The sequence below is a fragment of the Xanthomarina maritima genome (assembly GCF_008084905.1).
GTDB classification, from domain to species: domain Bacteria; phylum Bacteroidota; class Bacteroidia; order Flavobacteriales; family Flavobacteriaceae; genus Xanthomarina; species Xanthomarina maritima.
In genome coordinates, this window is the sequence record NZ_VSFC01000062.1 from 115,344 (window position 1) to 173,014 (window position 57,671).

At 30.8% G+C, this 57,671-nt stretch carries 54 protein-coding genes (2 of these 54 cut by a window edge); 41 read left to right on the forward strand and 13 right to left on the reverse strand.

The window, feature by feature from the left end; genetic code table 11:
• From FVF61_RS14195 to FVF61_RS12875, 5 genes are all read left to right on the forward strand, one after another.
• On the forward strand, positions 1-103 hold the final stretch of the coding sequence (locus FVF61_RS14195) for an O-antigen ligase family protein (RefSeq protein WP_158635213.1). 644 nt of this gene lie to the left of the window's left edge; the window shows 103 of its 747 coding nt (coding positions 645-747); the start codon falls outside the window, past its left edge; it ends in the stop codon at positions 101-103.
• 31 nt (positions 104-134) lie between these two features.
• The gene (locus FVF61_RS12860; RefSeq protein ID WP_233586840.1) at positions 135-827 is read left to right on the forward strand and encodes a WecB/TagA/CpsF family glycosyltransferase; all 693 of its coding nucleotides are present in this window, start codon (positions 135-137) and stop codon (positions 825-827) included.
• 110 nt (positions 828-937) lie between these two features.
• Positions 938-2,338 (forward strand): nucleotide sugar dehydrogenase, encoded by a 1,401-nt coding sequence (locus FVF61_RS12865; protein WP_148457057.1) that lies wholly within the window; start codon positions 938-940, stop codon positions 2,336-2,338.
• Between the two features lie 23 nt (positions 2,339-2,361).
• Entirely contained in the window at positions 2,362-3,354 is a 993-nt protein-coding gene (locus tag FVF61_RS12870; RefSeq protein WP_148457059.1) for a UDP-glucuronic acid decarboxylase family protein, read from the forward strand.
• A complete protein-coding gene (locus FVF61_RS12875) occupies positions 3,355-4,713 on the forward strand; it encodes an undecaprenyl-phosphate glucose phosphotransferase (RefSeq protein ID WP_148457061.1) in 1,359 nt (452 codons plus the stop codon). It begins immediately after the preceding gene.
• On the opposite strand, the gene FVF61_RS12880 is transcribed toward FVF61_RS12875, so the two are convergent.
• Both FVF61_RS12880 and FVF61_RS12885 read right to left on the reverse strand, forming a co-directional pair.
• Positions 4,710-5,876, reverse strand: coding sequence for a glycosyltransferase family 4 protein (locus FVF61_RS12880; RefSeq protein ID WP_233586842.1), 1,167 nt, complete (start codon positions 5,874-5,876; stop codon positions 4,710-4,712). The two genes, FVF61_RS12875 and FVF61_RS12880, sit on opposite strands and share 4 nt — an antisense overlap.
• Positions 5,877-7,208: a phenylacetate--CoA ligase family protein gene (locus FVF61_RS12885; protein WP_233586844.1), complete on the reverse strand. Its 1,332-nt coding sequence runs from the start codon at positions 7,206-7,208 to the stop codon at positions 5,877-5,879.
• A gap of 76 nt (positions 7,209-7,284) precedes the next feature.
• Between FVF61_RS12885 and purD the strand changes: the two genes are divergently transcribed.
• Positions 7,285-8,556 (forward strand): phosphoribosylamine--glycine ligase, encoded by a 1,272-nt coding sequence (gene purD / locus FVF61_RS12890; RefSeq protein WP_148457063.1) that lies wholly within the window; start codon positions 7,285-7,287, stop codon positions 8,554-8,556.
• Here purD and FVF61_RS12895 read toward each other — a convergent pair.
• Entirely contained in the window at positions 8,551-8,778 is a 228-nt protein-coding gene (locus FVF61_RS12895) for a DUF6341 family protein (RefSeq protein ID WP_148457065.1), read from the reverse strand. The two genes, purD and FVF61_RS12895, sit on opposite strands and share 6 nt — an antisense overlap.
• A gap of 163 nt (positions 8,779-8,941) precedes the next feature.
• Between FVF61_RS12895 and FVF61_RS12900 the strand changes: the two genes are divergently transcribed.
• Positions 8,942-9,868 (forward strand): DUF6427 family protein, encoded by a 927-nt coding sequence (locus FVF61_RS12900; protein ID WP_148457067.1) that lies wholly within the window; start codon positions 8,942-8,944, stop codon positions 9,866-9,868.
• Here FVF61_RS12900 and upp read toward each other — a convergent pair.
• Positions 9,857-10,516 carry a uracil phosphoribosyltransferase gene (upp, locus tag FVF61_RS12905; RefSeq protein ID WP_148457069.1) on the reverse strand — a complete coding sequence of 220 codons (660 nt, stop codon included), beginning with the start codon at positions 10,514-10,516 and terminating at the stop codon, positions 9,857-9,859. The genes FVF61_RS12900 and upp overlap by 12 nt on opposite strands.
• Before the next feature lie 69 nt (positions 10,517-10,585).
• On the opposite strand from upp, the gene FVF61_RS12910 reads away from it, so the two are divergent.
• Positions 10,586-11,194, forward strand: coding sequence for a DUF4254 domain-containing protein (locus tag FVF61_RS12910; RefSeq protein ID WP_148457071.1), 609 nt, complete (start codon positions 10,586-10,588; stop codon positions 11,192-11,194).
• Positions 11,195-11,235: 41 nt separating this feature from the next.
• A complete protein-coding gene (locus FVF61_RS12915; RefSeq protein ID WP_233586845.1) occupies positions 11,236-12,252 on the forward strand; it encodes a glycosyltransferase family 9 protein in 1,017 nt (338 codons plus the stop codon).
• A 128-nt stretch (positions 12,253-12,380) separates the two neighbouring features.
• Here the strand turns inward: FVF61_RS12915 and FVF61_RS12920 are convergent, their stop codons facing one another.
• On the reverse strand, positions 12,381-13,436 hold the full coding sequence (locus tag FVF61_RS12920; protein ID WP_148457073.1) for a ferredoxin--NADP reductase: 1,056 nt from the start codon (positions 13,434-13,436) through the stop codon (positions 12,381-12,383).
• Positions 13,437-13,539: 103 nt separating this feature from the next.
• Here FVF61_RS12920 and FVF61_RS12925 point away from each other — a divergent pair, with 103 nt between their 5' ends.
• The 21 genes from FVF61_RS12925 to FVF61_RS13025 all read left to right on the forward strand — a co-directional run bounded on the left by FVF61_RS12925 (position 13,540) and on the right by FVF61_RS13025 (position 34,086).
• Positions 13,540-15,021 carry a DUF5687 family protein gene (locus tag FVF61_RS12925; protein ID WP_148457075.1) on the forward strand — a complete coding sequence of 494 codons (1,482 nt, stop codon included), beginning with the start codon at positions 13,540-13,542 and terminating at the stop codon, positions 15,019-15,021.
• Positions 15,022-15,033: 12 nt separating this feature from the next.
• Positions 15,034-15,741 (forward strand): ABC transporter ATP-binding protein, encoded by a 708-nt coding sequence (locus FVF61_RS12930; RefSeq protein ID WP_148457077.1) that lies wholly within the window; start codon positions 15,034-15,036, stop codon positions 15,739-15,741.
• Between the two features lie 182 nt (positions 15,742-15,923).
• The gene (gene porW / locus FVF61_RS12935) at positions 15,924-18,491 is read left to right on the forward strand and encodes a type IX secretion system periplasmic lipoprotein PorW/SprE (RefSeq protein ID WP_199757313.1); all 2,568 of its coding nucleotides are present in this window, start codon (positions 15,924-15,926) and stop codon (positions 18,489-18,491) included.
• Between the two features lie 18 nt (positions 18,492-18,509).
• The gene (locus tag FVF61_RS12940) at positions 18,510-18,944 is read left to right on the forward strand and encodes a bactofilin family protein (protein ID WP_148457079.1); all 435 of its coding nucleotides are present in this window, start codon (positions 18,510-18,512) and stop codon (positions 18,942-18,944) included.
• Complete coding sequence (locus FVF61_RS12945) at positions 18,892-19,143, forward strand: AtpZ/AtpI family protein (protein WP_262712024.1); 252 nt, start codon at positions 18,892-18,894, stop codon at positions 19,141-19,143. Before FVF61_RS12940 ends, FVF61_RS12945 begins: the two co-directional genes overlap by 53 nt.
• Before the next feature lies 1 nt (position 19,144).
• The gene (locus FVF61_RS12950) at positions 19,145-19,546 is read left to right on the forward strand and encodes a hypothetical protein (RefSeq protein WP_148457082.1); all 402 of its coding nucleotides are present in this window, start codon (positions 19,145-19,147) and stop codon (positions 19,544-19,546) included.
• A 111-nt stretch (positions 19,547-19,657) separates the two neighbouring features.
• A complete protein-coding gene (gene atpB / locus FVF61_RS12955; protein ID WP_148457084.1) occupies positions 19,658-20,743 on the forward strand; it encodes a F0F1 ATP synthase subunit A in 1,086 nt (361 codons plus the stop codon).
• A gap of 20 nt (positions 20,744-20,763) precedes the next feature.
• A complete protein-coding gene (gene atpE / locus FVF61_RS12960; RefSeq protein WP_148457086.1) occupies positions 20,764-20,973 on the forward strand; it encodes an ATP synthase F0 subunit C in 210 nt (69 codons plus the stop codon).
• Positions 20,974-21,049: 76 nt separating this feature from the next.
• Positions 21,050-21,544 (forward strand): F0F1 ATP synthase subunit B, encoded by a 495-nt coding sequence (locus tag FVF61_RS12965; RefSeq protein WP_148457088.1) that lies wholly within the window; start codon positions 21,050-21,052, stop codon positions 21,542-21,544.
• A 6-nt stretch (positions 21,545-21,550) separates the two neighbouring features.
• Positions 21,551-22,087 carry an ATP synthase F1 subunit delta gene (gene atpH / locus FVF61_RS12970; RefSeq protein ID WP_148457090.1) on the forward strand — a complete coding sequence of 179 codons (537 nt, stop codon included), beginning with the start codon at positions 21,551-21,553 and terminating at the stop codon, positions 22,085-22,087.
• 26 nt (positions 22,088-22,113) lie between these two features.
• The gene (atpA, locus tag FVF61_RS12975; protein WP_148457092.1) at positions 22,114-23,694 is read left to right on the forward strand and encodes a F0F1 ATP synthase subunit alpha; all 1,581 of its coding nucleotides are present in this window, start codon (positions 22,114-22,116) and stop codon (positions 23,692-23,694) included.
• A 45-nt stretch (positions 23,695-23,739) separates the two neighbouring features.
• Positions 23,740-24,600 (forward strand): ATP synthase F1 subunit gamma, encoded by an 861-nt coding sequence (gene atpG, locus FVF61_RS12980; protein WP_148457094.1) that lies wholly within the window; start codon positions 23,740-23,742, stop codon positions 24,598-24,600.
• 209 nt (positions 24,601-24,809) lie between these two features.
• Positions 24,810-25,238 carry a hypothetical protein gene (locus tag FVF61_RS12985; protein ID WP_148457096.1) on the forward strand — a complete coding sequence of 143 codons (429 nt, stop codon included), beginning with the start codon at positions 24,810-24,812 and terminating at the stop codon, positions 25,236-25,238.
• A gap of 59 nt (positions 25,239-25,297) precedes the next feature.
• Positions 25,298-26,761: an oligosaccharide flippase family protein gene (locus tag FVF61_RS12990; RefSeq protein ID WP_148457098.1), complete on the forward strand. Its 1,464-nt coding sequence runs from the start codon at positions 25,298-25,300 to the stop codon at positions 26,759-26,761.
• Between the two features lie 35 nt (positions 26,762-26,796).
• Positions 26,797-27,231, forward strand: coding sequence for a dUTP diphosphatase (dut, locus tag FVF61_RS12995; RefSeq protein ID WP_148457100.1), 435 nt, complete (start codon positions 26,797-26,799; stop codon positions 27,229-27,231).
• A gap of 92 nt (positions 27,232-27,323) precedes the next feature.
• Positions 27,324-28,343, forward strand: a complete 1,020-nt coding sequence (locus tag FVF61_RS13000) for a sugar phosphate nucleotidyltransferase (RefSeq protein ID WP_148457102.1) — start codon at positions 27,324-27,326, stop codon at positions 28,341-28,343.
• 2 nt (positions 28,344-28,345) lie between these two features.
• Positions 28,346-29,707, forward strand: a complete 1,362-nt coding sequence (locus FVF61_RS13005) for a tetratricopeptide repeat protein (protein WP_148457104.1) — start codon at positions 28,346-28,348, stop codon at positions 29,705-29,707.
• On the forward strand, positions 29,707-30,486 hold the full coding sequence (locus tag FVF61_RS13010) for a DUF4292 domain-containing protein (protein WP_148457106.1): 780 nt from the start codon (positions 29,707-29,709) through the stop codon (positions 30,484-30,486). Before FVF61_RS13005 ends, FVF61_RS13010 begins: the two co-directional genes overlap by 1 nt.
• A gap of 3 nt (positions 30,487-30,489) precedes the next feature.
• Positions 30,490-31,719, forward strand: a complete 1,230-nt coding sequence (locus tag FVF61_RS13015) for a murein hydrolase activator EnvC family protein (protein WP_148457535.1) — start codon at positions 30,490-30,492, stop codon at positions 31,717-31,719.
• A 510-nt stretch (positions 31,720-32,229) separates the two neighbouring features.
• The gene (locus FVF61_RS13020; protein WP_158635214.1) at positions 32,230-33,639 is read left to right on the forward strand and encodes a hypothetical protein; all 1,410 of its coding nucleotides are present in this window, start codon (positions 32,230-32,232) and stop codon (positions 33,637-33,639) included.
• 9 nt (positions 33,640-33,648) lie between these two features.
• Positions 33,649-34,086: a hypothetical protein gene (locus FVF61_RS13025; protein WP_148457110.1), complete on the forward strand. Its 438-nt coding sequence runs from the start codon at positions 33,649-33,651 to the stop codon at positions 34,084-34,086.
• Between the two features lie 84 nt (positions 34,087-34,170).
• Here FVF61_RS13025 and FVF61_RS13030 read toward each other — a convergent pair whose 3' ends face one another.
• Both FVF61_RS13030 and FVF61_RS13035 read right to left on the reverse strand, forming a co-directional pair.
• Positions 34,171-34,680, reverse strand: a complete 510-nt coding sequence (locus FVF61_RS13030; protein WP_148457112.1) for an acyl-CoA thioesterase — start codon at positions 34,678-34,680, stop codon at positions 34,171-34,173.
• A gap of 103 nt (positions 34,681-34,783) precedes the next feature.
• Positions 34,784-35,722 (reverse strand): HU domain-containing protein, encoded by a 939-nt coding sequence (locus tag FVF61_RS13035; RefSeq protein ID WP_148457114.1) that lies wholly within the window; start codon positions 35,720-35,722, stop codon positions 34,784-34,786.
• Positions 35,723-35,826: 104 nt separating this feature from the next.
• Between FVF61_RS13035 and dprA the strand changes: the two genes are divergently transcribed.
• On the forward strand, positions 35,827-36,930 hold the full coding sequence (dprA, locus tag FVF61_RS13040; RefSeq protein WP_148457116.1) for a DNA-processing protein DprA: 1,104 nt from the start codon (positions 35,827-35,829) through the stop codon (positions 36,928-36,930).
• Here dprA and trpS read toward each other — a convergent pair.
• Positions 36,927-37,895, reverse strand: a complete 969-nt coding sequence (trpS, locus tag FVF61_RS13045) for a tryptophan--tRNA ligase (RefSeq protein ID WP_148457118.1) — start codon at positions 37,893-37,895, stop codon at positions 36,927-36,929. The two genes, dprA and trpS, sit on opposite strands and share 4 nt — an antisense overlap.
• 104 nt (positions 37,896-37,999) lie before the next feature.
• Between trpS and FVF61_RS13050 the strand changes: the two genes are divergently transcribed.
• Together FVF61_RS13050 and FVF61_RS13055 are read left to right on the forward strand one after the other, a co-directional pair.
• Entirely contained in the window at positions 38,000-38,740 is a 741-nt protein-coding gene (locus tag FVF61_RS13050; protein WP_148457120.1) for a lysophospholipid acyltransferase family protein, read from the forward strand.
• 234 nt (positions 38,741-38,974) lie between these two features.
• Positions 38,975-40,054, forward strand: coding sequence for a TlpA family protein disulfide reductase (locus FVF61_RS13055; protein WP_233586847.1), 1,080 nt, complete (start codon positions 38,975-38,977; stop codon positions 40,052-40,054).
• A gap of 95 nt (positions 40,055-40,149) precedes the next feature.
• Here the strand turns inward: FVF61_RS13055 and FVF61_RS13060 are convergent, their stop codons facing one another.
• The 4 genes from FVF61_RS13060 to recA all read right to left on the reverse strand — a co-directional run bounded on the left by FVF61_RS13060 (position 40,150) and on the right by recA (position 43,817).
• Positions 40,150-41,751 (reverse strand): outer membrane beta-barrel protein, encoded by a 1,602-nt coding sequence (locus FVF61_RS13060; protein WP_148457124.1) that lies wholly within the window; start codon positions 41,749-41,751, stop codon positions 40,150-40,152.
• Entirely contained in the window at positions 41,751-42,293 is a 543-nt protein-coding gene (locus FVF61_RS13065) for an RNA polymerase sigma factor (RefSeq protein ID WP_148457126.1), read from the reverse strand. Before FVF61_RS13065 ends, FVF61_RS13060 begins: the two co-directional genes overlap by 1 nt.
• A 27-nt stretch (positions 42,294-42,320) precedes the next feature.
• Positions 42,321-42,716, reverse strand: a complete 396-nt coding sequence (locus tag FVF61_RS13070) for a hypothetical protein (protein WP_233586851.1) — start codon at positions 42,714-42,716, stop codon at positions 42,321-42,323.
• Between the two features lie 93 nt (positions 42,717-42,809).
• On the reverse strand, positions 42,810-43,817 hold the full coding sequence (recA, locus tag FVF61_RS13075) for a recombinase RecA (protein ID WP_148457131.1): 1,008 nt from the start codon (positions 43,815-43,817) through the stop codon (positions 42,810-42,812).
• A 454-nt stretch (positions 43,818-44,271) separates the two neighbouring features.
• Between recA and trhO the strand changes: the two genes are divergently transcribed.
• From trhO to FVF61_RS13110, 7 genes are all read left to right on the forward strand, one after another.
• Complete coding sequence (trhO, locus tag FVF61_RS13080) at positions 44,272-45,342, forward strand: oxygen-dependent tRNA uridine(34) hydroxylase TrhO (protein WP_148457134.1); 1,071 nt, start codon at positions 44,272-44,274, stop codon at positions 45,340-45,342.
• Positions 45,343-46,347 carry a radical SAM protein gene (locus FVF61_RS13085; RefSeq protein WP_148457135.1) on the forward strand — a complete coding sequence of 335 codons (1,005 nt, stop codon included), beginning with the start codon at positions 45,343-45,345 and terminating at the stop codon, positions 46,345-46,347. It begins immediately after the preceding gene.
• Positions 46,348-46,510: 163 nt separating this feature from the next.
• Positions 46,511-47,683 (forward strand): PSP1 domain-containing protein, encoded by a 1,173-nt coding sequence (locus tag FVF61_RS13090; protein ID WP_148457137.1) that lies wholly within the window; start codon positions 46,511-46,513, stop codon positions 47,681-47,683.
• A complete protein-coding gene (locus tag FVF61_RS13095; RefSeq protein ID WP_148457139.1) occupies positions 47,673-48,158 on the forward strand; it encodes a gliding motility lipoprotein GldH in 486 nt (161 codons plus the stop codon). The genes FVF61_RS13090 and FVF61_RS13095 overlap by 11 nt, the downstream gene beginning before the upstream one ends.
• Positions 48,159-48,162: 4 nt before the next feature.
• Positions 48,163-50,505, forward strand: coding sequence for a penicillin-binding protein 1A (locus FVF61_RS13100; protein ID WP_148457140.1), 2,343 nt, complete (start codon positions 48,163-48,165; stop codon positions 50,503-50,505).
• Between the two features lie 95 nt (positions 50,506-50,600).
• Entirely contained in the window at positions 50,601-51,299 is a 699-nt protein-coding gene (locus FVF61_RS13105; protein WP_148457142.1) for a CoA transferase subunit A, read from the forward strand.
• Between the two features lie 3 nt (positions 51,300-51,302).
• On the forward strand, positions 51,303-51,959 hold the full coding sequence (locus FVF61_RS13110; protein ID WP_148457144.1) for a CoA transferase subunit B: 657 nt from the start codon (positions 51,303-51,305) through the stop codon (positions 51,957-51,959).
• A gap of 455 nt (positions 51,960-52,414) precedes the next feature.
• Here FVF61_RS13110 and FVF61_RS13115 read toward each other — a convergent pair whose 3' ends face one another.
• Entirely contained in the window at positions 52,415-54,103 is a 1,689-nt protein-coding gene (locus FVF61_RS13115; RefSeq protein WP_148457146.1) for an ABC transporter ATP-binding protein, read from the reverse strand.
• A 191-nt stretch (positions 54,104-54,294) separates the two neighbouring features.
• Between FVF61_RS13115 and FVF61_RS13120 the strand changes: the two genes are divergently transcribed.
• Positions 54,295-57,671: the 5' portion of an immunoglobulin-like domain-containing protein gene (locus FVF61_RS13120; RefSeq protein ID WP_148457148.1), read on the forward strand. It continues 1,129 nt past the right edge of the window; only the first 3,377 of its 4,506 coding nucleotides appear in the window; the start codon lies at positions 54,295-54,297; the stop codon falls past the right edge of the window.

The window sequence follows — 57,671 nt, forward strand, 5'->3', positions numbered from 1 at the left end:
ACAGAAAGGCATTACCTTTTATGTTTTTTTTGTAATCTTGTTGCTACACAAGAATTTTCAAAAAGGTTCAAATCTATCTAACAAAATTCATGACACGATATAATTTCCTCAATACAAATGTTGACAACTTTAGTATGAAAGAGACTCTTGCTAAAATTGAAAATACAATAGACAATAAAAAGCAATTGCTACATGTTGGAGTAAATGCCTCACACATTGTAGCATTACAAAATGATCAAGAGCTTAAAAAATGTATAAATGAAGCTGATATAATTAATGTTGATGGACAGGCTGTTGTATGGGCATCTAAAATTTTGAATCAGCCTCTTAAAGAACGAGTTTCTGGCATTGATTTAATGGTTAATTTGGTTGAATTGGCATATAAAAAAGATTATAAAATATTCTTTTTTGGAGCAAAAGAAGAGGTTGTTAAAACAGTCGTAGATGTTTATACAGACAAATACTCTTCTAACATTATTGCTGGTTATAGAAATGGATATTTTAAAAAAGACGAAGAACAAAATATTGCGAGAGAAATTTCAAATAGTGGCGCAAACATGTTGTTTGTTGGCATAAGTTCACCAATAAAAGAAAACTTTCTTTTCGAGAACAGAGACATATTAAAACAGGTAAATTTAATAATGGGTGTAGGTGGTAGTTTTGATGTCGTTTCTGGCAAAGTTAAACGTGCTCCAAAATGGATGCAAAATTGTGGCTTAGAATGGTTTTATAGATTTCTTCAAGAACCTAAGCGCATGTGGAAACGTTACCTAGTTGGAAACACGAAATTTATTATACTAGTTCTAAAAGAACGCTTTTTAAAATAATACGTTTTTTCTTTTTAAACTAGCTTAAAAACGTATTCTTTTTAGAATAATAATTTAAGAGTGCATTTTTTCAACTTACTTTCCTATTTTTGTTGGATAAAGCAATTTAAATGAAAATTAAAAATATCTGTTGTATTGGCGCAGGTTATGTTGGTGGTCCCACCATGGCTGTCATTGCTCAAAAATGCCCCCATATTAAAGTCACAGTTGTAGACATCAATGAAGCAAGAATAGCAGCCTGGAACGATAAAGACTTAAGTAAATTACCTGTTTTTGAACCAGGATTAGATGACATTGTAAAAGGAGCTAGAGATAGAAACCTCTTTTTTTCAACTGATGTCGATAAAGCTATTGACGAAGCAGAAATGATATTCATATCGGTAAACACCCCAACTAAAACATATGGAAAGGGTAAAGGTATGGCTGCAGATTTAAAGTATATTGAATTATGTGCCCGCCAGATAGCACGTGTTTCAAAAACTGATAAAATTGTCGTTGAAAAATCAACATTACCTGTGCGAACTGCTTCAGCAATTAAAAGTATTTTGGATAATACCGGAAACCATGTACAGTTTCAAATATTATCTAATCCGGAGTTTTTAGCCGAAGGAACAGCAGTTCCAGATCTGCTAAACCCAGATCGTGTATTAATTGGTGGAGATACAACTCCTGAAGGAACAAAGGCAGTTAATGCACTTGTTGAGGTTTATGAAAACTGGGTGCCTAAAGCACAAATTCTAACAACCAATGTATGGTCTTCAGAATTGTCTAAACTAACAGCAAATGCCTTCTTAGCTCAACGTGTTTCGTCTATTAATGCCATGTCTGAACTTTGCGAAAAAACAGGTGCAGATGTTGATGAAGTTGCTAAAGCTATTGGAATGGATAGTAGAATTGGATCCAAATTTTTAAAAGCTTCAGTAGGCTTTGGGGGTTCTTGCTTTCAAAAAGATATTCTCAACCTTGTATATATAGCAAAGAGCTATGGTTTAAATAAGGTTGCAGATTATTGGGAGCAAGTAATAATAATGAATGACCATCAAAAGCAACGGTTTTCTGATAACATTGTTAATACCTTGTACAATACAGTTTCTGGGAAAAAAATTACATTCTTAGGTTGGGCATTTAAAAAGGACACGAATGATACACGTGAATCTGCAGCAATAAAAGTAGCTGATAATTTACTAAGTGAACAAGCAAATATTTCTGTTTTTGATCCTAAGGTAGTTGGTGAGAGAGTCTATGCTGATTTAGATTATTTAAAAACTAGAACGACAGAAGAAAATAGACGCTTACTAAATGTATGTAAAGATCCTTATCAAGCATGTAATGAGTCACACGCTATAGCTGTTTTAACTGAATGGGATGAATTTGTAGATTACGATTGGGAAAACATTTATAAATCTATGAAAAAACCTGCTTTTGTTTTTGATGGTAGAGGAATTCTTAATCAAAAAACATTAGAAAAAATAGGCTTTGTATATTATAAAATTGGAAGTGGAATAGACTAACTAACAATCAGAAAGGAATAGTATTGGAAAAGAAAAATGTACTTATTACAGGAGCTGCAGGGTTTTTAGGATCGCATTTATGTGATAAATTTATTTCAGAAGGATTTCGTGTAATTGGAATGGATAATTTTATTACTGGAGACAAAAAAAATATTGATCATTTGTTTGATAATCCACATTTTCATTTTATTGAACATGACGTAACAGAATTTATAAAAATTGAAGAAAATCTTGATTTTATTCTACATTTTGCCTCACCTGCAAGTCCAATTGATTATTTAAAAATACCTATTCAAACGTTAAAGGTGGGTTCTTTAGGGACACACAACTTATTAGGTTTAGCTAAAGCAAAAAAGGCTAGAATTTTGATAGCTTCTACTTCTGAAGTTTACGGAGATCCTTTAGTTCACCCACAAAGTGAAGACTATTATGGTAATGTTAATACAATAGGTCCAAGAGGTGTATATGATGAGGCCAAAAGATTTCAAGAATCCATTACAATGGCTTACCATAGATTTCATGGACTTGAAACTAGAATTGTACGTATTTTCAACACATATGGACCTCGAATGAGATTAAATGATGGTCGTGTAATTCCTGCCTTTATGGGTCAAGCCTTAAGAGGTGAAGACCTAACTATTTTTGGTGACGGTTTACAAACTAGATCGTTTTGTTATGTTTCAGATCAAATAGATGGGATTTATAAACTTTTATTTAGTAATTATTCTTATCCTGTAAACATAGGAAATCCACATGAGATTACTATTAAAGATTTTGCTGAAGAGATTATAAATCTTACTGGAACTGATCAAAAAATAACGTATAAAGAACTTCCAAAAGACGACCCATTACAAAGACAACCTGATATTTCATTAGCTAAAAGTCTTTTGGGCTGGGAACCAAAAATAGAAAGAGAAGTAGGTATGCGTAAAACATTTAATTATTTTAAAAACCTTACCGAGGAAGAATTATATAAAAGTGAACATAAAGATTTTACAAAGCATATAAAAAAATAAGTGACTACATTTAAACAAGGACGATATTCAGGCTATTTAAAGCATATTTCTTACTTAATTGATTTAAGTATTTTAAATGGGCTAGCTTTGTTATATTTTTTTAAATCTGTCGATTCAATAAAATTTATTGTTTTAATATCATCTGCTTGGATAATTTTATCAATTTATTCAAAATTTTACGAAGTTTATAGATATTCAAGAGAAATAAATATTGCTTCTTTAATTTTAAAGCAATTGGGTTTATTTACTTTACTTATGTTAGCTTTTTCTGGGCTAAATCTTAGCCTAGAAATTCAACCAATCGTAATTTTAAAATATACTATCTCAACTTTATTTTTAATCGGTTTATTTAAATTCACACTTTACTATTTACTACAAAAATACCGGACAACTTTCGGAGGTAATTATAGGATTACAGCTATAATAGGTAAAAATAAACAAACAAATGCATTAGAAAGCTTCTTTCACAATAATCCAGAATATGGTTATATTCATAAAAAAACTTTCAATACTAAAGACAAGGATGGATTTAGTTTAGATGTTTGTTTTAATTTCATAGCTAAAGAATCTATAGATGAAATTTATTGTGCTATTTCTGAACTTTCAAATTCTCAAGTTTATAAAATAATAGACTTTGCAGATAATAATTTAAAAATACTTAAATTTTTACCAGACAATAAAGACATTCATTCGAAAAAACTTAAATACGAATATTATGACTATATTCCAGTTCTATCTTTAAGGAACATTCCATTAGAAGATTCTGTAAATCAATTTATAAAAAGATTATTTGATATTTTATTTTCATCTTTAGTTATAATTTTTTTATTATCATGGTTGACACCTATAATAGCAGTATTGATAAAAATTGAATCTAAAGGCCCTGTATTTTTTAAACAATCTAGAAATGGTTTTAATTATAAAGAATTTGATTGTTATAAGTTTAGATCTATGATGCCAAATAAAGATGCACATTTATATCAAGCTACACGTGGTGACCAAAGAATTACAAGAATTGGAAAATTTATAAGAAAAACGAGTATTGACGAATTACCTCAGTTTTTTAATGTGTTATTTGGAGACATGTCAGTTGTAGGCCCTAGACCTCACATGGTTAGCCACACCAATATGTATGCCAAAAAAATAGATAAATTTATGGTTCGTCATTTTGTAAAACCTGGCATTACTGGTTTAGCTCAAATTAGTGGATTTCGAGGTGAAGTTGAAACAGATAAAGATATTATAGGTCGTGTTAAATATGATATATTTTATATAGAAAACTGGTCGTTGTTATTAGATTTTAAAATAATTTTTAAAACCTTTTTAAATGCGGTTAAAGGGGAAGAAAAAGCATATTAGATAGAAGTTAACATATAATCTAATTGATTATTAAAATCAAACTCAATTAATGCAGTTTTTCTTATTTTTTGTTTTAACTCTATATTTAAATCTGTTTTTTTGATTGTTGAAATTTTTCTATTTAAAGCTTGATAATCTCCAGCTTCTACAACCCAACCTAAATTAAATCTTTCAACTATTCTTTCCCCTTCACCACCACCAAAATAAACTAAAGGCAGACCCAACCTAGCATATTCAAATATTTTAGAAGGCACAGATCCATAAATTCTTTTCAATAATGGTATAATTGTTAAATCGTAATTTAATAGTTCTTTATGAAGTTTATTTCTTGAAATTTCACCATGGTAAAATATTGGTAGTTCAGGATGACTTGTTATAAACGATTCAATTTTGGTTTGTTCACCTCCTGTTCCATATATATGAAACTCTAAAGTAGAATAGTCTAATTCATTACATAATTTATAAATACCTTGAGCTACACCTAGTAAACCAGCATAGACTAGTTTGATTTTTCCTTTAGTAGTAACTTTGTTTTCCATATCTGAAACTTCAAAATCTGGATAATTTCTATATAAAAAGTTTTTTTTATGTGGAGAAATCGAATTAATATGTGTTATTATTTCTTCACTTTGTCCTAAAACAATATCTGCTTTTTTATAGTTAAATTGTTCTATGTTTTGTAGTATTTTGTAGCTAAAATTCTCTCTAAAAACACCTAATTCCAGTCCTGCTATTGGCCATAAATCGCTTACATTTAAAATAAGTCTTCTATTTTTAGAATGTAAAAACAACATGCTTGTAAAAGCAACTAAAAGTGGAGGTGATTGTATAATAATCGTTTGTGGAATTTTATTCCAAATAAAAAACCAAATCAGGCTAAAACTATAAGAAAACATAGCAAATAAACGTATGAACTTGTTTTTAGAATTACTGGCATATAACCATAATCTATGAATAGTTATGTTATTTTCAATGTTTGTATACTTGAACTTCCCTTTATATTTTGGGAATATTTTTCCAGTAGGATAATTTGGTAATGGTGTAATTACAGAAACCTTATATTTTCTCTTTTTTAAGCCTTCAGCTAAATGAAACATTCTATTTGAAGCCGCTCCAATTTCAGGAGGAAAATAACTTGTAATAATTAATATACTTTTCATCATTTAAACGTTATGAATTTTAGATGAAAACTGCCTCAATTTACCACTTTTTGAGCGTTCTAATTTAATTTGTCTTTCAAAATTAATATGAAGCCCTTTTTCTAAATAATGTTCCATTTCTTTAGAAATAACTTTCATTTTATCATCAGAAAGTTCATTTTGGCTAACATATTTTATTGTAAAAGCGTCTTTTAGAATTTGTTCGATAATAAATTCTTTTACATTGCCATCATCTTCAATAATACTTTTTGTAATATAATAAAATGTAAGTCCAGCAGCTTTTTTCCCACTTGGTAAAATAGCAATATCATTAGTTCTTCCGGTGAGTTTTTCTAATATAGGTTTTTTAATGGTACTATTTTTTGACAGGATACCAATGTCTCCAATATCATATCTAATAAAAGGATGTGCTTTATTATATAGAGAAGTTATAACAATTCGGCCTTCTTCTCCTAATGGCAATATATTATTATCATTGTCTAATATCTCTACTAAAAGAGTTTCACTATTAACTTGCCATTCATCATTAGTATTTTGAAAAGCAATAATATCGAGTTCTGAAGCTCCATATTCATTAATCACAGGAATTCCAAACTGCAATTCCAGAAGTTTTTTATCATTTTCAAAAAGCATTTCAGAAGTAACAACACAAGCTTTTAAAGAAGGACAAATGTCTTTTAAAATTATATTTTCCCGATTTAAATATTTAGCAAATTGCACGATGGAACTTGTATAGCCATTCAAATAATCAAATTTAGTGCTTTTGAAAATTTTTAAATGCCTTTTAAAAGCTTTGTCACTTAAATCAAAAACAGAAAATCTATAACGTTTGCCTAAAGCATCTTTAAAGCGTTCTTTATAATATCCTTTTTTATCTAATGGGATGCCATAAAATCGGGCTTGTTTAGAACTGTTAAAATCTAGGTTATACCATCCAAACCTATCTTTAATAATTGCCCAAGTTAGAGTGTGGCAATATTTATCTTTAGCAAAAACAAATGGATCTCCAGAAGAACCTGAAGTTTTATTTAAATAGATCTTTTTATTTTTAAAAGTATTAGATAGCCTCTCATTTACGGGCTTTTGTAAATCATGCTTTGTCATAACTGGTATTGAATTCCAATCTAACAAATTTGCATTTTTTGCCAGTAGTTTGTAAAATGGCGTATGTTTTAGATGAAAATTTACAATGTCTTGTTTTTTCTCATTAACATATGCCTCAAATTCACTTTCCTTTTTTAATTGAATATTTCGTAAAGCTTTTTCAGCTTTCTTTATAGGAAAGCCATTAAGTTTTAAGGAAAGATCGAATAAATTCAAAATAAAAAAAATCATAATTTCTGTAAAGTAAATAAAAAATATTCGTGTATTCGAAGCATTAGTTTTATTTTTGTGCTAAACTACTCTCAACATGAACATTTTAATTCTTGGCTCCGGTGGAAGAGAGCATACTTTTGCTTGGAAAATTGCTCAAAGCCCTTTATGTAAAAAGCTTTACGTTGCTCCTGGAAATTCTGGAACAGATCAAATAGCTAAAAATTTAGAAATAAAAGTTACCGATTTTCAAGCGATAAAGAAAGCAGTTTTAGAACATAAAATCAACATGGTTGTGGTTGGACCTGAAGACCCATTAGTGTTAGGTGTTCATGATTTCTTTTTAAACGATAAAGAATTGGCACATGTGTCTGTTATTGGGCCACAAAAAGCAGCAGCCGAATTAGAAGGAAGTAAAGAGTTTGCTAAAGAATTTTTAGTTCGACACAATATTCCAACAGCTGCTTATAAATGCTTTAATATATCTAATGTTGAAGAAGGTTATGCATTTTTAGAGACGTTAAACCCTCCTTATGTATTAAAAGCAGATGGTTTAGCTGCAGGTAAAGGTGTGTTAATTTTGAACAATTTAAATGAAGCTAAAACTGAATTAAAAAGTATGTTAGTTGACGCTAAATTTGGTGAAGCTAGCACTAAAGTAGTTATTGAAGAGTTTTTAGATGGTATTGAATTAAGTTGTTTTGTTCTAACTGATGGTAAAAACTACAAAATATTACCTACTGCTAAAGATTACAAACGTATTGGCGAAGGAGATACTGGTTTAAATACTGGTGGAATGGGAGCTGTTTCTCCAGTACCATTTGCTACAGAAGATTTTTTAAATAAAATTGAAGAGCGAATTGTTAAACCAACTATTGAAGGATTAAAAAAAGACAACTTACCTTATAAAGGTTTTGTGTTTATTGGATTGATAAAAGTAGGAAAGGACCCAAAAGTCATTGAATATAACGTAAGAATGGGAGATCCTGAAACTGAAGTTGTATTACCTAGACTAAAAACCGATTTGGTTGAAATTTTTCAAGCTATTGCTAATCAAACTTTAGATAAAATAGACATAGAAATAGATTCAAGAGCAGCAACAACCGTTATGTTGGTATCTGGTGGTTATCCTGAAGCTTATGAAAAAGGAAAAGAAATTACGGGTTTAGAATATGTAATAGACTCAATACCTTTTCATGCTGGAGCCATTAATAAAGATGGTAAAATTGAAACATCTGGAGGACGTGTTATGGCAATTACATCGTTTGGGAATACATATCAAGAGGCCATAAAAAAATCTTATCAAAATATAGAAAAACTACATTTTGATAAGATGAATTATCGTAAAGATATTGGTTTCGATTTATAAGTAAGAATGAGATGTAATACTCTTATCTTCTTCGTTATTATCGTTATAGCCTTTTAGTTGTTTCATCCAATATAGGAAAGCAACAAACCCAATTATAACAAATAACCAAGAAACTATATTTGCAGCAAACCAATTATCTAGTTCTAGCTTAGCTAATGCATCATAAGGAGCAAAAAGCACATTCACAAATAAATCCTGTATACCGTAAAAAAAGTCTTTCATTATATATAAATTTTAATGCTCAATAAGAGCTTATAAGGGATTATCAATATATTTACACAGCAAAATTACATTTTTTTCATTTTAAAATTTAATATTTAGCGAAGAATATTAGTAATTTACTTCAATTTTAAACTCAAGCATTATAAATAAAATATTTTTTTAAATGATATCAAGTTTTTTTAGCAAAGCCAAACCAATACATTTTGTCGTTGTAAGTTCTTTGTTAATGATTGCTTTTATTCTAACCAAAGTTTATAAAACAAATCTGAATTTTGATACACTTAATATTTTAAAACAAATATTATTATTTGGGGTTTGTATTTTTTCAATTTTTGTTTTCGATTTTTTATCAGGCAAAAACGACCTTACCAAAAGCAATAGTTATAAAATATTATTTTTTAGTTTGTTTATGATTATGATGCCACAAACGTTTATAAACACTAAGGTTTTGGTAGCTAATCTATTTATTTTATTTGCTTTAAGGCGAATTATTAGTATTCGAACCATGAAACAAATTAATAAAAAAGTGTTTGACGCTGCATTTTGGATTAGTCTAGCAACCTTATTGAGTTTTTGGGCTTCACTTTTTTACATATTAATTTTTGCAGCCCTCCTGTTATATACAGTTGCAGATATAAAAAATTGGATTATTCCGTTTATTGGAGTACTGACTGTTGTGGTAATAAGTTTAAGTATATTAATTATAATAAATACAGATATAGTAAGTTATATTTCTAATATTAACACAGATATTAGTTTCGATTTTAGCATGTTAAATACGCCACAAATTATAGTTTCATCAACTGTTATTTTTTCTTATTTTGTTTGGGCAGTATTTTTTTATGTTATTAATATTAAATCGAAATCAAAGAACTATAAACCGTCATATTTATTAATACTTTTTGCAGCATTAATTGCTATAGCAATTATAATAATTTCACCTCAAAAAACTGGAGCTGAATTCCTGTTTTTATTTGCTCCATTGTCTATAATCATGGCAAACTACCTGGAGATTATTTCAGAAAAATGGTTTAAAGAAATTTTAATTTGGATTCTTATTCTTGTTCCAATAATCAATTTAATGCTGTAATTTTTCACCGAAAGCTAAATCGCCTGCATCTCCTAAACCAGGAATAATATAGCCTTTATCATTAAGCTTTTCATCAACCGTTGCAACCCATAAATGCGTGTCTTTTTCAAAGTAATTTTCAATATAATTGATACCTTCTTGAGCTGCAATAACACTTACTAAATGGATGTTTTTAGGCTTGCCAAAAGGCTTTAAAGCTTCAAAAGTGGCAACCATAGATTGTCCTGTTGCTAGCATTGGGTCTGCTAAAATTAAGGTTTTGTTTTCAAGATTTGGACAGGCTAAATATTCGACTATTATTTCAAAATTTTCGGGTTTTTCTTTATGATGTCTATAAGCAGAAATAAAGGCATTTTCAGCTTTGTCAAAATAATTCAATAAGCCATCATGTAAAGGAACTCCAGCTCTCAAAATAGAACAAAGCACAACATCATTATCTATTTTTTCAATATTACAAACACCTAATGGTGTGTTTATGGTTGTTGGTTTATAACTTAATGTTTTGCTTAATTCGTAACCTAAAATTTCACCAATGCGTTCAATATTTCTTCGAAAACGCATGCTATCTTTTTGAATATTTACATCTCTCATTTCTGAGATAAATGTGTTTAAAATAGTATTTTGATTTGAAAAGTTATGAATGTGCATAGAGCTTATTTTAATGAATGGTAAAGTTAATTAATTAGGCTTATATTTACATTTTTAAAATATTAAATCATGTTTACAGATAAAGCCAATAGAATATTCCAAGACGTAATAGAGAAATATCATGTTATAAATACAGTCAATCAACCTTTTGAAAACCCTTATAATAAAGAATCTTATTTATTAGAACATTTACTTTATAGAAAATGTTGGATTGATACGGTTCAATGGCATTACGAAGATATTATTCGCGACCCGAAAATTGATTCTGTTGCTGCTTTAAAATTGAAACGCCAGATTGATGCTTCCAACCAAGATAGAACAGACATGGTGGAATATATTGACAGTTATTTTCTTGAAAAATACAAAGATGTAACACCTAAAGCTCATGCAACTATCAATACCGAAAGTCCTGCTTGGGGAATTGATAGACTATCAATTTTGGCTTTAAAAGTGTATCATATGAACGAAGAAGCAACACGTACAGATGCTTCTGATGAACATTTAGCTGCCTGTAAAAAGAAATTAGATGTCTTGTTAGAACAACGTGTGGATTTATCTACTGCAATTGATACGTTATTAAACGACATTGAAAATGGCGATAAATATATGAAAGTGTATAAGCAAATGAAAATGTATAATGACGACGAGCTGAATCCAGTGCTTCGTTCGCAAAAATAAAATTCCTGCATAGACAGGAATCTCATCCTATATTTGCTGAGATGCCAAATCCAAAACACATATTAGTTATTCGTCTCTCAGCTATGGGAGATGTTGCCATGACAGTTCCTGTTTTAAGAGCATTTTCAACTCAATATCCTAATGTAAAACTAACCATTTTAACTAGAGAATTTTTTGCATCTTTTTTTAGAGATTTAGAAAATGTGACTGTTTTTCCAGTAGACTTAAAAGGGAAATATAAAGGTATTTTCGGGCTTTATAAACTCTCAAAAGAGTTGAAAAACCTAGATATTGATGCAGTTGCAGACTTGCACAATGTATTAAGGACAAATATTTTAAAATGCTTTTTCTTCGGAAAATATTTTGTGCAAATAGATAAAGGAAGAGCAGAAAAAAAAGCTTTGGTTTCCGGACAAAATTTCCAACAACTAAAAACCACGCATGAACGTTATGCAGATGTTTTTAGAAAATTAGGTTTTCCTTTAGATTTATCTAATCCTAGTTTTCCAAAACGAGTTGCCTTAAATTCTGAACTACAAAAAATTATTGGTGCAGATACTAAAAAACGGATTGGAATAGCGCCTTTTGCAGCTCATGATAGTAAAATGTATCCTTTAGATTTGATGGAACAAGTGATAGAAACGCTTTCTAAAACACATAAAATCTTACTTTTTGGTGGTGGAAAAAAGGAAGTTGATATTCTTAATAGCTACCAAAACAAATATGAAAACGTGATTAATCTAGCTGGAAAGTTATCTTTAAATGAAGAATTAGATGTGATTTCTAATTTAGATATCATGTTGTCTATGGATTCTGGAAATGCACACATGGCAGCCATGTTAGGAGTAAAAGTAATTACTATTTGGGGAGTGACGCATCCTTTTGCTGGCTTTGCACCTTTTAATCAGCCAGAAGATTTTGCTTTACTTTCAGATAGAGAACAATTTCCACTTATTCCAACTTCTATTTATGGAAACAAATTTCCTGAAGGTTATGAAGAAACTTCTCGAAGTATTCCTCTTGAAGTTGTAGTTGATAAAATAAACTCTGTTTTATAGTGTCATTACGAGCGTAGCGAAGTAATCTGCTTCTGGCTAGGCTCCAATTGATTCAAGAAACTGCCAAGCCATCCAGTAGATTCAAAATTTCTCCCAGAAACCATTAGATTCCTGACTACGCAGGAATTTTAAATATCATCATAATCCACTTTCACAGTAGCTGTTGTTGGATGTGCTTGGCAAGTCAAAATCAAGCCTTCAGCAACTTCACTATCAGTTAAAATATTGTTTTGTCTCATAGTAACTTCACCTTCTGTTACTCTAGCCAAACAGCTACTACAAATACCACCTTGACAAGAATATGGCGCATCTAAATCTTCGTCTAAAGCAGCTTCAAGAATGGATTGTTTTTGAGACATTTCAAAAGTAGTTTCTTCGTCATCTACAACAATCGTAATTTTAGTTTTTCCATCTGCAATTTCTTCTTCGTTTACATCTGCAGATTTTGCAGCTTTAAAAAGCTCGTAATGCACATTTTCTTTAGGAATGTTGTGTTCTGTCAACACATCTTTTACTGTATGGATCATGGCTTCTGGACCACATAAATAAAAGGCGTCTACAACTACGTGTTTATGTGTGTTTTTCATGACGAAATTCACAGTACTTTTTTCAATACGTCCAAAAATAGCATCGTCTTCATCTGCTTGACTAAACACAAACTGAATTGAAAAACGCTCTTTATATTGATGTTGAAGGTCTAAAAGTTCCTGTAAAAACATGGTGTCTTGGGTAGATTTATTCCCATAAACAAGAATCACTTTGCTATAAACCTCTTCTTCTAAAGCACATTTTATAATACTTAAAATAGGTGTAATACCAGATCCTGCTGCAAAAAGAGCTATGTTTTTAGTTTTAGAATCGTTAGGCTCAAAAACAAAATGACCTTTTGGTGGAGCCACTTCTAAAACATCTCCAGCTTTTAAGGTGTTATTAGCATAAGACGAAAATGTTCCATCTGTTACTTCTTTTACGGCAACTTTTAATTCACCACTTTTTGGAGAAGAACATAAAGAATAATCGCGACGAACATCGTGATTATGAAGGTTTGTTTTTAAAGTAATATATTGTCCAGCTTTATAAGCATAAGTAGATTTTAAATCTTCTGGAACATTGAAATTTAAAACAACAGACTTGTCTGTTTCTCTAATAATTTCTTTTATAGTAAGTTTATGAAAATGCGACATGTTATAATTTTTGACAAAAATAAGAATTACTGCAAGTAATTAAGTTTTGATTGTAACAAAATGTGTTTTAATATTACTAATTAAGTAAACCAACCCAAAATAAATGAAAATTAAACACTTTATTAGTTTAGAATGGAAGCAATATTTTAGGTCTGCTTATTGGCAAAAAAGCATGGCTTTAAACGTGTTGCTAGTTTTTGTTGCTTTATATTTTGTAGTTACTTTCTTAGCTTTAGGTATTGCATTATACCCAATTTTAAAAGACACATTTCCAGAACAAGACCCTTTTAAAATAGTCAATAGCTATTTGTTTTATTGGTTTTTAGCAGATGTACTCATGCGTTTTTTCTTCCAAAAGTTGCCAGTAATGAGTGTGAAACCTCTATTAACTTTACCAATTAAAAGAAGTAAAGTAGTTCATTATGTGTTAGGGAAATCGTCTTTTTCCTTTTTTAATTTCTTGCCACTTTTTGCAGTTATTCCTTTTGGAGTGATGCTTATAATAAATGATTATCCTCTAGTTTCAGTAATCTTTTGGATGATAACTATTTTCATCATCACCTTAATTATTAATTTTTTAAATTTTATAATTGAAAGTATTTCTTCAGAAACAGAGCTTTCTTATTTACCAATAATTGCCTTAGCAGGAGGATTGTTTGCAATTAATTATTTCAATATCATTTCGTTTACAAACTTGGTATCTGGAGCTATATCTTCAATTTATAAAACACCATTGTTTATTGTTATTCCTGTATTAATTCTTTTAGGATTATATGTTGTTAATTTTAGTAAATTAAAGAAACAGCTGTATTTAGATAGTTCTTTAAAATCTAAAGCTCAAGAAGTTAAAGCTTCAAATTTAGAATGGACTAGAAAATTTGGAGATGCTGCTCCTTTTATGCAATTAGATTTAAAATTAATTTGGAGAAATAAAAGACCAAGATCTTCTATTTTTATTTTGGTTATTGGATTGTTTTATGGATTGTTCTTTTATCCAAACCCAGTATATCAAGACATGCCATGGATGTATGCTTTTGTAGGCATATTTGTAACAGGAATTTTCTTAATTAATTTCGGGCAATTTATTCCAGCTTGGGATAGTGGATATTATAAAATGCTTATGAGTCAAAACATAAAATATAAGCAGTATTTAAAATCTAAATACACGTTAATGGTAGTAAGCGTGGTTATTATGTTTGTTCTAAGTATTCCATATGTGTATTTTGGTTTGGAAATTTTATTAGCACATTTTGCAGCAGCTATTTATAATATTGGTGTTAATACGCATGTTATTTTATTTGGTGGTTCATTTAATAGAAAAAAGATAGATTTAAATCAACGAGCTGCTTTTAATTATCAAGGTACAGGAGCCGTACAATGGATTATTGGTATTCCTTTAATGTTAATGCCACTAGCAATTTTTGGGGCTATGTATTATTTTTTTAATTTCGAAATAGGTTGTTTGGCTCTTATAATACTTGGAGTTATTGGAATTGTTTTTCATCAAAAACTCATGAATTTTATAACAGAAAAATATTTAGATTCAAAATACAAAATGATTCAGGCTTTTGGCCAGGATAATTAATTAACACATATTATGATAAATACAGCAAAACTTACAAAAACATACGGAAGTAAAACCGTTTTAGATATAGAAAGTTTAGACATACCAAAAGGGCAGAGTTTTGGTTTGGTTGGAAATAATGGTGCAGGTAAAACTACATATTTTAGCTTACTCCTAGATTTAATAAAACCTTCTAAAGGTGAAATTAGAAGCAATGGTATTTTAGTTAAAGAAAGTGAAGATTGGAAACCTTTTACATCTGCTTTTATAGATGAAAGCTTCTTAATTGGTTATTTAACTCCAGAAGAATATTTTTATTTTATTGGTGAACTTCGTGGACAAAATAAAGCTGATGTAGATGCTTTATTATCTCAATTTGAAGACTTTTTTCATGGTGAAATCTTGAATCAAAAGAAATATTTAAGAGATTTAAGTAAAGGAAATCAAAAAAAAGCAGGCATTGTTGCAGCCTTAATTGGAAATCCTGAAGTCATTATTTTAGACGAACCATTTGCAAATTTAGACCCGACTACTCAAATTCGTTTAAAAGGAATTATTAAAAATTTAGCTGAAAAACAAGGTGTTACTGTTCTGGTTTCAAGTCACGATTTAATGCATGTTACAGATGTTTGCGAACGAATTGTGGTTTTAGAAAAAGGTAAAATAGTGAAAGATTTAACAACAAGTGAAGCCACATTAAAAGAATTAGAAGCTCATTTTACTGGAACAGAAACATATTAAATATCTAAAATTGCAAAGTCAATTTGATACTAAAAAGTATTTTAGAATATTCAATATTATTCTCGCTTAGTTAGATTTGATATATTTCTTTACAAATAATTCAAAAAGATGCCTTATTTTTACGGCTATACATAATATTTGTAGCTAAATTTAGTTTATACTTAAACCTAATACAGTTAACGTTGCGTACATCTTTTAGAATCATATCATTCCTGTTTTGTGCCACTCTTATCATAACGAGTTGTTCTAGAAAAAAGGATTCATTTTTAAGTAGAAATTATCATGCACTATCTGCAAAAGACAACACTTTGTATAATGGTTATATTTCTTTAGAAGAAGGTAGACTTGCTTTAAACGAATCTTATCTAGATAATTATTGGGACATACTACCAATAGAGCGTATGCAAGTAGATGATGAAGTGACTCTTCCTGGGCAAAATAAAAATGAAAGTTTTAATAGAGCAGAAGAAAAAGCTGTAAAAGCTATTCAAATGCACAGCATGAATATTCAAGGCAAAGAAGTTAACCCACAAATGGACGAAGCTTATTTGCTTCTAGGAAAAGCTAGATATTTCGATCAAAGATTTGTTCCTGCTATAGAAGCATTCAACTACATTCTTTATAAATATGCAGCTAGCGATAAAATAAATCAAGCAAAAATCTGGAGAGAAAAAACAAATCTTAGATTAGAAAACGACCAACTTGCAATTGAAAATCTTAAACGATTACTTGAACAGGAAGAATTAGATGATCAAGATTTAGCTGATGCAACTTCAACTCTTGCGCAAGCATATATCAATTTAAAAGCACTTGATAGCGCTGTTACTCAATTAGAAATTGCAAGTATTAATACAAAAAATCACGACGAAAGAGGTCGTTATCGCTATATTCAAGGACAGCTTTATAATAGATTAGGATATAAAGATAGTGCCAATATGGCCTTTGAAGAAGTTATTAAATTAAACAGAAGAACACCTCGCATTTATTTAATTGCTGCTCATTTAGAACAAGCTAATAATTTTAGTATTGCTGAAGGCAATAAAGAAATTATGTTAGAAACTCTTATAGATATTGAAGAGAATAGAGAAAACAGACCTTATTTAGATAAGATATATCATCAAATAGGTAATTTTTATGCAAAAGACAATCAAGACTCATTAGCTGTAGAATATTATAATTATTCCTTACGAACTAATTCAGCAGACAAAAGATTAAAAGCTATAAATTATGAAATTTTAGGAGATTATTTTTTCGATTATTCTGAATATAAAATAGCAGGAGCTTATTATGATAGTACTATGCTTAATATGGTTAAAGACAGTAAACCATTTAGAATTATTAAACGTAAAAGAGATAATTTAGACGATGTTATTTACTATGAAGACATAGCTGTTGTTAACGATAGTATTTTATCGCTTACTTCTTTATCTTATGATGATCAATTGGCATATTTTGAAAATTATACAGAGCAATTAAAAATTCAAGCAGAAAAAGAAAAAGAGTTGCAAGAAATTCAAGAACGAAATAAAGAGTTCGCTAACAACAATTTTTCAGACAATGGATTTGGTGCAAAAGACGGTATTACAAAATCTGCAAGAGGTCCAAATGGTCCACCAGCCTCTAGCTTTTATTTTTATAACCCAACAACAGTAGCTTATGGTAAAAACGATTTTATTAAAAATTGGGGAGATAGAGAATTAGAAGATGACTGGAGATGGTCTACAAAAACTAAATCTATTTTAAATAAAGATGCTGAAAATCAAGAAGCAGTTGTAATTACAGAAAATGAATTATATGACCCTAAATATTATATAGATAGAATCCCAACAGATCAGAAAGAAATAGACAGTATTACAAAAGAAAGAAATTTTGCTTATTATCAATTAGCCGTTATTTATAAAGAAAAATTTAAAGAATACGAGCTATCTAAAGGAACTTTTCAATATTTGTTAAGTGTAAATCCAGAACAAAAACTGGTACTACCTTCAAAATATAATCTTTATAAATTATATGTATTATTAGGTGAGAATGATGAAGCAACCATTGCTAAAAACGACATAATTGCCAATTATCCTGATTCTCGTTATACTTCTATTTTAATGAATCCAGAAGCTGGAGCAACAAAAGACGAAAACAGTCCAGATTTTATTTATAATAAATTATATGATAAACTTGAAAACCAAGAATACAGCGAAGTTATTACTAAAAGTGAAGAATATATAACAGCTTTTGAAGGCGATCCAATGGTTCCTAAATTCGAATTACTTAAAGCAACCGCAACTGGTAGGCTTTATGGATTTGAAGCCTATAGTAATGCCTTGAATTTTGTGGCCTTAAATTATGCCAATACACCAGAAGGAATAAGAGCTCAAGAACTATTAGATAATGTATTGCCTAAGCTTTCTAATAAAGAGTTTGTAGAGACTGAAGATGACGACAATTTTAAAATAGTTTATTATTTCACTAATCCATCAAAAGAAGAAACTGAAGCTTTTAAGAAAGCATTAGAAAAAGAAATAAAAAAAGTAAATGTGTATGACTTAACTATATCAGAAGATATTTATAATCCATCTACAACTTTTGTAATTATACATGGTTTAAAAAGTAAACAAGGAGCTATTGGTTACGCACAATCTCTTCAAGAGAAAAAGAAAGATAAAATTGAACATGACCATTTTGCAGTATCTTCATCTAATTATAGAATTATACAAATTCATAAGAATTTCGAAGACTATTTAATTATTGAATAACCTAAAAAACAGTTCATTATGTTTTCTGAAAACAAAAAAGATAAAGCAAGCCTTGAATTAACTTCAAGTCAGAATATTATCTCTAAAGGCACAAAAATTATTGGAGACCTAACTAGTGAAGGCGATTTAAGAATAGACGGAACCATTGAAGGCAATTTAAGAACACCAGGAAAAGTTGTTGTTGGTAAAACAGGATATATTAAAGGAACTTTAAGTGGTACAGATGCACATTTTGAAGGAAAATTTTCAGGCAAATTATCCTTATCTGGAACTTTAACACTTAAATCTACAGCATATATAGAAGGCGAAGTTGTTTTAGGAAAATTAGAAGTTGAGCCAGGTGCTACATTTAATGTTACTTGTGCTATGAAAGGAGCAGTAAAAGATTTTAATTCAAGAAGTGAGCAACAACCACAAGAAGCACCAAAAGCAGGGCAAGGACACTCAGCTTAATAGCTATGTTAAATTTTCAGGAATTGCTTTTCAAATGATTGCTATTATTGCAATAGGAACTTTTATTGGTGTAAAACTTGATGAAAATTATCCTAACAAAAACAATTTATTCACTTTAACTTTTACATTAAGTTCAGTAATTATATCAATTATATTTGTTATTAGACGTATTATTGCAGGCTCAAAAGAAGATAATTAAAATGAATCCAGCTTTTAAATCAAGACAACTTTCCTTTTTAGTTCAAAATATTGCAGTAACTCTTATTCTATTAGGAATTCATAGTTACTTGTTATCTCACTTTGCAGATAATATCCACTTTATCATACCTTTATGGCAAATTTATATCTTTCATTTTATAGTTACTACTTTATTATATACAGTTATTAACTACAAATACTCAAGTGGAAAAACTGAAATTTTTAATACGTTTATGGGTTTCACACTCTTAAAAATGGTTTTAGCCATCGTGTTTTTATTACCTGTTTTTTTATCCGATACAGAAAACAAACAACCAGATGTGTTTAATTTCTTTATACCTTACTTTTTATACTTATTTTTTGAAGTCTATTCTTTAACAAGTTTCCTACAAAAAAAGCCATAAAACCCACTAAAAATAAGGGTTTAAATAATCATTAAAAAAGTGTTTGACATTTAATATAATGTACGTACATTTGCACGGAAATTAAAGCAAGGTATTTTTAAGCAATACAGAATGACATTAAACACCTTTAAAAGCACGATATTTTCTGTTTTATTTCTAACAACTTCATTTGTTGGATTTGCATCGGAAAATTCAGATCCTACTGAAGATAAAGAATTCAATGCTAAAGAGATGATTCTGCATCACGTAAAAGATGCACATGAATTTCACTTATGGGATTGGAATGGTACACCAGTATCTTTATCATTACCAATTATTTTATGGACTGATAACGGTCTTACTACTTTTTCTTCAAGCAAATTTCATCATGATGATTCTGGTAAAGTAATTGTAGAAGAAAATGGAGGTAAGTTTGTTAAGCTTCATGAAAAAATATATCAATTAGATAATAATGCAAATGCAGTTGAGTTTGATACGGAGCATCATCCTACAAATGCTAGTATGCCTACAGATATTTCTATTACAAGAAATGTATTCATGATGTGGGTTTCTGCTGTATTGTTATTAATAATCTTTTTATCTACTGCTAAAGTTTATAAAAAATCAGAAAATAAAGTGCCTACTGGTATTGCAGGATTTATAGAGCCTCTTATAATGTTTGTTAGAGATGAAATAGCAAAACCAATGATAGGTGATCATAAGTATAAAAGATATATGCCTTACTTGTTAACTATCTTTTTCTTTATATGGATTAACAATATCTTTGGATTAATTCCAATTTTAAATGGAGCAAACTTAAGTGGAAACATTGCATTTACATGTACTCTTGCAGTATTCACTTTTATAATCACAACTATAAGTGGTAACAAAAATTACTGGAAACACATTTTTTGGATGCCAGGAGTTCCAGTACCAATGAAAATATTTTTAATGCCAATCGAGATTATTGGAATGTTTGTAAAACCAATCTCTTTAATGATTCGTTTATTTGCTAACATTACAGCAGGACACGTTATTATATTAGCATTAATGTCATTAATATTTGTATTTAAATCTGTTGCAATAGCACCAGTTTCTGTAGCTTTCTCATTATTTATTACAGTAATTGAGATTATTGTTACAGCAATACAAGCATATATATTTACAATTTTGTCAGCCTTATATTTTGGTATGGCAACAGAAGAAGAACATCATTAATTAATTTAAATTTTATAACTATGACTATTACTGGAATTGCAGCGATTGGAGCTGGTTTAGCAGCTATTGGAGCTGGACTTGGTATTGGTAAAATTGGTGGATCTGCTATGGAAGCTATGGCACGTCAACCAGAAATGCACGGAAAGATTCAATCTTCTGCATTAATTTTAGCAGCCTTCGTAGAGGCAGTAGCACTATTTGGTGTTGTTGTTGCTTTCTTACAAGGGTAAAAAACCTAAGAATACTGAAGCAACGGTTGGTTGCTTCAGTGTTTTTTAAAATTTAAGTTATTAAAACAATAAACAAATGGATTTAATTACACCTGGTTTTGGATTGGTATTTTGGACAGCTATAACGTTCATATTTTTATTATTAATCTTAAAAAAGTTTGCTTGGAAACCAATTCTTGGAGCAGTAAGCGATAGAGAAGAAGGTATTAAAAAAGCATTAGCATCTGCTGAAAACGCTCGTAAAGAGATGGAAAATCTTCATGCAGATAATGAGCGTATATTAAAAGAAGCAAGAGCAGAACGTGAAGCTTTACTTAAAGAAGCTCGTGATATAAAAGTGAAAATGATAGAAGACGCTAAAGGTGAAGCACAAGCACAAGCAAACTCTATTATAGAACAAGCACAATCTGCAATTGAAAGCGAAAAGAAAGCAGCTATGGCAGAACTTAAAAGTCATGTTGCAAATCTATCTATAGAAATAGCTGAAAAAGTAGTACGTGCAGAATTATCTAATAAAGACAAACAAATAGAATTGGTTGAGTCTATGTTAGGTGAAGCAAAATTAAATTAATATATAATGGCAGGAGCAAGAGCAGCAATACGTTACGCAAAAGCAGTTTTAAGTTTAGCATCAGATAAAAACGCAGCTGAAGCTGTAAATAATGATATGAAGCTAATAGCTAAAACTATAGCAGAAAGCAGAGACCTAAACGATATGCTTCAAAATCCTGTAGTGAGTTCTTCAATTAAGAAATCAGTATTATTAGAAGTCTTTAAAAACTCTAATGAAATAACAGGAAATTTAATTGACACCCTAATTACAAATAAAAGATTACCTCTTTTAGGTGAAGTTGCTTTAAAATACAATCTTTTATATGACGAATTAACAGGAACTCAAATTGCTCAAGTTACTACTGCAGTACCTTTAACCGACGATTTAAAAGTTAAGGTTCTTGCTAAAGTTAAAGAGCTTACAGGAAAAGATGTTGAAGTTAAAAGCACGATAGACGAAAGCATTCTTGGAGGCTTCATATTACGTGTTGGAGATATTCAATATAATGCAAGTATTGCAAATAAATTAAATAAGTTAAAAAGAGAATTTACATTAAACTAAGATATTTTATCTAAATATATAATAAGATGGCAGAAGTAAAACCAGCTGAAATATCAGCAATCTTAAAACAACAACTTTCAGGATTTGAAGCAGGAGCTACATTAGACGAAGTTGGAACAGTATTAACTATAGGTGATGGTATTGTACGTGCTTACGGATTAGCTAACGCTCAATATGGTGAGTTAGTTGAATTCGAAGGTGGATTAGAAGGTATTGTACTGAATCTTGAAGAAGATAATGTTGGTATTGTATTATTAGGAACATCCATTGGAGTTAAAGAAGGTTCTACAGTAAAACGTACAGAACGTATCGCATCTATTAATGTAGGTGAAGGTATTGTTGGTCGTGTTGTAGATACTTTAGGAAACCCTATTGATGGTAAAGGACCTATTACTGGAGAAACTTACCAAATGCCACTAGAGCGTAAAGCTCCAGGTGTAATTTATAGAGAGCCAGTTACAGAACCATTACAAACAGGTATTAAGGCAATTGATGCGATGATTCCTGTTGGTAGAGGTCAACGTGAGTTGGTAATTGGAGATAGACAAACTGGTAAAACAGCAGTTTGTATTGATACCATTTTAAATCAAAAAGAATTTTTCGATGCAGGAGAACCTGTATATTGTATTTATGTTGCAGTTGGACAAAAAGCTTCAACAGTAGCATTAATTGCTAAAACATTAGAAGAAAGAGGAGCTTTAGCATACACAACTATAGTTGCTGCAAATGCATCAGATCCTGCTGCAATGCAAGTATATGCGCCAATGACTGGAGCTTCTATTGGAGAATATTTTAGAGATACTGGTAGACCAGCTTTAATTGTATTTGATGATTTATCAAAACAAGCCGTTGCTTATCGTGAGGTATCTTTATTATTAAGAAGACCTCCAGGACGTGAAGCATATCCAGGAGACGTTTTCTACTTACACTCAAGATTATTAGAGCGTTCTGCAAAAATTATCAATAACGATGATATTGCTAAAGAAATGAATGACCTTCCAGATTCATTAAAACCAATCGTAAAAGGTGGTGGTTCTTTAACAGCATTACCAATTATTGAAACACAAGCAGGAGACGTTTCAGCATATATTCCAACTAACGTAATTTCTATTACAGATGGACAAATTTTCTTAGATGGAGATTTATTTAACTCTGGTGTACGTCCAGCTATTAACGTAGGTATTTCGGTATCTCGTGTTGGTGGTAATGCACAAATTAAATCTATGAAAAAAGTAGCAGGTACTTTAAAATTAGACCAAGCACAATATCGCGAATTAGAAGCGTTTGCTAAGTTTGGATCAGATTTAGATGCTGTAACTTTAAATGTAATTAATAAAGGTAAACGTAACGTTGAAATCTTAAAACAAGCACAAAACGATCCGTTTAAAGTTGAAGATCAAGTAGCAATTATTTATGCTGGATCTAAAAACTTATTAAGAGACGTTCCTATAGAGAAAGTAAAAGAATTCGAAAGAGATTTTATCGAGTTTTTAAGAGCTAAACATGCAGATGTATTAAGCACGTTAAAAGCAGGTAAATTAACTGATGAGGTTACAGATACTTTAATGGCTGTAGCTAAAGATTTATCAGGAAAATATAAAGCATAATTAATATTCCCACGAAAGCGGGAATCTTATTTCATATTTTAAAATATGGCAAATTTAAAAGAAATACGTAACAGAATATCATCGGTATCTTCTACCATGCAGATTACCAGTGCCATGAAAATGGTATCTGCTGCAAAATTAAAGAAGGCACAAGATGCTATTACAGCTATGCGTCCTTATGCAGACAAGTTAACTGAACTTTTACAAAGTTTAAGTGCTACTTTAGATGCAGATTCTGGAAGTAAATTTTCTTCTCAAAGAGAAGTAAATAAAATACTTATTGTAGCTATTACTTCAAATAGAGGATTGTGTGGAGCGTTTAATTCAAACATCATTAAAGAAGTAAGTAAATTATCAAAAGGTACTTATGCAGGAAAAGATGTTTCTTATTTAGCAATTGGTAAAAAGGCAAATGATGCTTTTAAGAAAACCAATAAAGTAGTAGCTAATAAAAGTGCTATTTTCGATGATTTAACTTTCGAAAATGTATCTGAAATAGCTCAAATGCTTATGGATAAGTTTGTTGCTGGTGAATATGATAAAATTGTACTTGTTTACAATAAATTTAAAAATGCTGCAACTCAAGAAATAATGACAGAACAATTTTTACCAATTGTTCCTGTTGAAGCTGATGTTAATGTGAATTTAGATTATATTTTTGAACCTTCAAAAATTGAAATTGTTGAACAATTAATTCCTAAATCCCTAAAAACACAATTGTTTAAAGGAATTAGAGATTCTTTTGCTTCAGAACATGGTGCACGAATGACAGCTATGCATAAAGCAACAGATAATGCTACTGAGTTAAGAGATCAGTTAAAATTAACTTACAATAAAGCACGTCAAGCAGCTATTACTAACGAAATCCTTGAGATTGTTGGTGGAGCTGAAGCTTTAAATAACTAAGATAAAACGTCATGCTGAATCAAGTTCAGCATCTCATAGTAATTTAGCCTTACTTTTATTAGTAAGGCTTTTTTTATGGAACAGTATTTGATTTAGTATCTTTATAAATCAAATTCTTGGCATCAATGAAAAGACAAAAACAAATATTGAGCTTCATCTGTATAGTATTAATCCTAATTAGTTTTGCACAATGCTCTAGTGCTCAAAAAATGCAACTACAAGAAACAGCATCATTTGAATTAGGACAAGTAACTTTTCAAAAATGGATTGCAGGAGTACAAGGTGGTGGTTCAGGATACCACATGCTAATCAATGTAATTTCAAATAAAAATAATGTGAAGTTCGATTCTATTTATTTTAGAGATTATAAAGCCAATATAGAAATTGGTAAAATAAATTATGTTGCAAATATAAAAACAGATTTGAATCAACGTGATGACATTATTATGAATAATAATGGTCAAGATGAATTTGGCAACAAAACTCCTTTAAAAGAGAATAATTTCCCTTTTAAATTAGCCGAAAATGAATGTGTTATCAGTTATATAGAAAAAGAAACAACCAAATACATTAAAGTAGAAAACCTTATTGAAAAACCTAAAGAAGAATATCCTTCTGCACCTCCAAAACAACCTTAATTTATTAGATTGTAATTAGATTTTTAAAACTGTATATTTAGCAGACCAAAAACGAACTCTTGAGTACTTTAAAATCTCTATTTAAACAAACTTTTATTTATGGCTTGGCGACAGTGTTACCACGAATGTTAAGTTTTTTATTAGTTCGTTTACATACAGATGAAAGTGTCTTAAAATCAGTTGCAGATTATGGAGACGTATCATTAATCTATTCATATTTCGTTCTATTTAATGTTATTTTAGCATATGGAATGGAAACAGCTTTTTTTAGGTTTTTCCATAAAGAGACTCATATTTCTAAAGTTATTGGAACGTCTTCTATTTCTTTGATTATTTCTTCAATACTTTTCTTTTTATTCGTATTAGTTTTTCAAAATCAAATAGCACAATTCATAGATATAAAAGCTGAATATGTCAATCTGGTTATTTGGATTTTACTATTAGATGCTTTAGTTATCATTCCTTTTGCATGGTTAAGAGCCAACGCAAGACCTATAAAGTATGCAATTATCAAAATTCTAAATGTTGCAATTAATCTTGGATTGAATTTGTTTTTGCTGTTATGGTTAAAAGATTTAACAACAGAATCTTCGTTGTTAGCCAACATTTACAAGCCTAATTTTGAAATCAATTATATCTTTATTGCAAATTTGGTTGCAAGTGCAGTTACCTTGCTAATTATGCTGCCATTTTACTTCAAAATTCAATATACTTTTAACATCAATCTTTGGAAACAAATGATGCGCTATGCCTTTCCTGTATTGATTGCAGGAGTGGCTTTTTCCATAAATGAGACTTTCGATAGAATATTACTCGATAAATTACTTCCTGAAAACATTGCTAAAACAGAAATTGGTATGTACTCTGCATGTTATAAATTAGGTATGTTTATGACGCTTTTTGTAACAGCTTATAAGCTTGGTGTGGAACCTTATTTTTTTAGTCATGCAAATACAGAAAATCCTAAAAAAAACTATGCAAGAATACTTGAGTACTTTGTTATTTTTGGTTCTGCCATTTTACTAGGAGTAGTTGTCTTTGCTGATGTTTTAAAAGTTATTCTAATTGGAGACGAAGCCTATTGGCAAGCCATGCTTATTGTGCCAATTATATTATTGGCTAATTTATGTTTAGGTATTTATCATAATTTATCTGTTTGGTATAAAATAACAGACAGAACCAAGTTTGGAGCCTATATTTCAGTATTTGGCGCAATTATAACACTTTTACTTAATTTCTGGTTAATACCTAAAATAAGTTTTGTTGGTTCGGCTCTAGCTACGCTTTCAGCCTATGCCTCTATGACGATTATATCTTATTATTTCGGAAAAAAATATTATCCTATTCCATATAACCTTAAAAAGATTTCATGGTATTTATTATTATCAATCGGTCTTTCTGCGATATCCTTTTATGGATTTAGAGGGAATTATGTAGTTGGAATTTCAGCATTAATTGTATTTTTAGGACTTGTTTTTCAACTTGAGAAAAAGGAATTAAAACAATTATTAAAAAGAAGCTAATCTGTCATTCAATAAACGCGATCAATCTCAAAACTATGCAAATAAAAATAATTAACAAATCCAGCCATGCTTTGCCACACTATGAAACCATAGCGTCTGCTGGAATGGATTTAAGAGCCAATTTATCAGAGCCTAGAACTTTAAAACCCTTAGAACGAAGTATTGTTGGGACAGGACTTTTTATAGAATTACCAGTTGGTGTTGAAGCTCAAGTAAGACCAAGAAGTGGTTTAGCTGCTAAAAAAGGAATTACAGTTTTAAATGCTCCAGGAACAGTCGATGCAGATTATAGAGGAGAAATTGGTGTGATTCTTGTTAACCTTTCAAATGAAGATTTCACTATAAATAATGGCGAACGTATAGCACAATTAGTCATTGCAAAACACGAGCGTGCTGAATGGGAAGAGGTAGAAATACTTTCAGAAACATCAAGAGGTGAAGCTGGGTTTGGAAGTACTGGAACCAAATAATTGACGAATTTGGATTACAGATTTTTTGATTTCAAAAAGTAACATTCTTGATTAAATCAACAACTAAAATAAAAACGATTCAACTTTAAAAGATGAAAATAATAGTACCCATGGCTGGACGAGGCTCTCGTCTTCGTCCACATAGTTTAACAGTACCAAAACCATTAATTCCAGTAGCAGGACAACCAATTGTTCACAAGTTGGTTAAGGATATCGTAAAAGTATTAAACCAACCTATTGAAGAAATTGCTTTTGTTCTTGGAGATCCTGCTTGGTTTGGAGACGATGTAGTTTCCAGTCTTCAAGACTTAGCAAAAAGTTTAAATGCTAAAGCTACTATTTACCGTCAAGACCAACCTTTAGGAACAGGTCATGCCATTATGTGTGCCAAAAAATCACTTTCTGGACCAGCAGTTATTGCGTATGCAGATACGTTGATTAGAGCCGATTTCAACCTAGATCCTGAAGCAGATGCAGTTATTTGGACAAAGCAAGTAGATAAACCTGAAGCTTTTGGTGTTGTTAAATTAAATGATAAGAATGAAATTATTGAACTTGTTGAAAAACCAGAAACTTTTGTTAGTGATCTAGCCGTTATTGGTATTTATTATTTTAAAGATGTGACAGTTTTAAAAGAAGAACTGCAACACGTCTTAGATAGCAACATTATTAATGGAGGTGAATATCAGATAAACGATGGCATTAAGGGTATGATGGCAAAAGGGAAAATCTTTAAAACAGGAACAGTTGATGAATGGATGGATTGTGGTAACAAACCAGTCACAATTGAAACAAACGCTAGAATGTTAGGTTTTTTACAAGCAGATGGGAAGGAAGAACTTATTGCATCAACCGTAACAAATAATAACTCTACTATTATAGAGCCTTGTTTTATTGGCGAAAATGTAGTTTTAAATAATGCTACAATAGGACCTAATGTTTCTATTGGGAACAATTGTAAGATAGAAGCTTCAACCGTTAAAAATAGCTTAATACAAAACCATACTACTATTAAAAATGCTAATTTAGACGACGCAATGATTGGTAATCATGTAATTTACAATGGTAAGTATACTAAAATAAGTATTGGCGATTATTCAGTTTTAGAATAAATATGAAACAAAAAATCTACATCCTCATTTTTTTCTTCGGATTGATTTTCATTCCTCAGATAATCTATGCGCAAATAGATTTTAATAAAACACCAGACGACGATTTAGGTGATGTTGAAGATAGAACTCAAGAATTATTTTTTGAAGCTTTAAAACAAAAAGGCATTGAAAATTACGATCGAGCAGTTACAGCACTTCTACAATGTATTGAATTAGACAATTCTCAATCTGTTTTTTACTACGAATTAGGTAAAAACTATAACTTATTAAAAAACTTTGGTGCAGCTGAAGATGCTTTAAAAAAAGCTGTAAAAGATCAACCAGATAACGAATGGTATTTAGATGAACTTTATGAAGTCTATGCGCAACAAAACGATTACGATAAAGCTATTAAAACTGTTAAGCAGCTAGTTAACTACCATCCAGATTATAAAGAAGATTTGGCTAACCTTTATTATAGAACCAAAGACTATAAAAATGCTTTAGAAATTCTTGATCAATTAGATAATGAGCAAGGTATTACGCCTTCAAGAGATATGTTGAGGAATCAAATTTATGCTGCAACAGGCAGAAAAAAAGATCAAATTGAAAACCTGGAAGAACGTGTTGAAGACAATCCAGACGAAGAATCAAATTATCTGGCTTTAATCTATAGATATAGTGAAAATAATGATAAAGAAAAGGCCTTTGAAACTGCTAAAAAATTATTAGAAATAAAGCCTAATTCTCAATTGGTTCATTTAGCATTATATAAATTTTATTTAGAAGAAAACAATCCAGAACAAGCTATAGCTTCTATGAAAATTGTGCTTCAAAGCCCTCAAATAAATTCGGAAGCTAAGATGATGGTTTTGTCAGATTTTGTGAAATTTGTAGGTGAGAATCCAGAATACGAAGAAGATTTGGTTGAAGCTACCAGTTTTACACTAGATAATTCTAACGATAAAAGCTATGTTGAATTAGCACAATACTACTTAGCTAAAGGTGATAAAAAGAAGGCATTAGAATATTTTAATGAAGCATTAAAAATAGATCCAGATAATTATACAGTATTAAAAAATGTGTTATTATTAGATATTGATTTAGAACATTACGAAGAAGCTGTCTCTAAAAGTCAAGACGCTTTATTAAAATATCCTTCACAGCCTTTAATCTATTTAATACATGGTGTAGCATTAAATAAATTAAATCGTGCTAAAGAAGCTATAGAAACTCTTGAAGCAGGATTAGACTACATAATTGACGATACAAAAATGGAAGCTGATTTTTATAAGCAATTAAGTTTAGCATACACTACTTTAAACAATACAGTTAAGGCTAAAACGTTTAGTGATAAAGCAAAACAGTTAGAATCTACAAATTAATGAAGCTATTCTTTTTTAAAAAAACCATATTTATTGGATGTTTATTAGTAAGTTTTTTTGGATGTAAACCCACTAAAACACTTTCAGATGGTTCCGTAAATTTAAATTTGTCTTCTAAAGAAGTTATCAAGGAAAATTCTAAAACTTCCCCAAATTTTAAAACGCTTCAAGCAAAGGTCAAGGTTGTTTATTCAGAAGGAAACGATTCACAAACACACACACTTTCTTTTAGAATGTTGAAAGATCAAATTATCTGGATAAGCTCCTCTTTTAATATTATTAGAGTGATGATTACACCAGAAAAAGTGCGTTATTATAACAAGTTGGATAACACATATTTTGATGGCGATTTCCGTTTTTTAAGCGATATTCTTGGCACACAACTTGACTTCGAAAAAGTTCAGAATTTATTTCTTGGTAATCCGTTATTTAAACTTAATAGAACAGACTATAGCATGTCTGTAAACAATGCTAAGTATATATTTCAACCTAATGAGCAATTAGCACTTTTTGAATTGTTTTATATAATAAACCCTTCACATTTTAAAATAGATTCACAACAATTATCTCAAACTATCGAAGCCAGGTTTCTACAAATAGATTATTTAAATTATCAAAATGTAGAAAAGCAAAATCTACCCGAAAACATGAAAATAATTGTTTTAGAAGGAGATGATGAAACAACTATAGAAATGGAATTCAAATCGGTATCTTTGAACCAAGATTTAAGATATCCTTTTAATATGCCATCTGGATTTGAAGAAATTGTTTTTAAGTAAATGATGCACAAAAAAACATATACCATAATATTCCTACTTGTATTTTTATTAAGTAGCATCGTTAGCTTTTCTCAAAGTAAAAAGCAACAAGAGTTAGAAGAACGTCGTCAAGAATTAAGTCGTGAGATAAAGCAAATAAACGATTTACTTTTCAAAAATAAATCGCAACAAAAAACACAAACATCGCTTATTGAAGATTTAAGTTATAAAGTAAGTGTACGTCAAAATTTAATAAAAATCACCAATCAGCAAGCCAATTTATTGACTCGAGAGATAAATACCAATCAAAAGAAAATTACTGAATTAAGAGACGAACTTCAAACACTTAAAGACAATTATGCTAAAATGATTGTTACGTCTTATAAAAGTAAAAGCGAACAAAGCAGAGTCATGTTTTTGTTATCATCCAGTAATTTTCAGCAAGCATACAAACGTGTGCAGTACATTAACCAGTATGCAGAGTACCAAAAAGAACAAGGCGAACTAATTAAAGTCAAAACCCTTGAGCTGCAGGAGACTAATACAGCTTTATTAAAACAAAAAACAGATAAACAAAAGCTTATTGATGAAAATAGAGTGGCACAAAGAGAGCTTGAAGTTGAGCTAAAACAACAACAAAGCTTGATGGCTTCCATTAATAAGAACTTAAATAACTATACAGCTCAAATAAGAGAAAAGCAACGTGAAGCCGATCAAATTGACCGAGAAATAGAGAAAATTATTCGCGAAGCCATTGCTGAATCTAATAAAAATAAAGGAACCACAACTGCAGCAGCCTCAAAAGGTTTTGCTTTGACACCAGAAGACAAAATACTTGCCGATAATTTTGTGTCAAGCAAAGGCAAATTGCCTTGGCCTGTTGAGAAAGGTGTTGTGAAATTAGGTTACGGAAAACAACCACATCCTGTAGTAAAAACAGTGATGATACAAAGTAATGGTGTACGTATTGCAACAGAGGAAAATGCCCCAATTCGAGCTGTTTTTAATGGAAAAGTATTGGCAGTTCAAGCTATAAAACATGGAAATCTTTCGGTGTTAATACAACATGGTAACTATGTAACGGTTTATAAAAACCTCTCGAAAGTATATGTTAAAAAAGGCGATAACGTAACCACTAAACAAGAAATAGGACAAGTCTTTACAAACCCTTCCAATAAAGAAACCATTTTAAACTTTAGTATTTTTAAAGAAAGTGCCACTCAAAATCCAGCAGATTGGATTTACAAGATGTAATCTTGAAAATCTTATCACGGATTTACAAAATGTGATAACATTTTGAAACCAATTTTTTTGGATTTATAAGATGTGATTTGTCATTCAGAGCGATGCGAAGAATCTATAAGATTTCAAAATGTCTGCAACTTCAAATTATTAAAATCTCAAACAATTACGGTTTTACCGTAATTGAAACAGTGCATTTCATCGAAAAACATTAAATATACGTAACGTTACGTACACGATATTTTAAATTTAACCTTTAGGTTTATGGCATGTTAACTTAAAAATTATTTATTATGATCAAAAATCAAAAATCAAAAATCAAAAAACGTAAAACTAAGGCGTTTTAATCCATTAATTTTTGCCTTGTTCCTCATGTCAATTCTACAATTTTCATGTCAGAGCGATTCGGAATATGATTTAAACAGTACTACAGACCAGGCCAAAAATTCTTCTTATAATATTAAACCAATATTTAAGCAAGAAATTTCGACAAATAAAAGTCTAGTCAACACACTTAAGTCATTGCAATCAGATCAATCTAAAGCAAATAGCGATAATGAATCGTTGAAATTAGTAGTCACAGATTCTGGGTTGACCATAAACTCAGAACATGCTATTTATCTTGAAAGCTCAGATGGATTATATCATTCCTATACCTTTCCTGTTATAGAAGAATCTACTGAAAGCAATATTATTAAGAACGCACTTATTTCCTTGCAACCAGATGGAAATTATAAAACATTTTTAGTGACTTACAATCTGCCTTTAGAAGTTAAAAGTTTAATTGATGCTGGAGAAACACCTAGCGTTGTAGAATACATAACATTTACAGATATAGAAGATTTAGACTTAGCAGGAATGATAAATGGATTGGTCCATTATGATGAAGGTTTAAATATCTGTTATGAGTATCAAGATATAATTAGTCAAGGAACAGGCTGGGTTATAGGAACAGATCGAGTAGAAGTTCCTTGCCCTCCAGGAGTTGGCTATAATTCTGGAGGAGGAGGTGGTACCACAGGAGAGCCTGGAAATGGAGAGACAAATAATCCTCATGAATTAGAGGGAGAAGGAAACAATAATTTTCCAGGAGATGGACACGGTTCAGGAGGTCCGGGAATTGGGAACAATAATTCTGGAAATTCAACTGGGACAGGTAATGCTACTGTGCTTATAGATAACATTACAGCTATGCAAATTAATGTTTTAAATTTGTTAAATTTATCTGATATTACAGAAGATTCAGTCAATAACCAAGACGTTATAGATTGGATAAAAGATGATCTCAATGCCTATCAGTTAAAACGCGTACAAACATTTTTACAGAACCATGAAGTCAGTGAAGAGGCTATAGCTTTTGCCATGGAGGCCATTGAGGCGTTATTGGATGGAGGTGAAGTAGATTTTGAAGAATTATATATTCAAACAGACACACCAGATGATAATTATGTATATTTAGGACAAAAGGTAAATATCCCTAATCAAATAATTTTAAATGATAATAGTATTGTTAATGTTACTTTCAATTCTAATACTTCTGACGGAGTTAGTTCTAATCAGGAGGTGTCAATTTATTTATTAGAATCAATTGAATTTGCACTTAATGAAGCTAACAATAATTTAGATTCTTCAGATAAAATCAATGAAGTTAATATTTATTGTACTACTAATGGGAATCATTCTACAACAAGTAATCATTATAATGGTACAGCTGTAGATATAAATTCAATTAATAGGCAAAGAATGGCTCTTACTGGAGTTACAAATCAAATAATTCAACTTCAAGAAGGTTTTGATAATTATCAATATATTAGAGAGAATTTTGGGCCACATTTTAAACACAAATATGATATTTACTCTAACACATGGAACCACAATTACCCTGTTGGAGGACATGGAGATCATATTCATATATCAGTAAGAGTTAATTAAAATAAACATATGAAAACATTTAAATTTATTAATTTTTTTTTAATTTTAATCAGCTTTTTTTGTGTTTCACAAGAAAAAAATCAAGAAATATATATTCAAGAAATTGAGAACAATAAAGAATTGAAATATGTATTAACTTATGCAGAATCAATAATACGTAAGAATGATACAAATCAAAACTTTTTTTTAAAAGGGCTTAAATTGCCATCAAATACGGAAATTCCTGAGGAAGATGGTCACGAAAAAATGGAATATTTTTATTTTTTTGTTTCAAGCTACGATGAATACCCAGAAATTGAAGGAAAGCTTTATAAAACGATTTCATTTATAAACCCAAATTTAATTAGTGTCTCTTTTGAAGAGAGGATGGTTTTAATTAAAATAGAAGTTGTTGAAAAGGAGTTAATAGATAAAAAAGATATTATAATTAAAATCCCTTTATACTAAAAGATAATTTATTTATACTCTTTTTAAAAGCATCTCATTTAAAACTAGAATGAGATGCTTTTTTATTATTTACTATATAATATTTTAAACAAACAAAGCCTTCAATTCCGTAGCATCTTTAGGCTTCATTTTTCCAGCAAGAACCAAACTCAATTGTTTACGTCTTAAAGCGCCATTATAACGTTCTTTTTCCAAGTCGGTTTCAGGAGTCAATTCTGGTACTTCCACAGGACGTCCAGTTTCGTCTACAGCTACAAAGGTATAAATAGCCTCGTTGGCTTTGGTTTTTAGTCCAGACTCTCTATCTTCTATCCAAACATCCAAATATATTTCCATCGAGCTTCTAAAAGCACGAGATACTTTTGCTTCAACTGTTACTACAGAGCCTACAGGCACTGAACGAGTAAATTCCACATGGTTTACAGAAGCTGTTACCACAATACGTCTGCTGTGTCTTCTGGCCGCAATACTAGCTGCTCGATCCATTCTGGCAAGCAATTCGCCACCAAATAAATTATTTAATGGGTTGGTTTCACTAGGCAGCACTAAGTCTGTCATAATGGTTCTGGATTGCTCAGGAGTTTTTATAGACATGGTTTGACATTTTTTGAATAGAAATGCAAAGGTAAGTCCATTTTAGATTTTAAAGAGATTTTAAAACGAAAAAATAAAAAGATAATGAAGATGTGGAAGTGAATTAATCTAATTCCTTAACCAAAAGCCAAGCAGCAGGATTGTGGTTGCGTTTTATATCTCTTAAGGCACTTAAAGCGTCTAAACGGTCTTCATAACTAGCGTAAACAACCTCATGTAAACCATATTTGTTGACGCCTATTTTTCTGGCATCATAACCTAAGGTTTTAAGTTCTTCCAACTTTTTGTCGCTGTTTTCCTCAATTCTAAAAGCGCCAGCTATAATATGGTAATTGCCAGTTTGTTTTTTAACATTTAAGGTTACAGCAGGAAGTGGATTTTCAATTACAAATGTCGCTTCTTGAATTTTACTTTCCAGTTGTTGATTGGCTTCTTCTTGTGCTAATTGGTTTTGAGTATTTATGTTATTCACATAATAATTAGATGCTACAAAACCACCTAAAGTAAGTGCAATAACTGCAACTGCAGCATATTTAAAATAACTTCTGGATTTGCGTCTCTCAGGAGTGATGGCAATTGGAATAACTTTTTCAATTTTCTGAACGGTTTCTTTGTAAACTTCTCTGTTTACAGAAGGAGATACAAATTGAGACAATCCAAAAGCATCAGTTAAATAGTTTAAATGATACGAAGGTTCAAAAATAATTTTCCCAACATTGTTTAGCGATAGGTCTCCAATGTTTTCAAATGAAATGGTTTCCCCTTCTGTTAAATAAGATTTTAAAGATTTGACACGTTTCTCAATTTTCTTTGAAGCTTCTTCAAAAGGAATCTTTTCAACATCAGCAATATAATGGGTTAAAATACCATCATTCTTCTGAATTTGCTCATTAAAAGAAAGCATTTTCTTTGGAGGATAGAAGGCATTAGTAGATTCGTGAATGGTTGCCGAAACACGTTGCGTTAAAAAAGCTCCTAATTCAGGGACTGTAACACATTCATATCTATATAGTAAGTCGCTTATGTAGGATTCTAATTGCATAAAAACAAAGTTAGCAAAATTTAAAAGCGAACAAAAATTCGACCTAACTATTTATTAACATGATAAAAATTCTTTACTTGTAGTCTCAATATCAAAAAATTACGATGACCGAAAATAGCTTGTTATATATTTTAGCCTTACAACATATACCAAATATTGGTGATATTACAGCTAAAAAACTGATTTCTCATTGTAGCTCTGTGGAAGCTATTTTTAATGAGAAAAAACAGAATTTACTCAAGATTGATGGTATTGGGAGTTTGGTAATTAAAGATTTGTTTAACAAACAGCATTTCTTAGCAGCTGAAGAAGAGTTAAAATTTATTCAAGAAAATAATATTAAAACCTTGTATTTTGCTGATGCAGATTATCCTGAAAAATTAAAGCATTGTATAGATAGTCCTATTTTACTCTTTCAATCTGGGAATATTAATTTAAAAAAACAACGAATTATTAGTGTGGTTGGAACCAGAAAGATTACCACTTATGGCATTGCTTTTTGTAATAAACTCATTGAGGAATTAGCTATTTTTAACCCAGTTATCGTTTCTGGTTTTGCTTACGGAACCGATATTACTGCTCAAAAAGCAGCTATAAATAATAATTTACAAACCATTGGATGTTTGGCTCATGGATTGAATCAGATTTACCCTAAAACACATAAAAAGTATGTGGCTGAGGTTGAAAAACATGGCGGGTTTTTTACAGATTTTTGGTCTAGCGATCCCTTTGATAGAAATAATTTTTTAAAACGAAATCGGGTGATTGCAGGTTTAAGTGAAGCTACTATTGTGATTGAATCTGCCGAAAAAGGAGGTAGTTTAGTAACAGCAGATATTGCAAATTCATACAACAGAGATGTGTTTGCAGTCCCTGGAAGAGTAACTGATAGTCAGAGTTTAGGCTGTAATAATCTCATAAAATTTCAAAAAGCACATGTACTGTCAAATCCATTAGACATTCCTTATATGTTGAATTGGGAATTAGAAGATGAGAAAAAAGCACCAGTTCAAAAACAATTGTTTGTTGAATTAGATGATGATGAAAAGGTAATTTACAACTATTTAAAGACAAAAGACAAAGAACTTCTAGACGTGATTGCATTGGAGTGCAATTTACCTATTTTTAAACTTGCTGGCATTTTATTGAATATGGAATTAAAAGGTGTAGTAAGACCTTTACCAGGAAAGTTGTTTGAAATTATTTAGTAACCAACTTTTTTTCTTACTCTTTCTAAAACATCATTAGCAACTATCCTAGCTTTTTCTGCTCCAATAGCCAATAAGCTATCTATTTCGTCTAGGTTATTCATGTAATAATGATAGCGTTCACGCTCTGTAGCGAAAGTTTCAACTATTAATTCGAAAAGCGCTTGTTTAGCATGTCCATAACCATAATTACCTTGTTCGTAGTTGGCTTTCATATGTTCAATTTGAGCTTCAGAAGCTAATAATTTATAAAGAGCAAAACAGTTACAGATGCTCCAATCTTTAGGGTTTTCTAGAGGTGTGCTATCTGTTTCAATAGACATAATTTGTTTACGAAGTTTTTTATCGTCTAGAAAAATATTGATGATATTTCCTCTGCTTTTACTCATTTTTTGACCATCTGTACCAGGAATAAGCATCGTGTTTTCTTGGACTTTCCCTTCTGGCATTACAAATGTTTCTCCCATTTTTGTCTGAAAACGAGAAGCTACATCACGAGTCATTTCTATATGTTGAAGTTGGTCTTTCCCAACAGGAACTATTTCGGCATCATATAATAAAATATCTGCAGCCATAAGCATAGGATAGATAAATAAACCAGAATTAACATCTTCTAATCTATCTGCTTTGTCTTTAAAACTATGCGCAAGAGTTAATCGTTGATAAGGAAAAAAACAGCTTAAATACCAAGACAATTCAGTTACTTGAGGTATATCGCTTTGTCTGTAAAACACTGTTTTATTTATATCTAATCCAAATGCCAACCAAGTAGCAGCAGTTGAATAGGTGTTACTTTTTAAAAGATCTGCATCTTTAATTTGAGTTAAAGTGTGCAGATTAGCGATAAATAAAAAAGAGTCGTTTTTAGGATCGTTTGCCATATTAATGGCTGGGATTAATGCGCCTAAAATATTTCCTAAATGTGGTGTACCTGTACTTTGAATGCCTGTTAAAATTCTTGCCATATTCATTTCCTGCAAAAGCAGAAATCTTATTTTTAAGTTAAGTAAAAGGCAAAGGTAATTTTTTTGCTACAATAGCTCAATAAATTTAAGTAGTTTTGGCTCTTATGAGATTATTTAAGTATTTGTTTTGGATTTTATATCGCATCTGGTTCTATATACTTGTAGCTATTCCAATTATAGTTTTATTCCCTTTACTATTTATTTCTATACTAAAGGAAGCATGGTATCCTTTCTTTTTTAAACTTGCTCGTATTTGGGCAAAATTTATTTTAGCAGGAATGGGTTTTGTGTGGAAAATTGAGTATGAGCAAGTACTTGAGGAAGGAAAAAGTTACATGTTTATTGCTAACCATACCTCTATGGCAGATATTATGCTCATGTTGGTATCGACTAAAAATCCATTTGTTTTTGTTGGAAAAAAGGAACTAGTTAAAATTCCACTATTTGGATTTTTCTATAAACGCACTTGTATTTTAGTAGATAGAAGTTCTGAAAGAAGTAGAAAGGCTGTATTTTTAAGAGCACAAAGTAGATTGAAGCAAGGTTTAAGTATTTGCATTTTTCCAGAAGGAGGTGTTCCAGAAGATGAAGATATTGTTTTAGATACTTTTAAAGATGGTGCTTTTAGATTGGCAATTAATCATCAAATTCCAGTGGTTCCAATGTCATTTTTAGATAATAAAAAACGTTTTTCTTATACTCTTTTTAGTGGTTCTCCAGGAAAAATGCGTGTTAAAGTTCATCCTTTTATTGAAACAAAAGGCTTAGCCATTCAAGATACAAAAGCTGTTAATGAGAAGGCGAAAAGTGTGATTAGAAATCAGTTAAACTTATTTTATAAGTAAATACTTTAATTTATTTACGGTTTTTCCGTATTTTTTTACTAAACTCAATTTTAATAGATTAAAGATTGCTAGAATCTTTTTTTTGTTTTGTTTGAACTAGTTGAATGCTCAGCTCCTCATAATTGTAAGAGATTAAAAGATAATATTTGTTTGACTGGTTGCTAAAAAATAAAAAAAATGAACCAACTAAGAAAAATAAATCTTTTTAGTTGGTTTTTTAATTTTCATATAAAGATGCTGAAAAATTTTGTTATAATTTTATTGATGTTAGTTTTTGGCTGTCAAAACAAAATCACAAAAGAAACTGTGATTAACAATTACAACAAAAAGATAAATTCTATAGATAAAATTGAATATCATATTAAAAGAATAGATACGTTTTCTCCAGACTATGTTTTGAATAAAACTGGAAATGTTTTGATTGAAAAAAGAAAAAATGATACGTTACATAAGATGTCATTTTTTGCAAGATCTTATTCTCTAGATAAAAACTATTTATATGATGATTATAATAGTTTTGAAATATCTAACAAGAGCAATACTTATGAAATGGTAGGTTCTTATGGTTTTCGAGGAAGTCCAGGAGGTCAGTTGATTTCAGATGTTTTTTTCGGCTTAGATAGTATTTATAAAACGGTAGATTTAATTGAGACCAAAAACAAATATCAGTTATACTATACTTTTGAAAATGACACTATTCATGATATTAGTAATGTAGAGAAAACCATAATTATTGATAAAACCACTTTTTTACCTATTAGAATAGTGAAAACTTCCGAAAGAGGAGGTGAACGTACTGTTGGAATTTTTGAATTTGATAGTATTTTAATAAATAATCAAGTTAAAAATTCTATTGAAAATCAGAAAAATAAACTTCAAGATTTAGAGTTATTAAAAACAGAGGATCCAATAATTGTTTCTTTAATTGGCAAGGAATTCCATATAAAAAACCTTCCTAATTTATGGGATGATAAGCCAATTAATATATCTGAAAAATTTCCAGCATTAATAAGCTTTTGGCAATTTTGGTGTAGCCCATGTATTAAATCTTTACCAAAGTTAAAGTTGCTTCAAAATACTTATAAAGACAAAATTACTGTCATTGGAATATCCACTCAAAGCTCTGAAAAAGTAAAGCATCTTCTTTTAAGTAAAAACATAGAGTTTTTAAATTTAAAAGGCACTAATAAAACACTTGAAGATTATTATATTAATAGTTTTCCTGCTTATTTTCTTGTAGATAAGGAAGGAACTATAATTAAAGAGTATTCTATTTTTTCAGAAGACATTGAAAAAGACATAAAAGCATTATAAAAAATAAAAGCTGCTCTTGGCACAGAGCAGCTTTTTTATAAGATTTTCTTTGTAAATCTTAGCAGATTTAACAAATTAATCTAACCAACCAAAAACTAAAATTTATAACTAAAACCTGTATAAATACCAATAATGTATGGATTGAAATTACCTGAAGTATTTTCAAAAGCATTTAGTTGATATTTAAAAGTAGGTTCTAAATTGAACTTTACTTTTTCTGAAAATTTATAATCTAGTCCAACACCAAAATTGGTACTGAAACTCATATTATTTATATTATTAGCTTCGCCTATGTAAGTCTTTTTATCGTTTAATTCAGAATAGACTTCATTGCCATCTAAAATAAATGAGCTAAAACCAGCGATAATATTTAAACCTAATTTTTTGTTTCCAATTCTATAATTTAATTCAACAGGTACTTCATAATAACTAATGCGCTGGCTTATAGCAGCATTCGATTGTGGGCTTAAAGAGTTATCTATTTGTGCAACCCCTAAATTAGTAGTGCTTAAAGCATTAAGATTTTCGTTTCCACTAGATAGGTTTATGTTCTTTAATGCACTTTGAGCTGAACTACTACTAGCTACCGTTTCGTAAATAATTACATCGTTTGTGTCGTAGCTAAGATTTAAAGAGCTTAAACCAGTACGTATTGATAATTTATTATTTAAATTATAGCTAACATTAACACCATAACTAGTGTTTACTTCTCCTGTTTTAGAGTTATTGACAAATTGACCGTCAATGTGTGATCCTTTTCCTATCGAATTATAATAAACAGGCGCAATATTTGCATACACTTGCCACCTGTTTATTATTTCATCTTCTTCCTTTTCAATAATATCTTGAGTTGCCGCAATAGCTTCTTCTATAGTTAGATTTGTTTTTGTTAGTTCTTCTATTTCAGCTTTTGTATTTTCTTCCTCAGCAACAGCATTTTCTGTTGCATTATTTAATTTTTGTAATTGTTCTTCAGTTTTAGGTTTATCAAAATCGGTAGTTGAGTTTGCGTCTTTATTATTTGAAATATTTTGATTTTCAGCTATTCTATCTTTATTATCTATATGACCATTCTTGTTAAGTTCAGTTTTATTAGTATTAGGTTTTACCTTGTTTTTAGAATTATTATTTTGAGCAATTCTATTATTACTTAAGGTGTTAACATTATTCTTATCTATTTTATTTTCAGAAATAGTATTATTTGTGATTCTAGTATCGGTTGAAATATTTTTAGAAGTATTCTTGTTATTTGGAGAATTCGATTCTTTAGAGTTTTCTGAGGCTATTTGTGTGCTATTTGAAGGTTCTGTTAGATTGGTAACGTTGTTATTTAATTGGAAATTTACCTCTGTTTCTGCTGAACTTTCAGCGTTATTGGAATTTGATAATGATGAATTTAATTCCGTATCATTCAAATAATTTGTTGAGTCTTGTGTGCTTTTTTCAGTGTCAACAACTTTTGTGTCTATTGTGTTTTTTGAAGTATTATTGTACCACAAGCTACCTACTGTAAACATTAAAAGCAATAAGGCTGCAACTCCAACTAATCTAAACCAAATTGGGATAATTCTTTTTTTATCTTTTTTAGGATGGTTTAGTTTATGCTTAATGTTATTCCAAACTTCTGGGTTTGGAGATACTTCAAAATCTTTGAATTTTTCTTGAAAAATTCTATCTATATGTTTTTTATCACTCATTACAATGATTGAGAGTTTAAGCTCGTTTTATATTCTTCAATTCTGTCTTTTAAAATCTTTCTAGCTCTTGCTAAATTAGATTTAGATGTTCCTGATGTAATAGAAAGCATCTCTGCTATATCTTTATGCGAATAACCATCTAAAACATACAGGTTAAAAACCAATCTATAACGATCTGGTAATTCTTGTATAATTTGAAGAAGAAAATCTATCGATATATCGTCTTCATCTACTGTTAGTTCAACGTCTTCAATGTTGCTTTCGTCAATTATTTCAAAAACACCTTGTTTTCTATAACGTTGTAACGCTGTATTTATAGTTATTCTTTTAAGCCAGCCTTCAAAAGAACCTTTATTATTATACTGAGATATTTTGCTAAAAATAGTCACAAAAGTATCTTGCAGATTATCTTCTGCTTCAGCATAATTTTTACAATACTTTAAGCAAACAGAAAACAATTTACTCGAAAAGAGCTGGTATAATTCGCTTTGTGCTTGAGTATCATTATTACTACATTTTTGTATGAGTTGTTTTAAACCCAAATGAAATACGTATTAATTTAACTTAATCTAATCTACTACAGGAACTACTACAACCAAATAGTTGTCGCCTCCTTGCCAAAATTTAAAAATATATGGCCCTGCATTTTCTGCTTTAAAATCAAACGAAGCTTCTGCTTCAATTTCTGTTGGTTGACAGTTCCCATTTCCTGACGTTACATAAGCAACAACAGCTAAAGTTCGCTCATTTAATTCTTGCTCAAAATAAATGTTATTAAAGGCATGACAAGTTGATGGTTTAATATAGGTTAATGTAATTTCATACACATCACCTAAATGAAACTCTTCTGGCAATACAGCACTTTCTATAGGTAATATTTCATAATATACATCCTGAGTACTATCATCATTAGTGCTACAAGAGAAAATTAAAAACACGAATAGACAGGCTATTATTTTCTTCATTAAAAAATACATATTTAACTTGTAGATGCAAAAAGTGTGAAAAGGTTGCGTGCTAAATTAAAAAATCCCGAAAGCTTCGGGATTTTTTAATTTTTAATCTTTATTAGCTTTTAGCTGTTCTTTTATTTTTTGTTCCAATTCATCTTGAAGTTCTGGGTTGTCTTTAATCAATGCTTTAACAGCATCTCTACCTTGCCCTAACTTGGTGTCTCCATAGCTAAACCAAGAGCCACTTTTTTTAATGATTTCAAATTCTACAGCAATATCTAAAATTTCGCCTACTTTAGAAATCCCTTCTCCATACATAATATCAAACTCTGCTGTTTTAAAAGGAGGCGCCACTTTGTTTTTAACTACTTTAACTCTGGTTTTATTTCCTGAAACATTTCCATCTGTTTCTTTAATTTGAGTCGATCGTCTAATGTCTAAACGTACAGATGCATAGAATTTTAATGCGTTACCACCAGTCGTGGTTTCTGGATTTCCAAACATTACACCAATTTTTTCACGTAACTGGTTTATAAAAATAACAGTACAATGTGTTTTGCTAATAGAAGCTGTTAATTTTCTTAATGCTTGAGACATTAAACGTGCATGAAGTCCCATTTTAGAGTCTCCCATTTCTCCTTCAATTTCACTTTTTGGAGTTAATGCTGCAACCGAATCTATAACAACTATATCAATAGCTCCAGAACGAATTAAATTATCAGCAATTTCAAGAGCTTGCTCTCCATTGTCAGGCTGAGAAATAATTAAATTATCAATATCAACTCCTAATTTTTCTGCATAAAATCTATCAAAAGCATGTTCTGCATCAATAAAGGCAGCAATACCACCAGCTTTCTGCGCTTCTGCAATAGCGTGTAAAGTTAATGTGGTTTTACCTGAAGATTCAGGACCATAAATTTCTACAACTCGACCTCTAGGATAGCCACCAACTCCTAAAGCAATATCCAAACCTAAAGATCCAGAAGAAATAGCTTCAACGTCTACAATTGCTTGATCACTCATTTTCATAACTGTTCCCTTGCCGTAAGCTTTATCTAATTTATCTAAAGTAAGTTTTAATGCTTTTAATTTTGCTTCTTTTTCGTTACTCATTTCTCTATATTTTATCTTGTGAAAGTGATGCTAAAATACTACTTCTTTTTTCACTTTACAATTTTATCACGCAACCTTTTCACACTTTTTGCATCTACTATATAAAGTGGGAAAATTTTAGCTGTGAAAAAGAAAAAAACATACTCACTTTTAAACAAATTAATAGTTTAAACTAAAAAGTGTAGAGGCTATGAAATTTTTTAAAAAATGTATTAATGCACTAGGTGTTTCAGTAGCTATATTTATAAATAGCAACTGTAAAGCCGATGGAGGTTAACTCGTAAAGATGTTTTTTCGATTTAGAAATTAAATTAAAAAATATTAATAACGAGTTAGTCTACTTAAAGCACTTTATAAAATTTATAAAGTGCTTTTTGATTTATACAAATTCATAAACTCATAAAAAACACTACATTTGTACTTAAATAATCTTTAACCTTAAAATTAGTATAGCATGCAACTGTACAATACCTTAAGCGCTAAAGAAAGAGCAACACTTATTGAGCAAGCTGGAAAAGAACGCTTGACTATCTCTTTCTACAAATACGCAAAAATTGAAAATCCTGAAATTTTTAGAAATCACTTATTCCTGACTTGGGATAAACTAGATGTATTAGGCCGAATTTATGTTGCTTACGAGGGCATAAATGCGCAGCTTTCTGTCCCTGCAGACAATTTCAATCAGTTTAAATACCATTTAGACACTATTTCTTTTTTAGAAAATGTGCGATTAAATATTGCCATTGAGCATGATAATTTTTCGTTTTTAAAACTAAAAGTGAAAGTGAGAGATAAAATTGTAGCAGATGGTTTAAATGATGACACATTTGATGTGACAAATAGAGGTATTCACGTAGAAGCCGAACAATTTAATGAACTAATAGACGACCCAAATGTTGTTTTGGTTGATATGCGTAATCATTATGAAAGTGAAATAGGCCATTTTAAAAATGCTGTTACTCCAGATGTAGATACGTTTCGAGAGTCTCTTGATCTTATTGAAGCTGATTTAAAAGAACACAAAGAAGATAAGAAACTAGTCATGTATTGCACTGGAGGGATTCGTTGTGAAAAAGCAAGTGCTTATTACAAACACAAAGGATTTAAAAATGTGTATCAATTGGAAGGAGGTATTATAAATTATGTGAGACAAGTTGAAGCTAAAGGCTTGGAAAATAAATTTATAGGCAAGAATTTTGTGTTTGACGAACGTCGTTCCGAGCGTATTTCAGAAGATGTGATTGCGCATTGCCATCAATGTGGAGAGCCAGCAGATTTACATACTAATTGTGCCAATGAAGCTTGTCATTTGCTATTTATTCAATGCGATGATTGTAAAGAAAAAATGGAAAACTGTTGTTCTTCGCATTGTCAGGAAATCATTCAGTTAACTTTCGAAGAGCAAAAAGCCTTACGAAAAGGTCAAGGCAATAGTAATGATATCTTTAAGAAAGGGCGAGCAGATCATTTGCCTTATAAAAAAGATTTAAGAAACATATTTGATGTTTTTAAAAAATCAGAATAAATGAATATTTACAAACTTTTACAACTCAATAGAAAAATAAAAAACCATAGAATTAAGTTTCTAGGTCTCTATTTGTTGCATAAGTTTAATAAGCGCTATTTGGCAGTCAATTTAGACCCTGTAATGGCATGTAATTTACGTTGTAAAATGTGTTATTTTACAGATGCTGATTATGTCAAAACCCTAAAAGGACAATTTAAAGAAGAGGAATTAAATCAAGTAGCAAAAACCATTTTTAAACGAGCTTTAAAACTTCAAATTGGCTGTGGTACTGAACCAACTTTATATAAAGATTTGGTTAAAGTTGTCGAATTAGGCAAAGCTTACAACGTACCATATATTTCTATAACCACGAATGCCAATTTATTGGATGAAGAAAAAATTGAAGCTCTTTTAAAAGCAGGGTTAAACGAATTTACCATTTCGCTTCATGGAGTTCATAAAGAAAGCTATGAAAACTTTATGAAAAAAGCCAGTTATGAAAAATTCCATAATGCCTTTAAAGCTTTTGAAAAACTAAAAAAACAATACAATTTTAAAGTTCGAATTAATTATACGTTTAATAAAGATAATTTCTACGAATTAGCCGATTTCTTCAAACATTTTAATGGCGAAAGTTTCGATATTCTTCAAATTCGTCCTATTCAAAAAATTGGAAATACCGAATACAACGATTTTGATTTAGATAGTATTCGAGCAGATTATCCTCAATTAATTCAAAATATCAAAAAACAATGCAAGGAAAACCATATTACCTTATTGGCACCAAACTCCATTCCTAAAAATCAAAACACCAATGCGTCCAGTTTAATTTTCGATTATACCTTTTGTTATGTCTCTCCACAAAAATTTTGGAAAGAAGGATTCGATTGGAAAAAAGAGAGTTTCAATACTTATTCTAAGAAAATAGGCTGGAGCAATGTATTATGGTCTAATATTTTTAAATCTGAAATTGAATTAAAGTCAATGGCTAACAGACTTAATTACGAGATTGAATTCAATTAAAAAAAAGGCTATTTTAAAGTCCGTAAATAATCTTACCTTTACAGTCCAAAGTATTTACTTTGATTTGTGTTTTTAACGTAAGTAGAAATACATAAACATCAAGTTTTTTATTAATTCCCTTCTGAAGCTTAAGGGTTTCAGAATCTATATATACATTTATTATATGAGTTGTAACAGTTGCTCAACTGGTAAAGATGGACAACCAAAAGGTTGCAAAAATAATGGCACATGTGGGACTGATAGTTGTAACAAACTAACGGTTTTCGATTGGCTTTCAAATATGTCGTTACCAAATGGAGATAAACCATTTGATTGGGTAGAAGTACGTTTTAAAAACGGAAGAAAACACTATTATAAAAATACAGAAAACTTAACGTTAAGCATTGGAGATATTGTGGCTACACAGGCACAATTTGGTCATGATGTTGGTATGGTAACGCTTACAGGTGAACTTGTAAGAGTGCAAATGAAACGTAAAAAAATTTCGGAAACAGACGAAGAGATTTTAAAAATCTATAGAAAAGCATCACAGAAAGACATTGATATTTGGTCGGATTATAGAGATAAAGAAGAGCCTATGAAAGTGAAAGCTCGTCAATTTGCTATTGATATTAAATTGCAAATGAAAATTTCTGATATCGAATTCCAAGGAGATGGCAGTAAAGCCACTTTTTACTATACAGCAGAAGATCGTGTCGATTTTAGAGAGCTTATTAAAATGTATGCAAAAGAGTTTAAAACTCGTATAGAAATGAAGCAAGTTGGCTTTCGTCAAGAAGCTTCAAGACTTGGAGGTATTGGCTCTTGTGGAAGAGAATTGTGTTGTTCAACTTGGTTAACAGATTTTCGTTCGGTAAGCACTTCGGCAGCTCGTTATCAACAATTATCATTAAATCCTCAAAAACTAGCAGGACAATGTGGAAAATTAAAATGTTGTTTGAATTATGAGCTAGATACTTATTTAGATGCTTTAAAAGATTTTCCTAAATCAGATGTCAAACTATATACTGAAAAAGGGACTGCTGTTTGTCAGAAAACAGATATTTTTAAAGGTCATCTATGGTTTGCATATGAAGGAGAATGGAGTAATTGGCATGTGATTACTAAAGAACAAGTTAAAGAAATTTTAGAATTAAATAAGAAAAAAGAAAAAGTTGCAAGTTTAGAAGAATATGCTTCAGAATTAATTCAAGATACTAAAAACGAATTTGAAAACGTTGTAGGACAAGATAGTTTAACAAGATTTGATTCAAAAGGACCAAGTAAAAGAAATAAAACCAATAGAAAGAATAAAAAAAGAAGAAAACCCCAAAACAGTAAAAACAATGCGAAATAGTGTCTTGTTCATTCTTTTGGTTATTCTAATAGCCTCTTGCGACTCTAAGCAAGTGTATGATTCTTATAAGTCTGTTCCTAATAAATGGCATAAAGATTCAGTAATTAGTTTTAAAATACATCCACCAGACACATTAAACCCGTATAACTTATATGTGAATCTTAGAAACAATAACGACTATATGTATAGTAACTTGTTTTTAATTGTAGAGATGAAATTTCCTCATGGAAAAACCATCAAGGATACTTTAGAATATAAAATGGCAAAACCAAATGGCGAATTTTTAGGCACAGGATTTGCAGAAATTAAAGAAAACAAGTTGTGGTATAAAGAAAATGTTGTGTTTCAAGAATCTGGAGAATATAATGTAAACATTCAACAAGCCATGAGAGAAAATGGAAAAGTAAATGGCATTGTAAACCTTGAAGGTATCACAGATATTGGATTTAGAATAGAAAAACCAGCTGCAAAATAAGTTTATGGCTAAAACAAAAAAGAAACAAACTAAAAAGAATCAAGATTTTTCAAGCTACGTTCGCTGGTTTTGGAAATTATTTATAGCTGGTATTTTACTTGTAGTTATGATGTTTTTATTAGCTGCTTGGGGTGTTTTTGGCGAACTTCCAGATTATACCATTTTAGAAAATCCGAAAACAAATCTAGCTACAGAAATTATTTCGTCAGATGGAAAGACTTTAGGAAAATTTTACTTTAATGATAATAGAACTCCTGTAGGTTATGACGACTTACCACAGCATTTAGTAGATGCTTTAATAGCTACAGAAGATGCACGTTATTACGAACATTCTGGTATTGACGCACGTGGTACTTTAAGAGCTATTATAAAATTAGGAAGTGGTGGTGGAGCTAGTACCATATCGCAACAATTGGCTAAACAATTATTTCATGGTGAAGGCTCTAAAAATCTTATTGAAAGGGTTACTCAAAAACTTAAAGAATGGGTTATTGCTATAAAATTAGAACGTCAATACACTAAAGAAGAAATTATTGCCATGTATTTTAACATTTACGATTTTGGTAATAATGGAGATGGAATTCGTTCAGCAGCAAGTATTTATTTCGATAAAGAGCCTAAAGAGTTGGATATTAAAGAATCTGCCATGTTGGTAGGGATGTTTAAAAACTCTTCATTATATAATCCTCGAGACCATAGAAATCCTATTGGGACTAGAAACAGAAGGAATGTGGTTTTAAGCCAAATGGAAAAGTATAATTATATTTCTGAAGAAATCATGGATTCTCTTCAAAAAACAGAATTAGATCTGCGTTATTCTCCTCAATCTCATCGCGATGGCATAGCAACCTATTTTAGAGCTTATTTAGATGGGTTTATGAAAGATTGGATTAAAAACAATCCAAAACCAGATGGCGAAAAATACAATCTGTATGGAGATGGCTTAAAAGTTTATACAACTATAGACTCTAGAATGCAAAAATATGCCGAAGACGCTGTACAACAACATATGCCAAGACTTCAGGCAGAATTCAATCATCAAAATACACCTGACAGGAATCCAACTGCACCATTTTTAGAATTAGATTTAAATGAAATTGATGCATTGATGAATCGTTCTATGAAACAAAGCGAACGCTGGAGACATATGAAATATGATTTAAAGAAAGATGATGAAGAAATTATTGCTTCTTTTGATAAGCCTACTCAAATGACTGTCTTTTCATGGAATGGTGAGATTGATACCATAATGAAACCTATAGATTCTATGCGTTACTACAAATCGTTTTTACATCCAGGAATGATGTCTATGGATCCTCAAACAGGACATGTTAAAGCATGGGTTGGTGGAATGAATTACAAACATTTTCAATACGATCATGTTAAACAAGGAAGAAGACAAGTAGGTTCTACATTCAAACCTTTTGTTTATGCTACAGCAATAGATCAATTACATTTATCTCCATGTGATGAATTACCTGACACTCAAATAACTATTGAAGCTGGAAAATTTGGAAATCCAGAACCATGGACTCCAAAAAATTCTGATGGACAATATGGTGGAAGTAGAACATTAAAAAGTGCTTTAGCAAATTCTATTAATACCATTACAGCCAGATTAATGGATAAAGTTGGGCCACAACCAGTTGTGGATTTAGTAAAAAAATTAGGTGTTGAAGCAGATATACCAGTAGTGCCATCAATTGCTTTAGGAACTGCAGATTTAAGTGTATACGAAATGGTTGCTGCATATGCTACCTTTGCTAATAAAGGTGTTTATACCAAACCAGTTATGGTAACACATATAGAAGATAAAAATGGCACTATTTTATACCAGTTTACTCCAGAATCTAGAGATGTGTTAAGTGAGGAAGCTGCATATGTAACGGTTAAGTTAATGGAAGGTGTAACAGAAGGAGGTTCTGGAACCAGATTAAGAACTAAAGGAGCAGATGCTTATCGAGCAGATTACAGAGAAGTTGTAACTGGATATCCTTACGAATTTAAAAATCCAATTGCTGGAAAAACTGGAACCACACAAAATCAAAGTGATGGTTGGTTTATGGGCATGGTCCCAAATTTAGTTACAGGTGTTTGGGTTGGAGCAGAAGATAGAGCAGCACATTTTAGAACTATTACATATGGTCAAGGAGCAGCTATGGCCTTACCAATTTGGGGAGTTTACATGAAAAGTTGTTATGAAGATAAAGATTTAGAAATTTCTACTGCAGATTTTGAAAGACCTTTAGAGCTTTCAATTGAGGTCGATTGTGCTAATTATGATCCTGATGCTGAATCAGATTCTAACAATCCTAATGCTGAGGTTCCAGATGAATTAGAATTTTAAAACCATCATAAAATTGAAACATATTAATTTAGCCATTCTTTTTTTAGAATGGCTTTTTTATTTCGTATTTTCCCACTACAAAAACTTACAGTAATATGATTAATAAAAAAGTGGCCAATGTTCATGAAGCCCTTGAAGGTGTTTCAGATAATATGACTTTTATGCTTGGTGGATTTGGGCTTTGTGGTATTCCAGAAAATAGTATTAACGAGCTTGTAAAACTAAACTTAAAAGGCTTGACATGTATTTCAAACAATGCAGGTGTAGACGATTTTGGCTTGGGTTTACTTCTACATAAAAAACAAATAAAGAAAATGATCTCCTCTTATGTAGGTGAAAACGATGAGTTTGAAAGACAAATGTTGTCAGGTGAATTGGATGTGGAATTAATCCCACAAGGAACTTTAGCTGAACGTTGTCGTGCAGCTCAATCTGGGTTTCCTGCTATTTATACACCAGCTGGTTATGGAACCGAAGTAGCCGAAGGTAAAGAAACCAGAGAGTTCGACGGAAAAATGTATGTCTTGGAACATGCCTTTAAAGCTGATTTTGCTTTTGTGAAAGCTTGGAAAGGCGATGCAGCTGGTAATTTAATTTTTAAAGGAACAGCTAGAAATTTTAATCCAGCCATGTGTGGTGCAGCTAAAATTACGGTTGCTGAGGTTGAAGAATTAGTTCCTGTTGGAAGTTTGGATCCTAATCAAATTCATATTCCAGGTATTTTTGTGCAACGTATATTTCTAGGAGAAACATACGAGAAGAGAATTGAACAACGTACGGTTAGAACAAGATAAATTATGGCTTTAGATAAAACAGGAATAGCAAAACGTATTGCAAAAGAAGTAAAAGATGGATATTATGTCAATTTAGGAATTGGCATTCCAACTTTAGTTGCAAATTATGTAAGAGACGATATAGAAGTAGAGTTTCAAAGTGAAAATGGCGTTTTAGGAATGGGACCTTTTCCTTTTGAAGGTGAAGAAGATGCAGATATTATAAATGCAGGAAAGCAAACTATAACTACGTTGCCAGGAGCCAGTTTTTTCGATTCAGCCATGAGTTTTTCAATGATTCGTGGAAAGCATGTTGATTTAACTATTTTAGGAGCAATGGAAGTTTCGGAAAATGGAGATATTGCCAATTGGAAAATTCCAGGAAAAATGGTTAAAGGAATGGGAGGAGCTATGGACTTGGTTGCAAGTGCAGAGAATATTATTGTTGCCATGATGCATACTAATAAAGCTGGTGAATCTAAATTGCTTAAAAAATGTAGTTTGCCTTTAACAGGAGTAGGTTGTGTGAAAAAAATTGTTACCAACCTTGCTGTTCTTGAAGTAACAGATAAAGGATTTAAATTGCTGGAACGTGCTCCAGGAATATCTGTGGAAGACATAAAAAAAGCCACAGAAGGCACTTTAATTGTTGAAGGTGATATTCCTGAAATGAGCTTATAATTATTTTAACATAATTAATGAGTCAATAGTTTATATTAGAAGTTTAAAATTTTAGGCCCTTTCAAAGTTTTGAGAGTGGCTTTTTATTTTTATGAATAAAATAATCAAAACAGAAATTGTAGGAAAAAACACAATATTACATCTTAAATGTTAAAGTTTAATGTATTACATCGATTAATTGTGTATTTTAACTGAACAACTCAAAAAAAGTTTCATATTAGCAGAACCAAATCAAGTAACCTATTCTTTGAAATGTTGAATTTATAATTTGCCCCAAATCTATTATAAGTTTAATCTTAAAAGAAACCCAAATCTACCATAAAACCCTACTTATGAATTTTGCCTCAAATCTACCTGAACAACCTACAAGTTATGAGAGCAAACTTTATAAAAGTTTGCAAAGTACAGGACGCTTTATTAAAAGTTTGTTATATTTAACTAAAAAGATATTCATGCTATAATCCCTTTGGGATGGCATGAATTAATTTTTTGGTGTAGTCTTTTTTTGGATCGTTATAGATAATATCTGCATCGTCCATTTCTTCAATTTCACCTTGATTCATAACAATTAACTGGTCAGACATATATTTTACAACTGCTAAATCGTGTGAAATAAAAATGTATGTAAAACCAAAGTTTTCCTTCAATTCATTTAGTAAATTTAATACTTGAGCTTGTACCGAAATATCCAAAGCTGATACCGACTCATCACAAATAATTAATTTTGGTTCTAATGAAATGGCTCTAGCTATACCAATACGTTGTCTTTGCCCTCCTGAAAACTCATGAGGATATCTATTAAAAAAAGTTTCGTCTAAGCCTACATTTTGAAGTAACTCTAAAACAAATTCTTTTCTTTCTTTATCTGAATTTCCAATGCCATGAACTTTCATAGGTTCCATAATAACATTCCCTACAGGAATTCTTGGATTTAAGGATGCATAAGGGTCTTGAAAAATAATTTGAATGTCTTTTCTTAGTTTTCTGACTTCTTTTTTAGATAACTTGGTAGTATCTGTACCTTGATATACAATAGAACCTGAAGTCGCTTTATCCAATTGTAAAATAGCATTTGCTAAAGTAGATTTTCCACAGCCTGACTCTCCAACCAAACCAAGTGTTTCTCCTTCAAATAATTTGAAATTAACATGATTAACAGCTTTAAAAGTTTCAGGTTTTGAAAACCATCCAGATTTTGAGATATAGGTTTTGTCTAAATTAATAACTTCTAATAGAGGTGGTTTAGAATATATTTTATCATGAAATTTACTTCTATCACTATTAGAAATTATAGTTTTATCAATTGTATCACTCATAAAATCTTTGATAGTTGGCAATCTTTTTAATCTTACTTCTAACGAAGGTTTGGAATTTATTAAAGCCTTTGTATATATATGTTCTGGATTTTTAAAAATTTGTTTTACCAAACCTTGTTCCACAATTTGTCCTTGATACATCACTAAAATTCTATCTGAAATCTCTGAAACCAATGACAAATCATGGGAAATAAAAATAATACTCATATCTTCTTCAGCTTGAAGCTGTTTTAAAAGCAAAATAATCTCTTTTTGAACCGTTACGTCTAAAGCTGTAGTAGGTTCATCAGCAATTAAGATTTTTGGCTTACATGCAATTGCCATTGCTATCATAACCCGTTGCTTTTGTCCACCTGAAATTTCATGAGGATATGCACTATAAACACGATTAGGATTTGGAAGTTTTACCTTTTCAAAAAGCAGAAGTGTTTCTGTTTTAGCTTCTTTTTTAGACAAGATTGTGTGTTGCAATAAAATCTCTTGAACTTGTTTGCCACATGTCATTGAAGGGTTTAAAGAACTCATAGGTTCTTGGAAAATCATAGCTATGTCATTACCTCTAATCTTCTGAAACTCTTTAGGACTTATCTTAGTTAAATCAGTGTCATTAAATAAAATACAACCATTGGTTATTTTAGATATATTTCTAGGAAGTAAACCAAGAATAGCTAATGAAGAAACAGATTTTCCAGAACCAGATTCTCCAACAATTCCTAAAATTTCATTTGTGTTTAATTCAAACGAGATATTATGTATTACCTCTTTCTCAATGTGATTAGAAATAAAAGAAATAGATAAGTCAACTACTGTTAATAATAATGTCTTCATATTAAAGATAAAAGTAGTTAATATATTCTAAAAAGTTACGGTTTTACCGTAGTCGGTTTACGGTTTTACCATAAATATTTAATGTTTTTTTGTTTTTAATCGAAAAACAATTTTTTAAATATTCACATTAACAAAATTTTAATACTTTCAAGGAATTATTATCAATTAATCATATAAATTTTTAGCAAAACATGAAAAAAACACTACTACTCTTTTTCTTATTGAGTACTGGATTTGTATTCTCTCAAAACAAATCCTTTTGGCAAAAACAAACTGTTAAAAGCAATGCTACTATAAAAGCAAGCAAACAAAAGTTGCCTCAAAAACAAGTTTACAGTTTAAACATTGAAGCTTTAAAACAAGCTTTAGTTACAGCTCCTAAAAGAGAATCCTCTTTAGGAAGATCTCAAGTCATTATTTCTTTTCCAAACTCAGAAGGTGAGTTTGAACGATTTAGTATTAAGGAAGCATCAGTTATGCATCCAGATTTGGAAACTAGATATCCTGGAATAAAATCTTATGCTGGACAAGGCGTGGATGATCCTTCGGCTAGAATACGTTTTAGTATTTCACCTTTAGGTCTAGAAACTATGAGGTTGTCTGCAAATAAACCTGCAACTTTTATCGAACCTTTAACTGATGATCTTCAACAGTATACTGTTTATAAAAGAGCTGATGTTACGGAAGTGTATAACGATTTTGAATGTACTGTTACAGAAAATCTTAACAGTAGACTAAATGCTGAAGGAAATGCAGCATTTAAAAATGCTGATGACGCTACTTTACGCACATATAGATTAGCTATGTCTGCAACAGGAGAATTCACATCTTATCATGGTGGCACTAAAGCTTTAGCTTTAGCAGCTATAAATAACACCATGACAAGAGTAAATGGTGTTTTTGAAAATGACTTTAATGTAACAATGGTATTAATTGCAAATACAGATGCTGTAATCTATACCAATTCAAATAACGATCCTTATGGTAATTCTACTTCAGGATATAATAGTCAATTACAATCCACATTAACAAGTGTTATTGGAGAATCTAATTATGATATTGGGCATTTGGTAGCAAATTTACAGAATAATGGAAATGCTGGATGTATTGGTTGTGTATGTGTTAATGGACAAAAAGGAAGTGGATGGACGTCTTATACAACGCCATCAGGAGTTAATTTCGATATTGATTATGTGGCTCATGAAATGGGACACCAGTTTGGAGGAAACCATACGTTTACCTTTAGTAATGAAGGAGGTACTGGAGCCCAAATGGAACCAGGTAGTGGTTCTACAATAATGGGTTACGCAGGAATCACAGGCTCTACAGATTTACAACCACATAGCGACCCTTATTTTCATGCAAGAACTATAGAACAAATTACGAATTATGTAAAAAGTACTAGCTGTCAAACAAATACCAATACAGGTAATGCAGTGCCTTCTGTTAGTGCAGGATCAAATTATACCATTCCTAAAGGGACTGCTTTTGTTTTAGAAGGTTCGGCAACAGATGCTAATTCTGGAGATGTATTAACTTATTGCTGGGAACAATATAATACTGGTAGTTCATCTACCACAAATCCAAGTGTTAATGCTACTAGTGGACCAGCATTTAGATCGTATATACCAACAACTGATAATAAACGTTATTTTCCTAGGTTATCAACAATAAAATCTGGATCTACTTCATGGCAGTGGGAAGCCGTTCCTAATGTTGGTAGAACATTAAACTTTAGGTTAACTGTTAGAGATAACAGAGCTGGTGGAGCAAACAATAATAGTGATGATATGGTTGTGACTGTAAATGGAACTGCAGGACCTTTTGTTGTAAATTCTCCAAACACAAATGTTACTTGGAATGCAGGAACAACACAAAATGTTACTTGGAATGTTGCAGGTACAACTGGAAATGGAGTTAATGCTGCAAACGTAGATATTTTCTTATCAACAGATGGTGGCGACACTTATCCTATAACATTAGCAACAGGAGTGCCTAACGATGGCTCTCAAAATATAGTTGTACCTAATAACCAAGGGACTCAAAATAGAATTATGGTTAAAGGATCGAATAATATCTTTTTTGATATATCTAATTCAAATTTCACTATTGCAGGTCAAGTAGTTTGTAATGCAACTGTACCAACTGGATTAGCAGCTTCAAATGTGGGATCAAGCTCTGCTACCTTAAGTTGGAATGCTGTACCTGGAGCAACTTACGATCTACGTTATAGAGTTGTAGGCACATCAGTTTGGACAACCAATGCAGTTACTGGTATTTCATCAGGATTATCAGGATTAAATACATTAACTCAATATGAAGCACAAGTAAGAAGTAAATGCAATGGAGGAAGTAATTCGGCTTATAGTAGTTCGGTTAACTTTACAACTACAGACGTACAATTGAATTATTGTACATCAGCTAGTACAAATATAAATGATGAATATATTGGAAGAGTTCAGTTAAACACAATAAATAATGCTTCTGGAGCTCAGTTTTATTCAGATTTTACTGGAATTTCAACTACTTTAACAAAAGACACTCAGTACACTATTACAATCACACCTACTTGGACAGGTACAGTCTATAATGAAGGATATTCTGTTTGGATTGACTATAACAGAGATGGAGATTTTACAGATTCTGGAGAACAGGTTTGGACAAAATCTGCATCAAAAACAACTCCAGTAAGTGGAAGTTTTACAATTCCATCAGGTGCTGTAGAAAACTCAACAAGAATGAGAGTTTCAATGAAGTATAATGGAATTCCTTCTTCTTGTGAAACATTTCAATATGGTGAAGTTGAAGATTACACAGTAATAATTGAGGGAAGTGGTCCAGATACAACTCCACCAGTAATTACATTAAATGGTGCATCTACAATAAATCTAAATGTTGGTGAAAGCTATACAGAACTTGGAGCAACAGCAACAGATAATATTGATGGAAATTTAACATCAAGTATCGAAATTGGTGGTGATACTGTAAATACAAATATAGGAGGAACTTATGTAGTAACATATAATGTAAGTGATGCAGCCGGAAATGATGCTACTGAAGTTATTAGAACAGTCAACATTATTCCAGATACAACAGCACCAGTTATTACATTAAATGGTGTATCTACAATTAATCTATTTGTAGGAGATACCTATACTGAATTAGGAGCAACAGCAACAGATAATATCGATGGTAATTTAACTTCTAGTATTGTAATTACTGGAACTGTTAATACGGCTTCAGCAGGAACTTATACAAGATATTATAATGTAAGTGATGCTGCAGGGAATGCAGCAACGCAACGTGTAAGAACAATTGTTGTTACAGTAATTGTCGATACAACAGCACCAGTTATTACATTAAACGGAGCGTCTACAATTAATCTATTTGTAGGAGATACTTATAATGAATTAGGAGCAACAGCAACAGATAATATTGATGGTAATTTAACGTCTAGCATTGTAATTACTGGAACTGTTAATACGGCTTCAGCAGGAGCTTATACCAGAAACTACAATGTAAGTGACGCAGCAGGAAATGCAGCTACACAACGTACAAGAACCATAAT

Excerpts from the sequence above, each read along its gene's own strand:
- FVF61_RS12860 (WP_233586840.1), top strand. The coding sequence starts at position 135 with ATGAAAGAGACTCTTGCTAAAATTGAAAATACAATAGACAATAAAAAG.
- FVF61_RS12865 (WP_148457057.1), top strand. The coding sequence starts at position 938 with ATGAAAATTAAAAATATCTGTTGTATTGGCGCAGGTTATGTTGGTGGT.
- FVF61_RS12880 (WP_233586842.1), bottom strand. The coding sequence starts at position 5,876 with ATGATGAAAAGTATATTAATTATTACAAGTTATTTTCCTCCTGAAATT.
- FVF61_RS12885 (WP_233586844.1), bottom strand. The coding sequence starts at position 7,208 with ATGATTTTTTTTATTTTGAATTTATTCGATCTTTCCTTAAAACTTAAT.
- purD (WP_148457063.1), top strand. The coding sequence starts at position 7,285 with ATGAACATTTTAATTCTTGGCTCCGGTGGAAGAGAGCATACTTTTGCT.
- FVF61_RS12895 (WP_148457065.1), bottom strand. The coding sequence starts at position 8,778 with ATGAAAGACTTTTTTTACGGTATACAGGATTTATTTGTGAATGTGCTT.
- FVF61_RS12900 (WP_148457067.1), top strand. The coding sequence starts at position 8,942 with ATGATATCAAGTTTTTTTAGCAAAGCCAAACCAATACATTTTGTCGTT.
- upp (WP_148457069.1), bottom strand. The coding sequence starts at position 10,516 with ATGCACATTCATAACTTTTCAAATCAAAATACTATTTTAAACACATTT.
- FVF61_RS12910 (WP_148457071.1), top strand. The coding sequence starts at position 10,586 with ATGTTTACAGATAAAGCCAATAGAATATTCCAAGACGTAATAGAGAAA.
- FVF61_RS12915 (WP_233586845.1), top strand. The coding sequence starts at position 11,236 with ATGCCAAATCCAAAACACATATTAGTTATTCGTCTCTCAGCTATGGGA.
- FVF61_RS12920 (WP_148457073.1), bottom strand. The coding sequence starts at position 13,436 with ATGTCGCATTTTCATAAACTTACTATAAAAGAAATTATTAGAGAAACA.
- FVF61_RS12925 (WP_148457075.1), top strand. The coding sequence starts at position 13,540 with ATGAAAATTAAACACTTTATTAGTTTAGAATGGAAGCAATATTTTAGG.
- FVF61_RS12930 (WP_148457077.1), top strand. The coding sequence starts at position 15,034 with ATGATAAATACAGCAAAACTTACAAAAACATACGGAAGTAAAACCGTT.
- FVF61_RS12940 (WP_148457079.1), top strand. The coding sequence starts at position 18,510 with ATGTTTTCTGAAAACAAAAAAGATAAAGCAAGCCTTGAATTAACTTCA.
- FVF61_RS12950 (WP_148457082.1), top strand. The coding sequence starts at position 19,145 with ATGAATCCAGCTTTTAAATCAAGACAACTTTCCTTTTTAGTTCAAAAT.
- atpB (WP_148457084.1), top strand. The coding sequence starts at position 19,658 with ATGACATTAAACACCTTTAAAAGCACGATATTTTCTGTTTTATTTCTA.
- atpE (WP_148457086.1), top strand. The coding sequence starts at position 20,764 with ATGACTATTACTGGAATTGCAGCGATTGGAGCTGGTTTAGCAGCTATT.
- FVF61_RS12965 (WP_148457088.1), top strand. The coding sequence starts at position 21,050 with ATGGATTTAATTACACCTGGTTTTGGATTGGTATTTTGGACAGCTATA.
- atpH (WP_148457090.1), top strand. The coding sequence starts at position 21,551 with ATGGCAGGAGCAAGAGCAGCAATACGTTACGCAAAAGCAGTTTTAAGT.
- atpA (WP_148457092.1), top strand. The coding sequence starts at position 22,114 with ATGGCAGAAGTAAAACCAGCTGAAATATCAGCAATCTTAAAACAACAA.
- atpG (WP_148457094.1), top strand. The coding sequence starts at position 23,740 with ATGGCAAATTTAAAAGAAATACGTAACAGAATATCATCGGTATCTTCT.
- FVF61_RS12985 (WP_148457096.1), top strand. The coding sequence starts at position 24,810 with ATGCAACTACAAGAAACAGCATCATTTGAATTAGGACAAGTAACTTTT.
- dut (WP_148457100.1), top strand. The coding sequence starts at position 26,797 with ATGCAAATAAAAATAATTAACAAATCCAGCCATGCTTTGCCACACTAT.
- FVF61_RS13000 (WP_148457102.1), top strand. The coding sequence starts at position 27,324 with ATGAAAATAATAGTACCCATGGCTGGACGAGGCTCTCGTCTTCGTCCA.
- FVF61_RS13005 (WP_148457104.1), top strand. The coding sequence starts at position 28,346 with ATGAAACAAAAAATCTACATCCTCATTTTTTTCTTCGGATTGATTTTC.
- FVF61_RS13010 (WP_148457106.1), top strand. The coding sequence starts at position 29,707 with ATGAAGCTATTCTTTTTTAAAAAAACCATATTTATTGGATGTTTATTA.
- FVF61_RS13015 (WP_148457535.1), top strand. The coding sequence starts at position 30,490 with ATGCACAAAAAAACATATACCATAATATTCCTACTTGTATTTTTATTA.
- FVF61_RS13025 (WP_148457110.1), top strand. The coding sequence starts at position 33,649 with ATGAAAACATTTAAATTTATTAATTTTTTTTTAATTTTAATCAGCTTT.
- FVF61_RS13030 (WP_148457112.1), bottom strand. The coding sequence starts at position 34,680 with ATGTCTATAAAAACTCCTGAGCAATCCAGAACCATTATGACAGACTTA.
- FVF61_RS13035 (WP_148457114.1), bottom strand. The coding sequence starts at position 35,722 with ATGCAATTAGAATCCTACATAAGCGACTTACTATATAGATATGAATGT.
- dprA (WP_148457116.1), top strand. The coding sequence starts at position 35,827 with ATGACCGAAAATAGCTTGTTATATATTTTAGCCTTACAACATATACCA.
- trpS (WP_148457118.1), bottom strand. The coding sequence starts at position 37,895 with ATGGCAAGAATTTTAACAGGCATTCAAAGTACAGGTACACCACATTTA.
- FVF61_RS13050 (WP_148457120.1), top strand. The coding sequence starts at position 38,000 with ATGAGATTATTTAAGTATTTGTTTTGGATTTTATATCGCATCTGGTTC.
- FVF61_RS13055 (WP_233586847.1), top strand. The coding sequence starts at position 38,975 with ATGCTGAAAAATTTTGTTATAATTTTATTGATGTTAGTTTTTGGCTGT.
- FVF61_RS13060 (WP_148457124.1), bottom strand. The coding sequence starts at position 41,751 with ATGAGTGATAAAAAACATATAGATAGAATTTTTCAAGAAAAATTCAAA.
- FVF61_RS13070 (WP_233586851.1), bottom strand. The coding sequence starts at position 42,716 with ATGAAGAAAATAATAGCCTGTCTATTCGTGTTTTTAATTTTCTCTTGT.
- recA (WP_148457131.1), bottom strand. The coding sequence starts at position 43,817 with ATGAGTAACGAAAAAGAAGCAAAATTAAAAGCATTAAAACTTACTTTA.
- trhO (WP_148457134.1), top strand. The coding sequence starts at position 44,272 with ATGCAACTGTACAATACCTTAAGCGCTAAAGAAAGAGCAACACTTATT.
- FVF61_RS13085 (WP_148457135.1), top strand. The coding sequence starts at position 45,343 with ATGAATATTTACAAACTTTTACAACTCAATAGAAAAATAAAAAACCAT.
- FVF61_RS13090 (WP_148457137.1), top strand. The coding sequence starts at position 46,511 with ATGAGTTGTAACAGTTGCTCAACTGGTAAAGATGGACAACCAAAAGGT.
- FVF61_RS13095 (WP_148457139.1), top strand. The coding sequence starts at position 47,673 with ATGCGAAATAGTGTCTTGTTCATTCTTTTGGTTATTCTAATAGCCTCT.
- FVF61_RS13100 (WP_148457140.1), top strand. The coding sequence starts at position 48,163 with ATGGCTAAAACAAAAAAGAAACAAACTAAAAAGAATCAAGATTTTTCA.
- FVF61_RS13105 (WP_148457142.1), top strand. The coding sequence starts at position 50,601 with ATGATTAATAAAAAAGTGGCCAATGTTCATGAAGCCCTTGAAGGTGTT.
- FVF61_RS13110 (WP_148457144.1), top strand. The coding sequence starts at position 51,303 with ATGGCTTTAGATAAAACAGGAATAGCAAAACGTATTGCAAAAGAAGTA.
- FVF61_RS13115 (WP_148457146.1), bottom strand. The coding sequence starts at position 54,103 with ATGAAGACATTATTATTAACAGTAGTTGACTTATCTATTTCTTTTATT.